The 57,671-nt window shown below is 60.5% G+C and carries 50 protein-coding genes (2 of these 50 running past the window's edge); 27 read left to right on the top strand and 23 right to left on the bottom strand.

The genetic code is table 11. The annotated features are described in order from the left end of the window. Positions 1-1,243 carry the 5' portion of an ethanolamine permease gene (gene eat, locus A8O26_RS15675; RefSeq protein ID WP_064118829.1) on the bottom strand. The gene continues 128 nt to the left of window position 1, outside the view, so the window shows 1,243 of its 1,371 coding nt (coding positions 1-1,243); it begins with the start codon at positions 1,241-1,243; the stop codon falls past the left edge of the window. Positions 1,244-1,532: 289 nt separating this feature from the next. Continuing rightward, positions 1,533-3,053, bottom strand: coding sequence for an acetaldehyde dehydrogenase ExaC (gene exaC, locus A8O26_RS15670; RefSeq protein ID WP_008083670.1), 1,521 nt, complete (start codon positions 3,051-3,053; stop codon positions 1,533-1,535). Between the two features lie 301 nt (positions 3,054-3,354). On the opposite strand from exaC, the gene A8O26_RS15665 reads away from it, so the two are divergent. The 4 genes from A8O26_RS15665 to A8O26_RS15650 all read left to right on the top strand — a co-directional run bounded on the left by A8O26_RS15665 (position 3,355) and on the right by A8O26_RS15650 (position 7,892). Beyond that, positions 3,355-5,268 (top strand): sigma-54-dependent Fis family transcriptional regulator, encoded by a 1,914-nt coding sequence (locus A8O26_RS15665; RefSeq protein ID WP_064118828.1) that lies wholly within the window; start codon positions 3,355-3,357, stop codon positions 5,266-5,268. A 368-nt stretch (positions 5,269-5,636) separates the two neighbouring features. Continuing rightward, positions 5,637-6,986 (top strand): UDP-N-acetylmuramate:L-alanyl-gamma-D-glutamyl-meso-diaminopimelate ligase, encoded by a 1,350-nt coding sequence (gene mpl / locus A8O26_RS15660; protein ID WP_064118827.1) that lies wholly within the window; start codon positions 5,637-5,639, stop codon positions 6,984-6,986. Next, a complete protein-coding gene (gene ubiX / locus A8O26_RS15655; protein ID WP_064118826.1) occupies positions 6,983-7,615 on the top strand; it encodes a flavin prenyltransferase UbiX in 633 nt (210 codons plus the stop codon). Before mpl ends, ubiX begins: the two co-directional genes overlap by 4 nt. After that, a complete protein-coding gene (locus tag A8O26_RS15650) occupies positions 7,608-7,892 on the top strand; it encodes a YceK/YidQ family lipoprotein (RefSeq protein ID WP_064118825.1) in 285 nt (94 codons plus the stop codon). Before ubiX ends, A8O26_RS15650 begins: the two co-directional genes overlap by 8 nt. Positions 7,893-7,999: 107 nt before the next feature. Here A8O26_RS15650 and A8O26_RS15645 read toward each other — a convergent pair whose 3' ends face one another. The 3 genes from A8O26_RS15645 to A8O26_RS15635 form a co-directional block, all read right to left on the bottom strand. Next, positions 8,000-8,641, bottom strand: coding sequence for an oxidoreductase (locus A8O26_RS15645; protein ID WP_053124198.1), 642 nt, complete (start codon positions 8,639-8,641; stop codon positions 8,000-8,002). 27 nt (positions 8,642-8,668) lie between these two features. Next, the gene (locus tag A8O26_RS15640) at positions 8,669-10,396 is read right to left on the bottom strand and encodes a C13 family peptidase (protein WP_064118824.1); all 1,728 of its coding nucleotides are present in this window, start codon (positions 10,394-10,396) and stop codon (positions 8,669-8,671) included. 102 nt (positions 10,397-10,498) lie between these two features. Next, positions 10,499-10,954, bottom strand: a complete 456-nt coding sequence (locus tag A8O26_RS15635; RefSeq protein ID WP_007909575.1) for a MaoC family dehydratase — start codon at positions 10,952-10,954, stop codon at positions 10,499-10,501. Positions 10,955-11,134: 180 nt separating this feature from the next. Between A8O26_RS15635 and A8O26_RS15630 the strand changes: the two genes are divergently transcribed. From A8O26_RS15630 to A8O26_RS15620, 3 genes are read left to right on the top strand one after another with little or no spacing between them, the layout of a single operon-like run. Beyond that, entirely contained in the window at positions 11,135-11,497 is a 363-nt protein-coding gene (locus A8O26_RS15630; protein WP_064118823.1) for a CidA/LrgA family protein, read from the top strand. Continuing rightward, complete coding sequence (locus tag A8O26_RS15625; RefSeq protein ID WP_064118822.1) at positions 11,497-12,213, top strand: LrgB family protein; 717 nt, start codon at positions 11,497-11,499, stop codon at positions 12,211-12,213. Before A8O26_RS15630 ends, A8O26_RS15625 begins: the two co-directional genes overlap by 1 nt. 10 nt (positions 12,214-12,223) lie before the next feature. Next, a complete protein-coding gene (locus tag A8O26_RS15620; protein ID WP_064118821.1) occupies positions 12,224-12,814 on the top strand; it encodes an LON peptidase substrate-binding domain-containing protein in 591 nt (196 codons plus the stop codon). A gap of 61 nt (positions 12,815-12,875) precedes the next feature. Here A8O26_RS15620 and A8O26_RS15615 read toward each other — a convergent pair whose 3' ends face one another. From A8O26_RS15615 to A8O26_RS15600, 4 genes are all read right to left on the bottom strand, one after another. Next, the gene (locus tag A8O26_RS15615) at positions 12,876-16,166 is read right to left on the bottom strand and encodes a calcium-binding protein (protein ID WP_253756881.1); all 3,291 of its coding nucleotides are present in this window, start codon (positions 16,164-16,166) and stop codon (positions 12,876-12,878) included. 371 nt (positions 16,167-16,537) lie between these two features. Beyond that, positions 16,538-18,661 carry a hypothetical protein gene (locus A8O26_RS15610; protein WP_253756878.1) on the bottom strand — a complete coding sequence of 708 codons (2,124 nt, stop codon included), beginning with the start codon at positions 18,659-18,661 and terminating at the stop codon, positions 16,538-16,540. A 194-nt stretch (positions 18,662-18,855) separates the two neighbouring features. Then, the gene (locus tag A8O26_RS15605; protein ID WP_064118818.1) at positions 18,856-20,172 is read right to left on the bottom strand and encodes a bifunctional DedA family/phosphatase PAP2 family protein; all 1,317 of its coding nucleotides are present in this window, start codon (positions 20,170-20,172) and stop codon (positions 18,856-18,858) included. Positions 20,173-20,239: 67 nt separating this feature from the next. Continuing rightward, a complete protein-coding gene (locus A8O26_RS15600; protein WP_064118817.1) occupies positions 20,240-20,938 on the bottom strand; it encodes a DNA-3-methyladenine glycosylase in 699 nt (232 codons plus the stop codon). A 177-nt stretch (positions 20,939-21,115) separates the two neighbouring features. Between A8O26_RS15600 and A8O26_RS15595 the strand changes: the two genes are divergently transcribed. The 13 genes from A8O26_RS15595 (at position 21,116) to A8O26_RS15535 (ending at position 33,709) form a co-directional block, all read left to right on the top strand. Then, a complete protein-coding gene (locus A8O26_RS15595; protein ID WP_064118816.1) occupies positions 21,116-22,387 on the top strand; it encodes a glutamate-5-semialdehyde dehydrogenase in 1,272 nt (423 codons plus the stop codon). Beyond that, the gene (nadD, locus tag A8O26_RS15590) at positions 22,356-23,078 is read left to right on the top strand and encodes a nicotinate-nucleotide adenylyltransferase (protein ID WP_064118815.1); all 723 of its coding nucleotides are present in this window, start codon (positions 22,356-22,358) and stop codon (positions 23,076-23,078) included. Before A8O26_RS15595 ends, nadD begins: the two co-directional genes overlap by 32 nt. A 72-nt stretch (positions 23,079-23,150) precedes the next feature. Then, on the top strand, positions 23,151-23,645 hold the full coding sequence (gene rsfS, locus A8O26_RS15585; RefSeq protein WP_016986117.1) for a ribosome silencing factor: 495 nt from the start codon (positions 23,151-23,153) through the stop codon (positions 23,643-23,645). 9 nt (positions 23,646-23,654) lie between these two features. After that, a complete protein-coding gene (gene rlmH, locus A8O26_RS15580) occupies positions 23,655-24,122 on the top strand; it encodes a 23S rRNA (pseudouridine(1915)-N(3))-methyltransferase RlmH (RefSeq protein WP_003185785.1) in 468 nt (155 codons plus the stop codon). Positions 24,123-24,132: 10 nt separating this feature from the next. Further along, entirely contained in the window at positions 24,133-26,028 is a 1,896-nt protein-coding gene (mrdA, locus tag A8O26_RS15575; protein WP_064118814.1) for a penicillin-binding protein 2, read from the top strand. Between the two features lie 31 nt (positions 26,029-26,059). Further along, positions 26,060-27,163: a rod shape-determining protein RodA gene (gene rodA / locus A8O26_RS15570; RefSeq protein ID WP_052229404.1), complete on the top strand. Its 1,104-nt coding sequence runs from the start codon at positions 26,060-26,062 to the stop codon at positions 27,161-27,163. A 17-nt stretch (positions 27,164-27,180) separates the two neighbouring features. Further along, positions 27,181-28,191, top strand: a complete 1,011-nt coding sequence (gene mltB, locus A8O26_RS15565) for a lytic murein transglycosylase B (RefSeq protein ID WP_064118813.1) — start codon at positions 27,181-27,183, stop codon at positions 28,189-28,191. Beyond that, a complete protein-coding gene (locus tag A8O26_RS15560; protein WP_064118812.1) occupies positions 28,191-29,204 on the top strand; it encodes a septal ring lytic transglycosylase RlpA family protein in 1,014 nt (337 codons plus the stop codon). Before mltB ends, A8O26_RS15560 begins: the two co-directional genes overlap by 1 nt. A gap of 189 nt (positions 29,205-29,393) precedes the next feature. Further along, entirely contained in the window at positions 29,394-30,551 is a 1,158-nt protein-coding gene (locus tag A8O26_RS15555) for a D-alanyl-D-alanine carboxypeptidase family protein (protein ID WP_007909601.1), read from the top strand. 85 nt (positions 30,552-30,636) lie between these two features. Beyond that, complete coding sequence (locus A8O26_RS15550; protein ID WP_039761816.1) at positions 30,637-30,912, top strand: DUF493 domain-containing protein; 276 nt, start codon at positions 30,637-30,639, stop codon at positions 30,910-30,912. Continuing rightward, a complete protein-coding gene (gene lipB / locus A8O26_RS15545) occupies positions 30,912-31,559 on the top strand; it encodes a lipoyl(octanoyl) transferase LipB (RefSeq protein ID WP_008087909.1) in 648 nt (215 codons plus the stop codon). The genes A8O26_RS15550 and lipB overlap by 1 nt, the downstream gene beginning before the upstream one ends. 25 nt (positions 31,560-31,584) lie before the next feature. Beyond that, entirely contained in the window at positions 31,585-32,583 is a 999-nt protein-coding gene (lipA, locus tag A8O26_RS15540) for a lipoyl synthase (protein ID WP_162130178.1), read from the top strand. A gap of 175 nt (positions 32,584-32,758) precedes the next feature. Beyond that, positions 32,759-33,709 carry a S66 peptidase family protein gene (locus tag A8O26_RS15535; RefSeq protein WP_064118811.1) on the top strand — a complete coding sequence of 317 codons (951 nt, stop codon included), beginning with the start codon at positions 32,759-32,761 and terminating at the stop codon, positions 33,707-33,709. Positions 33,710-33,825: 116 nt separating this feature from the next. Here A8O26_RS15535 and A8O26_RS15530 read toward each other — a convergent pair whose 3' ends face one another. From A8O26_RS15530 to leuS, 5 genes are all read right to left on the bottom strand, one after another. Then, positions 33,826-35,148, bottom strand: a complete 1,323-nt coding sequence (locus tag A8O26_RS15530; RefSeq protein WP_064118810.1) for a lytic murein transglycosylase — start codon at positions 35,146-35,148, stop codon at positions 33,826-33,828. Between the two features lie 61 nt (positions 35,149-35,209). Further along, on the bottom strand, positions 35,210-35,374 hold the full coding sequence (arfA, locus tag A8O26_RS15525; RefSeq protein WP_016986126.1) for an alternative ribosome rescue factor ArfA: 165 nt from the start codon (positions 35,372-35,374) through the stop codon (positions 35,210-35,212). A 183-nt stretch (positions 35,375-35,557) separates the two neighbouring features. Next, a complete protein-coding gene (gene holA / locus A8O26_RS15520) occupies positions 35,558-36,595 on the bottom strand; it encodes a DNA polymerase III subunit delta (protein ID WP_064118809.1) in 1,038 nt (345 codons plus the stop codon). Between the two features lie 39 nt (positions 36,596-36,634). Then, entirely contained in the window at positions 36,635-37,240 is a 606-nt protein-coding gene (gene lptE, locus A8O26_RS15515; RefSeq protein ID WP_064118808.1) for an LPS-assembly lipoprotein LptE, read from the bottom strand. A gap of 87 nt (positions 37,241-37,327) precedes the next feature. Further along, entirely contained in the window at positions 37,328-39,934 is a 2,607-nt protein-coding gene (gene leuS / locus A8O26_RS15510) for a leucine--tRNA ligase (protein ID WP_064118807.1), read from the bottom strand. Positions 39,935-40,187: 253 nt separating this feature from the next. Between leuS and A8O26_RS15505 the strand changes: the two genes are divergently transcribed. Continuing rightward, on the top strand, positions 40,188-40,511 hold the full coding sequence (locus tag A8O26_RS15505; RefSeq protein ID WP_064118806.1) for a hypothetical protein: 324 nt from the start codon (positions 40,188-40,190) through the stop codon (positions 40,509-40,511). Between the two features lie 104 nt (positions 40,512-40,615). After that, positions 40,616-41,395, top strand: coding sequence for a YdcF family protein (locus A8O26_RS15500; protein ID WP_064118805.1), 780 nt, complete (start codon positions 40,616-40,618; stop codon positions 41,393-41,395). Between the two features lie 105 nt (positions 41,396-41,500). On the opposite strand, the gene lnt is transcribed toward A8O26_RS15500, so the two are convergent. From lnt to miaB, 5 genes are all read right to left on the bottom strand, one after another. Beyond that, positions 41,501-43,024, bottom strand: coding sequence for an apolipoprotein N-acyltransferase (lnt, locus tag A8O26_RS15495; RefSeq protein ID WP_064118804.1), 1,524 nt, complete (start codon positions 43,022-43,024; stop codon positions 41,501-41,503). A 14-nt stretch (positions 43,025-43,038) separates the two neighbouring features. Then, complete coding sequence (locus A8O26_RS15490) at positions 43,039-43,878, bottom strand: HlyC/CorC family transporter (RefSeq protein WP_007909641.1); 840 nt, start codon at positions 43,876-43,878, stop codon at positions 43,039-43,041. 5 nt (positions 43,879-43,883) lie between these two features. Continuing rightward, positions 43,884-44,378: an rRNA maturation RNase YbeY gene (ybeY, locus tag A8O26_RS15485; protein WP_064118803.1), complete on the bottom strand. Its 495-nt coding sequence runs from the start codon at positions 44,376-44,378 to the stop codon at positions 43,884-43,886. After that, positions 44,371-45,369 carry a PhoH family protein gene (locus A8O26_RS15480; protein ID WP_064118802.1) on the bottom strand — a complete coding sequence of 333 codons (999 nt, stop codon included), beginning with the start codon at positions 45,367-45,369 and terminating at the stop codon, positions 44,371-44,373. The genes ybeY and A8O26_RS15480 overlap by 8 nt, the downstream gene beginning before the upstream one ends. Positions 45,370-45,585: 216 nt before the next feature. Beyond that, positions 45,586-46,914, bottom strand: a complete 1,329-nt coding sequence (gene miaB, locus A8O26_RS15475; protein WP_053124140.1) for a tRNA (N6-isopentenyl adenosine(37)-C2)-methylthiotransferase MiaB — start codon at positions 46,912-46,914, stop codon at positions 45,586-45,588. Positions 46,915-47,047: 133 nt separating this feature from the next. Here miaB and A8O26_RS15470 point away from each other — a divergent pair, with 133 nt between their 5' ends. Next, on the top strand, positions 47,048-47,377 hold the full coding sequence (locus tag A8O26_RS15470) for a DUF1820 family protein (RefSeq protein ID WP_003185742.1): 330 nt from the start codon (positions 47,048-47,050) through the stop codon (positions 47,375-47,377). Positions 47,378-47,493: 116 nt separating this feature from the next. Here A8O26_RS15470 and A8O26_RS15465 read toward each other — a convergent pair whose 3' ends face one another. The 4 genes from A8O26_RS15465 to A8O26_RS15450 all read right to left on the bottom strand — a co-directional run bounded on the left by A8O26_RS15465 (position 47,494) and on the right by A8O26_RS15450 (position 51,014). Continuing rightward, a complete protein-coding gene (locus tag A8O26_RS15465; RefSeq protein WP_003228518.1) occupies positions 47,494-48,048 on the bottom strand; it encodes a tetratricopeptide repeat protein in 555 nt (184 codons plus the stop codon). Between the two features lie 225 nt (positions 48,049-48,273). Continuing rightward, the gene (hemL, locus tag A8O26_RS15460; protein WP_038361864.1) at positions 48,274-49,557 is read right to left on the bottom strand and encodes a glutamate-1-semialdehyde 2,1-aminomutase; all 1,284 of its coding nucleotides are present in this window, start codon (positions 49,555-49,557) and stop codon (positions 48,274-48,276) included. 17 nt (positions 49,558-49,574) lie between these two features. After that, the gene (thiE, locus tag A8O26_RS15455; RefSeq protein ID WP_064118801.1) at positions 49,575-50,198 is read right to left on the bottom strand and encodes a thiamine phosphate synthase; all 624 of its coding nucleotides are present in this window, start codon (positions 50,196-50,198) and stop codon (positions 49,575-49,577) included. A gap of 18 nt (positions 50,199-50,216) precedes the next feature. Then, positions 50,217-51,014: a hydroxymethylpyrimidine/phosphomethylpyrimidine kinase gene (locus A8O26_RS15450; protein ID WP_007909650.1), complete on the bottom strand. Its 798-nt coding sequence runs from the start codon at positions 51,012-51,014 to the stop codon at positions 50,217-50,219. A 326-nt stretch (positions 51,015-51,340) separates the two neighbouring features. On the opposite strand from A8O26_RS15450, the gene A8O26_RS15445 reads away from it, so the two are divergent. The 4 genes from A8O26_RS15445 to A8O26_RS15430 all read left to right on the top strand — a co-directional run. After that, on the top strand, positions 51,341-53,695 hold the full coding sequence (locus tag A8O26_RS15445; RefSeq protein WP_064118800.1) for a hybrid sensor histidine kinase/response regulator: 2,355 nt from the start codon (positions 51,341-51,343) through the stop codon (positions 53,693-53,695). 97 nt (positions 53,696-53,792) lie between these two features. Continuing rightward, positions 53,793-55,442, top strand: a complete 1,650-nt coding sequence (locus tag A8O26_RS15440; protein WP_064118799.1) for an acyl-CoA dehydrogenase family protein — start codon at positions 53,793-53,795, stop codon at positions 55,440-55,442. Positions 55,443-55,635: 193 nt separating this feature from the next. Further along, a complete protein-coding gene (gene amn, locus A8O26_RS15435) occupies positions 55,636-57,135 on the top strand; it encodes an AMP nucleosidase (RefSeq protein WP_162130776.1) in 1,500 nt (499 codons plus the stop codon). Positions 57,136-57,208: 73 nt separating this feature from the next. Further along, on the top strand, positions 57,209-57,671 hold the 5' portion of the coding sequence (locus A8O26_RS15430) for a pseudouridine synthase (protein WP_064118798.1). Its footprint extends 173 nt past the window's final position; only the first 463 of its 636 coding nucleotides appear in the window; it begins with the start codon at positions 57,209-57,211; the stop codon falls past the right edge of the window.

Raw genomic sequence — 57,671 nt, 5'->3', positions numbered from 1 at the left:
TCGCGATCAGGCACACCACCGCCAGAAACAGCGCAATCGCCGGCACCACCGGATAGCCCGGCGCACGGAAGGTGCGCTCCAGGTTCGGCTCGGTCTTACGCAGTCTGAACAGGCTGAGCATGCTGATGATGTACATCACGATCGCGCCGAACACCGACATGGTGATCATCGCTGCGGTCAGGGTCATGCCTTGCAGATTGACCAGACCGTCGCTGTAAATCGCCGCAATGCCGATCACGCCACCGGCCAGAATCGCCCGATGTGGCGTCTGGAAGCGCGACAGCTTGGCCAGGCCTTTAGGCAGATAACCGGCGCGGGCGAGGGCGAAGAACTGCCGCGAGTAGCCAAGAATGATCCCGTGGAAACTCGCCACCAGGCCGAACAGGCCGATCCACACCAGCATGTGCATCCACGACGAATTGTTGCCGACCACAGCTTTCATCGCTTGTGGCAGCGGGTCGTTGATGTTCGACAGTTGGCGCCAGTCGCCGACGCCGCCGGCCATGACCATTACGCCGATGGCGAGGAACACCAGGGTCAGAATGCCGCTGACGTAGGCTTTGGGAATCGTCCGTTTCGGGTCCTTCGCTTCTTCGGCGGCCATGGCGGCGCCCTCGATGGCGAGGAAGAACCAGATTGCGAACGGTATCGCCGCGAAGATCCCGGGGATCGACCCCAGGGTGAATTCATTCGAGCCCGACCAGCCATTCAGCACGAAGTTACTGAAGCTGAAGCCCGGCGCGACCACGCCCATGAACACCAGCAACTCGGCGACGGCGAGCACGGTGACTACCAGCTCAAAGGTCGCCGCGATGCTGACGCCGAGGATGTTCAACGTCATGAAGACGAAATACGCGCCGACGGCGGCGATCTTCGGATCAAGCTCCGGATATTGCACGTTGAGGTAAGCGCCGATGGCCATGGCAATCGCCGGTGGCGCAAAGACGAACTCGATCAGCGTGGCGATGCCGGCGATCAATCCGCCTTTCTCGCCGAACGCCCGACGGCTGTAGGCAAACGGCCCGCCGGCGTGTGGGATCGCAGTAGTCAATTCGGTGAAACTGAAGATGAAGCAGGTGTACATGGTTGCGACCATCAAGGCCGTGACCAGAAAACCCAGGGTGCCGGCGGTGCCCCAGCCGTAACTCCAGCCGAAATATTCGCCGGAAATCACCAGGCCGACGGCAATGCCCCACAGGTGCAGGGTGCCGAGTGTGGGTTTGAGCTGTGTGGTGGAAGTCATAAGTCCTCTCTGTTTTTTATTGTTTGATCTGTTGGACTTTCGGGTGTGGCGGTTGAGGTGGATGAGTGCTGTTCACGCAGCGGCAGTTATCACGCAAAACCTGAATGACGGGTACGCAAGGGCCGTGCCAGAGCGGCCAGGCCTTGTGTATTGTGTGATTGAGGACGCCTTCGCGAGCAGGCTCGCTCCCACAAAGGAATTGGCTCGCCACAAATCCACTGTGGGAGCGAGCCTGCTCGCGAAAGCCGTTGAACGGGCGACACAGAAATATCTGAGTCGCCCTCAGGTTTTAGAAGAAGCCCAACGGATTGATGTCGTAGCTCACCAGCAGGTTTTTGGTTTGCTGGTAGTGATCGAGCATCATCTTGTGCGTCTCACGCCCCACACCGGACTTCTTGTACCCGCCAAACGCAGCATGCGCCGGGTACAGGTGGTAGCAGTTGGTCCACACGCGACCGGCCTTGATCGCGCGGCCCATGCGATAGGCGCGGTTGATGTCGCGGGTCCACAGGCCGGCGCCGAGGCCGAACTCGGTGTCGTTGGCAATCGCCAGGGCTTCGGCTTCGTCCTTGAACGTGGTGATGCTCACCACTGGGCCAAAGATTTCTTCCTGGAACACGCGCATTTTGTTGGTGCCCTTGAGCAGGGTCGGCTGGATGTAATAGCCGGTCGACAGATTGCCCTCGAGTTTTTCCACTTTGCCGCCGGTCAACAGCTCGGCGCCTTCGCCCTTGGCAATTTCCAGGTACGAAAGGATTTTGTCGAATTGCTGCTCGGACGCCTGCGCGCCGACCATGGTGTCGGTGTCCAGCGGATCGCCGCGTTTGATTTGCAGGACTTTCTTCATGACGACGGCCATGAACTCGTCGTAGATCGATTCCTGTACCAGCGCGCGCGATGGGCAGGTGCAGACTTCGCCCTGGTTGAAGAACGCCAGCACCAGACCTTCAGCGGCTTTCTCAATGAATGTCGGCTCGGCTTGCATGATGTCTTCGAAGAAGATGTTCGGCGATTTGCCGCCCAGTTCCACAGTCGACGGAATGATGTTCTCGGCCGCGCATTTCATGATGTGCGAGCCGACCGGCGTCGAGCCGGTGAAGGCGATCTTGGCGATGCGTTTGCTGGTGGCCAGCGCTTCGCCGGCTTCTTTGCCATAGCCTTGAACAATGTTCAGCACGCCCGGCGGCAGCAGGTCGCCGATCAGTTCCAGCAACACGGTGATGCCCAGCGGGGTTTGTTCGGCGGGCTTGAGCACTACGCAGTTGCCGGCGGCCAGCGCTGGTGCAAGTTTCCACGCGGCCATCAGGATCGGGAAGTTCCACGGGATGATCTGGCCAACCACGCCCAGCGGTTCATGGATGTGATAGGCCACGGTGTTGCCGTCAATTTCGGCAGCGCTGCCTTCCTGGGCGCGCAGGCAGCCAGCGAAGTAGCGGAAATGGTCAGCGGCAAGCGGGATGTCGGCGTTGAGGGTTTCGCGGATGGCTTTGCCGTTGTCCCAGGTTTCGGTGATCGCCAGCAGTTCGAGGTTCTGTTCGATGCGGTCGGCGATTTTCAGCAGGATCAGCGAGCGCGCCTGCACGGAGGTCGAACCCCATGCATCGGCAGCGGCGTGAGCGGCGTCCAGTGCCTTGTCGATGTCTTCGGCAGTGGAACGGGGGAATTCGGCAATTGGCTGGCCATTGACTGGCGAGGTGTTGGTGAAGTACTGACCTTTGACAGGCGCGACGAACTCGCCGCCGATGTAGTTACCGTACTTGCTCTTGAACGAGACTTTGGCGCCTTCAGTACCGGGGTGAGCGTAACGCATGATGATGTTCTCCTTGGCTTTGTACTTATTAGAGAAACGCGCAAGTGCGCTTGCTATAAGCGTAGAGCAAAGGTCGGGCCACTGCCGTGCAGGGCAGGTAAATCAAGGCTTTGCGTGGTTTTTGTCGGACGAGCGGATTGTGCCTGTGACGGTTTCGGTACAGTCTGGGTGACAGTTTGTACCGCTTATGGCACAGGCAGTGACCGGGCAGTCTTGCCAGCATTGCAATGCGTCGGTGGCTGGAGGATGCTGGGCGTCACCTCAGCATTGGGCCGTCGAGCCTCGGGGAGAACAATAAGAAATGCACGACAACCATTTGAGTCGCCATGCCCAACAGGTTCTCACCGTTACCCAGGGCAAACCGCATGTTCACGGTCCCGGTGCCGATCCGTCGATTGCCCGTTCGTGGCTGCGCTGCCTTGAGGACTATCACCTCGACCCGGCGCTGACCATGGCGCCGACCGTGCTCGAACACGGGCGCGTCCTCGAAAGCCGCGAACGCCTGCAGCAAGTGTTGCAGATCGCCGGCAATGAAATGAGCAGCTTGCATCAACAGCTTTCCGGCGCCGGCCATGCAGTGTTGCTGACCGACGCGCGCGGGGTGATCCTCAACTGCGTCACCGCGCCATCCGAGCGCAAGATCTTCGAACGCGCCGGGCTGTGGCTCGGCGCGGACTGGAGCGAGGCCTGCGAAGGCACCAACGGCATCGGTACCTGCCTGGTCGAGCGCCAGGCACTGACCATCCATCAGGAGGAACACTTTCGCGGTCGCCACACGGGCCTGACCTGTTCGGCGAGCCCGGTATTCGACCCGCACGGCGAACTGCTGGCCGTTCTTGACGTGTCGTCGGCGCGCCACGATGTCTCGCGGCAAAGTCAGTTCCACACCATGGCGCTGGTCAATCTGTCGGCGAAAATGATCGAGAGCTGCTACTTCCTGCGCTGTTTCGATAATCAATGGTTGCTGCGTTTTCATCTGCAAGCCGAATCGGTCGGGCTGTTCAGCGAAGGTTTGCTGGCGTTTGACGGCGAAGGGCGGATCAGTGCGGTCAATCAGAGCGCGCTGAATTTGCTTGGGCATATTCGTGGCGGCCTGCTGGGTAAACCGGTGGAGGCGTTTTTCGATTGTTCGCTGGATGAATTGCTGGGCCGCGCGAGCGCCAATGCCAGCACCAGTTGGCCGCTGCGCACTCGTGACGGGCGGCATTTGTTTGCCGTACTGCGCGGTGAGTCGCGCAAACCTTTACCGATGGTACCGGCTCCGGTTGTCGCTGAAGCGCCGCGCCTGTCGGGCATCTGCCTTGGTGATCAGGCATTGCAGGCGGATTTCCGTAAAGCCTTGCGCGTGTTCGAGCGTGACGTACCGCTGCTGATCAACGGCGAAACCGGCTCCGGCAAGGAAGCCTTCGCCAAGGCTGTGCATCAGGCCAGTCAGCGCTCCGGCAAAGCCTTCGTTGCGCTCAATTGCGCGGCCATCCCCGAGAGCCTGATCGAAAGCGAACTGTTCGGCTATCGCGGCGGCAGTTTCACCGGGGCAAGAAAGGACGGTATGCGCGGCAAGTTGCAGCAGGCCGATGGCGGTACGTTGTTCCTCGATGAAATCGGCGACATGCCGTTGGCTTTGCAGACGCGTCTGCTGCGGGTGCTGGAGGATCGCCAAGTGGTGCCGATCGGCGGCGAGCCGGAGTCGGTCAACGTGCGGATCATCAGCGCCACCCACCGCAATCTGCTGGAGCGGGTCGCGGACGGCAGCTTCCGTGAGGATTTGTATTACCGGCTCAACGGCCTGGAAGTGGCGTTGCCGGCGTTGCGAGAGCGCAGTGATAAATCGCAGTTGCTGGATTTCCTCCTGGCCGAAGAGGCGGGCGCTGAAGCGATCCTGATCGAAGAACCGGCGCGTCAGGCGTTGCTGGCGTTCAACTGGCCGGGGAATGTGCGGCAGTTGCGCAATGTGCTGCGTACGTTGGCGGCGTTGTGTGATGAAGGGCGGATCGGGATTGAGGATTTGCCGGGGATGATTCGGCAGGTGCGGGTACCGATCTTGCAGCCTGATTTATCTGAACATCCACTGGAAGACGCCGAGCGGTTGGCCTTGCTCGGAGCTCTTGAAAAAACGCGGTGGCATATGACGCATACGGCAGAACAGCTTGGGGTTAGCCGCAATACCCTTTATAGAAAGCTGCGCAAGCATGGGATTGAGCGGCGGGCCAGTTAAAAGGCCCTCACCCTAGCCCTCTCCCAGAGGGAGAGGGGACTGACCGAGTCGCTCTACTGATCTACGCCGACCTGAGTTATAGAGCCGAACTCAGGATTTGAAAGCGACCGAGATCGGCTCCCTCTCCCGCCGAAAAGTGGACTGACCGAGTCGCTCTACTGATCTACGCCGACCTGAAATATCGAGCCGAACTCAGGATTAGACAGCGACCGAGATCGGCTCCCTCTCCCTCTGGGAGAGGGCTGGGGTGAGGGCGGCAGTCTGCAGTCGAGTCGAGATGTTACGGCCCACCCACCCCGCCCCTCACCTAAAGAGTGCGATTTCCCCCTCCCTACGCTAACCTGCGGCCATGTTTTACGAGGTCGACTATGCACATTCATATTCTGGGTATCTGCGGGACTTTCATGGGCTCGATGGCAGTGTTGGCCAAAGAGCTGGGCCATCACGTGACCGGTTCCGACGCCAACGTCTATCCACCGATGAGCACACAGCTTGAAGCCCAAGGCATTCAACTGACGCAGGGCTACGACCCGGCGCAGCTCGATCCGGCGCCGGATCTGGTGGTGATCGGCAACGCCATGTCCCGCGGCAACCCGGCGGTGGAATATGTGCTGAACAAAGGCTTGCCATACGTCTCCGGCCCGCAATGGCTGGCCGATCACGTGCTGCAAGGGCGCTGGGTGCTGGCGGTTGCCGGCACTCACGGCAAAACCACCACCAGCAGCATGCTCGCCTGGGTGCTGGAACACGCCGGCATGAGCCCGGGCTTCCTGATCGGCGGCGTGCCGCAGAATTTCTCGGTGTCGGCGCGTTTGGGCGGTACGCCGTTCTTCGTGATCGAGGCCGACGAATACGACAGCGCCTTTTTCGACAAGCGCTCGAAGTTCGTGCACTACCGTCCGCGCACCGCGATCCTCAATAATCTTGAGTTCGATCACGCCGACATCTTCCCGGATCTACCGGCGATCGAGCGGCAATTCCACCATCTGGTGCGCACCATCCCGAGCGAAGGCCTGGTCATCCATCCGACCACCGAGCCTGCGCTGCAGCGGGTGATCGAAATGGGCTGCTGGACCCCGGTGCAGACCACCGGCGCCGGCGGTCAGTGGCAGGTCAAACTGCTGAGCGAAGACGGTTCGGCGTTTGAAGTGATGTTCGAAGGCGTGTCGCAAGGCACCGTCGAATGGGAACTGACGGGCCAGCACAACGTCGCCAACGCCTTGGCCGCGCTGGCTGCAGCACGGCACGTTGGCGTGGTGCCGTCGATGGGCATCGCCGGGCTGAGCGCGTTCAAGAACGTCAAACGGCGCATGGAAAAAGTCGCCGAAGTCCGCGGCATCACCATCTACGACGACTTCGCTCACCACCCGACCGCCATCGCTACCACCCTCGACGGCCTGCGCAAACGCATCGGCGACGCGCCGCTGATCGCGATCATCGAACCGCGCTCCAACTCGATGAAGCTCGGCGCGCACCGTGATGGTTTGCCGGACAGTGTGGTCGATGCCGACCAGGTCATCTGGTACGCCCCGGCCAACCTCGGCTGGGACTTGGCCGGCACTGCCGCGCTGTGCACGGTGCCGTCGATCGTCAGCGATTCGCTGGAAGGCATCATCGAGCGTGTGAAGAGCCAGGCCCAGCCCGGCACGCACGTGGTGATCATGAGCAACGGCGGCTTCGGCGGCCTGCACGGCAAACTCGCCGAGGCGCTGATATGAACAATGGCCCCGAACGCATCACGCTGGCGATGACCGGCGCGTCTGGCGCGCAGTACGGCTTGCGCCTGCTTGATTGCCTGGTGCGTGAAGACCGCGAGGTGCATTTCCTGATCTCCAAGGCCTCACAACTGGTGATGGCCACCGAGACCGATGTGACGTTGCCGCCCAAGCCACAGATGATGCAGGCCTTCCTGACTGAATACACCGGAGCTGCCGCCGGGCAGATCCGCGTGTACGGCAAGGAAGACTGGATGTCGCCGGTGGCATCGGGGTCGGGTGCTCCAGCGGCGATGGTCGTGGTGCCGTGCTCGACGGGGACGCTGTCGGCGATTGCCACGGGCGCCTGCAACAACCTGATCGAGCGCGCCGCCGATGTCACGTTGAAAGAGCGTCGCCAGTTGATTCTGGTGCCCCGCGAGGCGCCGTATTCGAGCATTCATCTGGAACACATGCTCAAGTTGTCGAACATGGGCGTGACCATTCTGCCGGCCTCGCCGGGCTTCTATCACCAGCCACAGACCATCGATGACTTGATCGATTTCGTCGTGGCGCGGATTCTCAATCTGCTCGGCATACCCCAGGACATGCTGCCGCGTTGGGGTGAGCATCATTTGAGCAGCGATGAATAAGCTGCTGGTCATCGGGCTGGCGTTGTTGCTGAGCGGGTGCGCCACGGTGCGTACACTGGATGCGGCCAAACCGGGAGCGCCGGTGGTGTATTCCGGGACGCGACTGGATTTGTACGCGCTGAATGGCGGATGCTGTGCGATGGATCGTTTCGGGGCTGAGGCGCCGAGCTATCCGGGTGTGGATCTGCCGGGGAGTGCGTTGCTCGATACGCTGTTGTTGCCGTTGTCGCTTCTTACCGTGATCGGCGTGAGTTTTCAGGCAACTGGCGGATTGTAGGGGAGTGCTGCGCACTCCATTCGCGAGCAGGCTCGCTCCCACAGGGGGACGCGGTGCAAATGTGGGAGCGAGCCTGCTCGCGAAAGCTTTCTTCCAGGCGAAATAGATTATTTGCCGAGCTTGCGCAGATCATCCGACTCGATCACCCGCACCCCATCCTGCTCTTCCAGCGCCAGGCGCCACATCGCCCGCGCCAATTGGCACGCTTCGATACCGCGATACTTGCCCGGAATCAACTTCGATAACGGCCCGGCCAATTGCTCGGCCAGACGCGGCTCCGTGCGTTCACCCAACAACAGCGAAGGCCGGCAAATGGTCAACTGCGGCCAGTCCTGCGCGCGCAAGGCCTGTTCCATTTCGCCTTTGACCCGATTGTAGAAAACTGACGATTTCGGATCGGCGCCGATCGCACTGATCACAATCAGGTGCCGCGCGCCCATTTCCCGCGCGCGTTTGGCGAATGCCACGACCATGTCCAGATCCACCGCACGAAACGCCGCTTCCGAGCCCGCCTGTTTGATCGTGGTGCCGAGGCAGCAGTAGGCGATATCGACACGGCCACTGAGCTGCGGCAGAAACGCCTGCGGGTCACCGACCGGGTTTTCCAGGTGCGGATGTTCGGCCAATGGCCGACGCGAAGGGGCGAGCACGCGAGAAATCGTTGGCTCGTTGAGCAAACGGTCGAGTAGATGTTCACCGGTCAAGCCGGTGGCTCCGGCAAGCAATACGTGCTGAGGCGTCAAGTACATAGTGTCTCTCCCTTGATACTGTTCAGCTTAGTTGCTCTTTACCGCTGCGTCGTTCAACGCAGCACTTTGCAAAGCTTTTCTGGCTTGCTGTTTACGCAGCAGTTGCCAGTGCGCCAGCACGGTTTTCGGCGCCCAGATTTGTGGCTCCGAGGCTTCGAAGTTGTCCGCCAGTTCACGCTCGGCCACGGTGGCCTTGGCCAGTTTGAAAGCCTGCTCCAGATCGTCGGTCTGGTTCAGCGCCTGGGCGAACAAGGCGTCGCCGAAGTAGGTGAAGTTGGCTTCTTCCGAGCAGCCGAAGGACACTCGATCGGCGCGCGAGGCGGTCATGATCAGCGTGCGTTCATCTTTCAGCGCCGGAATGAAACCGCCCGAATAGCACGACGAAATCACGATGATCTTGTCGCGGTTTTTCAGCGGCGCGAGCACGGCGGCGAGTTCGTCGGCGGGCAGGTCGGCCAGTTCCATGCGCGGTTGATCGAGCACCAGTTCATGTTCGGCAGTGCCGTGGCTGGTCAGGTAGATGAACAGCAAGTCTTCCGGGCCGCTGCGTTCGGCCAGGGTTTGCGCGGCGCGGCGCAGGTTTTCGCGGGTGGCCATCGGCCGGTCGGCGAGGTGGTCGCGGTGGTTGACCAGGCGGATCTGGCCATAGGCACCGAAACGGGTGTTGAGCATGTTGGCGACATAATCGGATTCACGCAGGAACACGCTTTGCTTACCGTCACCGCCGAGGGTCAGGGTGTATAGCTCGACTGCCGGGGTTGACGGGGGAATGGCGGCCAACGCGTCATCGAGCAAACGGCCCTGAGCGAGCAAACCGAGTTCGAGGGTGTCGGGCAGCAACTTGCCGTCGGCGTCGCGCACGCGCTGGCCGTTGATCCACGTACCGCTCATTACGCTGCCGTCGGTGAGCACCAGCGTGCCGCGTCCCGAGTAACTGTCGTTGTCGAAGCCGCCGATATAGAAGCTGCCGTCCGACAGGTTCAAACGTCCCTGACCGCTGAAGCGCCAGTCGCTGAACGCGCCGATGTAATGGCTGCCGTCGGCGCCGATCAGTTCGCCCTTGCCGGTCAGCGCACCTTCCTTGAACTGCCCGAGCCAGACATCGCCGTCTGCGTTTTCGTAGCGACCCTTGCCGTGCAATTGATTGTTCTTGAAACCGCCGACGTAGATGTCGCCGTCGGCGCTGTTGAAGGTGCCGTTGCCTTCCAGCTGACCGTTGACGAAATGCCCGGTGAACGAGTTGCCGCTGGCATCGCCGCGCTGGCCTTCGCCGTTGGGTTTGCCGTGGGCGAACTGGCCTTGATAGGAGCTGCCGTCGTCCATTTCCAGACGACCGAGCCCGGAATATTGATCAGCCTTGAACTCGCCACGGTAGGTCATGGCGTTTTCTTTCAGCGTACCTTCACCGTCACGCCGACCTTGTTTGAAACCGCCGGTGTAACTGCTGGCGTTGGTGGTCAGGCTGCCCTGGCCATCAAACAGACCTTGCTGGAACAGGCCGCGATAGACCTCGCCGTTGCTGCCGTGCCATTCCCCTTGACCATGCCATTGGCCTTTGTCGAACTGGCCGGCGTACCAACTGCCGTTGGGGTAATCGACGCGCCCCTGACCTTGCAGCAAACCATCGACCAGTTCACCGCGATAGCGTCCGCCGTCCGGCAGGCGCGCATCCGGCGGCAACAGCGATTCGCCGTCGCCGCAAGCGGTGAGCATCAAGGTCAGGGCAATGGGTGCAAGAGAAGCGAGTGAGCGCATAGCGGGATCCGGGCAATTAGGCGACCGAGTATGCCGCAGCTATGCGTCGCATAAATAGAGACGTGACGCGAAACAGCGTGCGCTGCTTCGCATCCAGGACGTTTAGACGAAGCAGAGCGACAGCGGCTCGGCGATATAGGCCGGTTTGTCCGAGCCTTCTATCTCCAGCGTTGCGGTCGCTTTGAGCAGCCATTGGCCGGGTTTTTTCTCGGTCACTTCGCCCAGGTCGACCTTGAGGCGAACTTTCGAATTGACCTTCACTGGCTGGATGAAACGCACGCTGTCCAGACCGTAGTTGACCACCATCTTCACGCCTTGCGGCAGGATGAGGATGTCTTCCATCAGTTTCGGGATCAGCGACAACGACAGGAAACCGTGGGCAATGGTGCTGCCAAATGGCGTTTGCGCGGCTTTGACCGGGTCGACGTGAATGAACTGATAATCACCGGTGGCTTCGGCGAACAGGTTGATGCGCTCCTGATCGATGGTGAGCCATTCGGAACGTCCAAGTTCCTTGCCGACATAATCTTTGAGCTCTGCAACGGGAACATAGGGCATTGAGACTCTCCTTGGGTTCATCGGTTTTATAGTTTTTCAGGTGGGGGGATTTGACCTCCCTGCGAACCACTGTAGATCATCATGGCGATTTGCTCCGGTCAACCGACCATGCTTTTGGCGAATGCCGATCCATAGCGCAGGCGTGCTTATAATGCGGGCGACTTGCGGGGGAGATGTCTGATGTTGTTACGTGGCCTGACCATGCTGGTGCTGTTCCAATTGCTCGGCACGGCACTCAATCATTTGTTGTTGCCGGTGCTGCCGGGGCCCATTATCGGGCTGCTGTTGTTGCTGATCTTCCTGATCGTTCGCGGTGAAGTCGGTGAACCGCTGAACCTGGCGGCGGGCAGTCTGCTGCGTTATCTGCCGTTGTTGCTGGTGCCGCCGGCGGTGGGCGTGATGGTCTATGCGAGCGACATTGCCGCCGATTTCTGGGCGATTGTCGGTGCGCTGGTGCTGTCGCTGATTCTGTCGATGGCCTTCGCCGGCGTGCTGATGCAGCGCCTGGTCAAGCGTCACGCGCCGTCGTCGGAGGAGTCCTGATGCTCTTTGACTGGCAAGGCGCCTGGGCTTCGGTGATTCATCATCCGTTGTTCGGCATTGGCATCACCCTCGGTGCCTATCAACTGGTGCTGGCGGCGTTCGAGAAAACCCGCTGGATCTTTCTGCAACCGGTGCTGGTCTCCATGCTGTTAGTGATCGGCGTGCTGGTCGGCTGCGGCCTGAGCTACGCCGAATACCGCAAGAGCACCGAGATCCTGAGCATTCTGCTCGGCCCGGCCACCGTGGCACTGGCGGTGCCGCTGTATCTCAACCTGCGACGTATTCGGCAATTGTTCTGGCCGATTTTTACTACGCTGGTGATAGGCGGAGTGGTTGCCACGGGCATGGGCGTGTTGCTGGGCTGGTGGTTCGGTGCCGAGCACATGATTCTGATGACCATGGCGCCGAAGTCGGTGACCTCGCCGATTGCGATGCTGGTGGCCGAACAAATTGGTGGCGTCGCGGCGCTGGCAGCGGTGTTCGTGCTGATCACCGGGGTGATCGGCGCGATCTTCGGCCCGGCGCTGTTGACCCGCCTCGGCGTGCACAGTCCCGAAGCGCGAGGCATGGCGCTGGGCATGACCGCCCACGCGGTCGGCACTTCGGTGGCGTTGCAGGAAAGCGATGAGTGCGGCGCCTTTGCGGCGCTGGCGATGAGTTTGATGGGCGTGGCCACGGCAGTCTTCCTGCCGCTGGCGGTGTCGATGGTGGTGTAAGGAAATGTCTATGAGTCTGCCGCTTTTCCCGCTGAACACAGTGCTGTTTCCCGGCTGCAACCTTGACTTGCAGATCTTCGAGGCGCGCTACCTCGACATGATCGGCCGCTGCATGAAACAGGGCGGCGGCTTCGGCGTGGTGTGCATTCTTGACGGCCACGAGGTCGGCGTCGCGCCAGAAGGCTTTGCCCTGGTTGGCTGCGAAGCTCGCATCACCGACTTCCAGCAGCAGGACAACGGCCTGCTGGGGATACGCGTACAGGGCGGTCGCCGTTTCACGGTCTTGCACACCGAAGTGCAACGCGACCAGTTGATCCTCGCCGATATCGAATGGCTGGACGACGAACCCGAGCAACCGTTGCAGGACGAAGATGCCGATCTGGTGGCGTTGCTCAAGGCGCTGGCTGAACACCCGATGGTCGAAGCACTGAACATGGGCACCGAAGCGCTAGGGCAGCAGTCGCTGGCGAACCAATTGGCGTATCTGCTGCCCTTCGCCGAGGAAGACAAGATCGACCTTCTGCAACTCGATGACCCGCAGCAACGCCTCGATGCGATTCAGGCCTTGCTCGATGAATTGCAGGGTGAACTGTTCGCTTAGTGTTAATAAGTTGAGCTTGATCCCGGAGCCTCTCCGCGAGGTAAAGGCATCCGGGTAGCGGTCAGGCTGTAATCGCCCGGATGATCTGCAGCTCTTCAGGGTTGACCCGTGCCTGCGGGTCGCCATCAATCCCCCAGTATTTCTTCAGCGAGTTATAAAACAGCGCGCCGGTGGTCGAGGATTGACGCTTGATGTGGACGACATGAACTCTGCCGGCCAGTTCGTTGCGCTGCTGCGCCCGATCAAGGTCGGCCATCAGCGCTTCAACGCTGGTATAGCTGCGCGCATCGACGACGTACAGCTGCAGCACTTCAAACAGCAGCGACACTTCATAAAGGTTGCCGTTGGAGGTCGCCACGCTGATGGACTCGACGGGTGTTTCCTCATCCACCGTCGGCAACTTGAACAGAACGCTGCCGACAGACAGTTCGTCAGCGTCGAGGCGAATGTCGTCACGGCTGACGGTTTCTTCAAGGTGTGAGGTGTAAATCGTCCAGGTCGACGCGTTGGCGGTTTTGGCCAGGGCGGCCGGCGTCGACAGATGGATAGTCATGTTGCTCGATGGGTAGACGTCATACGCCGAACTTTGGCCCTGCAATACGTAAGTCCCACGATGGTCGATCGAGTCGATATTGACCTGGTGCGGGGTGTCCGGCATCAAGTGAGTTTCTGCCACGCGCGGCGTATTGAAAGGATAGTTGCCATGGCGACGTTTCAGGCAATCCTGGCCGTCACGGGATTTGTTGCCCGGTTCGGCGGCGTCAAGGTTGTAGGAAAGATAAGGCGGCACGACCCGGTAGGAAGCGCCGTCTCTGAACACTAGTAACACGTCATGCCTGGCTTGGACGCCGGCGGCCATCAGGCCTGCGCCGGTGTTGTGCTTTGGGCCGGATCTTTCCCCTATAGCCTCTGAAATGGAAATCGAACGTGAGGCCAGTTGCAGGAGAATGTTGAACTGGCCGTAGTCCAGGGCGCTGTAGCCGGGTGCGCCAGGTGTCAGGTCGACGTGATAAGTGAGCGTGGTTTCGCGCAGTTCGTTGCTGTCGTGGTCGAGATAAATGACGCTGGATGTTTTTGCGGCAGCGGCAGGCAGCATGAAGTCGACGCTACGTTCGCTCCGTGACACGAAATAGTGTTTTTGCGCCTGTGCCGTGGGGCGTATTACGCCGCTGTTGACGGTGTACGGCGCCGGCGGCAGATGGCCGTTGCGGGTGACGATCACTTCCAGGTTTATCGGCTGATCGCCTGGCAACGTCGCCGGCAAAATCGGTAGTAGTTCGTACTTGTCTGAGGTGCTGAACAGCAGCAGGTTGTTGTGCAATGTGCGCTGGCCGTCGAGCAATGAGTAGACGTTGTCGAGGGTCAGACGGTGCTCGGGCAGTTCGCCGTCTTCGCCTTGGCGCGAAGTGATGATCAGTGCGCTGCCGACGATCTGCCATTGCTGGATCTGCGCCATTGGCCAGCCAAACTCGATCAGGCTGGTCTGCTGCCCGTCTTCAATGATCGTCGGGTCTGTCGAGGACTCGGCAATGTAGTAACGATCCGCGCCAGCCCCGCCATCGGCCCGACAATGCGCGCCGCGAATGATGATGTTGTCGTCACCCGCACCGGCCGCCACATGATCGTTGCCGTTGGCGGCAATCACATTGGCCTCGTCATTGCCGGTCACCTGACTGGCACCGCGTAGCAGGGTCGAGACGTTTTCAATGTTGCGCAGGTGCGCCATCGGCAGTTCATCAAGCGCCGGGTCGCCACTGCGCAGCGCCACATGACCGGATTGCAGGTCGATCTTGTAGCCTGTCTGTCGAGTGTCGCGCGTGGGCCGCTCGCCATGGAACGTCAACGTGTCGTTGCCGGCGCCGCCGTCGAGGGTGCTGATGTGCGCCGGGCGAACCCTGCGATCCAGTTCTTGCTCCGGGACGTTGAACTGGAAAGTGTCGTTCTTCTCGCCGCCGCTGATTGCTTTGGCGTCCGCGCCGTAGGCGAAATGGTTCGCAGTGTTGTTGACCCCGACAATCCGGTCGTGACCGCCACCCAGTCGCCAGAACACGCCTTTGCCTTCGCCCGGTTCGCCGCTGACGATGTGCGGCAGTTCGGCTGGCAGGCCGTCGCGGGCATCGATAATGTCATCGCTGTCGACCACCACCGGTTCGTTGCGTAGCTGGAACGGCTTTTCGCCTGCGCGCTCGTCCCACTGGTACTTCCAGACTTTAACCGGGCGCAACTCGACCTTGAAACTGCCGCTCACCACGTGTTCGATGATGTTTTTATAAGGCCCTTGCAACAGGTATTTCGCCGAGTCGTGCAGTTGCTTGGTGTGATCACTCAACAGTTTGCTGGACTTGAAGCGATCCATGACCGACTGATCGAGTTCCTGATGAGTGAAGGCAAACCAGCCGGAACGCAACCGTTCGTGAAAACTCAACTCGATGTAGTCATCGATGTCGTCCACCACCCGGGCGGCACGGTAGATTTCTGCGCCCAGAATCAGCACGGCAGCCGCGGCCAGGCCGAGCGGGCCGGCGACACTGCCAAAACCGGCCAGCGCCGCCGTTCCCAGCGCCAGGCTCAGGCCGGCGCCGGCGATGTTGAGCGCGCCGCTGACGTAGTGATCCTGGGCGGTTTTACCCGTTGCACCTGCGGCGGCGTTGAAGGCGTTGACCGCGCCAATGATGTCGAAGGGCAGGGTGATGACGCTGGCAAACAACCCGGAGCCCCGGCTCAGGGTCTTGCCCAAAGTGGTCGCGGGAAACCGTTTGAATACGTTGCCGCCGCTGTTGAACAGGGCCGCGCCACCTTTGTTCAGACCTTGCTCGATGATCATCGAACCAAGTTCGCTGGCGATGCCGCCGCCGTTGAGTACCGCTTCGCCGATGTCCCCGGTCTTCATCGCCTCGGCCATGCCGATCAGGCCGCTGTAAATCCCGTAGGCTTGCAGACCGACGCCCGCGCCGCTCTGCAGGTAGCTTTTGCTCTTGTTGATCCAGGTCGGCATGTGTTCGTACGAAGCAACGTGATGCAAGTCGATTTTCTGCGCCGAACCGACGAGTTTTTCGAAGCGTGACATCGGACTGTCCGGTGCTATCGGGGCGGCCGCGACGAACACCGGACCGGCATTCACCGAGCGTTTGCAGGCCAGTTCGAAAAACAGCGTGGCCACGCGACTGCTGTCGGGCGTGTCAGTGGACAGAATCCTGGCCTGCACTTGCGCCGGGTCGAAACTGAGCGCGTCGAGAAACGCCTGGTCGGGGATTTTCAATAGGCTGTTGGCAGGGCTGATGTCCTGGCCATTGACCTTGGCGCCCATGGCCTTTAACTCAGCCCGGGTGATCATGAACTCGCCGATGCGCATCGGCCCCAGACGTTTGTCGGCTGACTTAAGTGAGCGAGGCGCGGAGGTGGCGGGAATAATCTCGGTGTGCCCGGCCGCGGGGGCATGACGATTGAGCGAAGCGCTGATTGAGGTGATGTGGATGCCTGATAGAGCAGGTGATTCCACTGAAGGCCGAATAAGCTTTGCCACTGTAAGTCCTTTTAAATAGATGAATAAACCACGACTTCCATGCCGTCGTTTCGTAATTGCGCCGGCGAATATAGGTGAGTTGCCAGACAGAACAGAGTGTTTGATGGTTTACGGATGTTTATATTTAACGTGGTTGAATAAATTGTATTGCCAGGCATTGATAACTTTCGTTATCGGCAGATGAAGTTGCCGTTCAGATGTCAAGGCCAGACAATGTCATCGCCATACTCATTCTTGCGCCCTGAAAGTCGAACAATCTCGTTGCCAAGTGCTTCGGCCTTATCGATCAGTTCATCGTACTGATGTTGAGTCGAATGCCCGGCGTGGGAAACGGCTTCGAGGGTTTCCGCTCTGGAGTCGGCCAGTCGCGTGATGTCTTTGATGTTGGCGGCTTTGGTCAGTGTGGCGTTCAGCATCCACACCCGGCTGGCTTCCAGACCCTTTGGCGTCGCTGAAATCAATCCCTCGTAGTCGTCCTCTGGAAACCAGACCGGATTTTTCTCGGCATCGGAATTAAAGCTCACGTTCTCTTCGCGGGGGACGACTTCGATGCCGCGCGTGTCGAGCAAGTAGATGAACATGTCGGTTTGCCGCGTGCGGACGGCGGTGTAGTTGCGCTCACGCGTCCAGGCCACTGCGCCGTCATCATCGGACGAATCGCTGGCGTCAGAGCTTTCAGTGTCACTGGAATCACTGGCGTCGTCGCTGCGTTGCTTGCCCGGATGCTTATGAGTCTGCGAGTTGTAGAGCAGGTACTCAGGGTCTGGCTCCTTGCCATACATCATTGCCTCTTTCAGGCTGAATGTTGCGCTCATCGGCCGGTCGTCCGTGGTTGCACCGGGCTTGTGTTTCATGCGCGGCAGCATAGTGTCGTCGTTGGCCATTTCGAACGGGCTGCGATCATCGCCGCGAAACAGCGCAGGGACATCAGTTCGGTAGAGCAAGTTGTGCTTGTTGCGCCGGTAACCCAGTTTCCCCAGCAGTGCTTCGCGTACGGGTGCGGTCATGCAACGCTCCGGGTCATACCAGGCGTGCTTGGCGCCACGTTTGAGTTCCAGTTCACGGGCGGTGTCGAGGGCAAATTGTTCTAGTTGGCGTGGATCGGAAAGGTTTTGAGCCATCTGCTTATGCGATTCGGCCCATTGGGGAAATGTCGATTCGCTGTGCCGGTGCAGGTGCAATTGCAGGCTGGCTATCTGGCTGGGCAACAGGTTGTAACTTTGCAGCCAGGTTTCGCGTTGACTGGCAGTGAACGACGGATGCAGCCACCGCAGGCCATCATTGAGCAGCGACTTGAACGGGTTCTCGGCGGTCACCGGTTCAACCCATTGCGGGCGCAAGCCAGACGTTTGCACTTGGGCGCGAAAACGTTCGACGTCCTGGCCGTGAATGCGGTACAGATCAAAGATCTCCTTGTCGGTCCAGTGCGGCAGATTCGCCGGTTGTGCGCCGAAGCCGCCGCTGGGTGGATCGACCTTGACCCATCTGCCGTACCTATCGCGAAAGGCGAACAACATGTCCGACGGCCGTGTGGGCAACAGCGTTCGAGGCCGCAATTCGTAATAGCCTTGCGCATCGGGTGAACGCATTGTCTCTACGTAGGCTCCGGCATCCACGTACTCGATTGTTGCGGTGGCGCGGGGTCGTTGCGCCAGTGGCGCGTCGTCGGTGCCAGTCGCCGGACGTTTTGCTGCCGACGGGGGGCTTTCGGCCAGGCGCCAGGTAGGGGCATGCGGGTTTTTATACACCAGCGGGCCGGAGGCTTTCAGTTCGGTCAGCAGTCTTAGCCGATAGGCCCCTTGGACAGGCGTCTGGTCGACATTCGCGGTGTGCAGCGTCCCGTCGTATTCCACGTCGACAAATTTTCGCCCGACGATGTACCGCACCCCAGTGTCGTCAGCGGCCGCCATGTTGCGCAGCAACTCTTCGGATAACCAGTATTTCTCAATGGAACTGTCGACGGGGTGTTCGGCGACATTGCGTGGCGTAATAGGGGTGATTTCAACGGCCGGTGACGGCGACTGGTCGACACTTGGACGTTGCGCAGAACTTTGAGACGGGTTTGTCAGGTCAGGGGTGATGAAGTCCGGATTTCGGGAGAAATAGGCATCAATCGGATTTAGCGGATGCCCAGCAGATTGAGTCGTCGGGTCTGTATTGCGGGCAGTTGAAACAGACGGTTTGCGCGGTGTTTTTGGGCTCATGGAACTCTCTTGGTTAATTTGGATTTTATTGGTGTAATTTTCTGTTTGTACGATTGGTTGACTTTGGTTGTATGTAAGGTTTTTGTTGTTGAAACGTTCTGGGTAAGTTTGCGCTCTCAATCTAATTGAATTTTTAAGTGTTGGAAGAGTTTGATTAGCTGTCGGGTGATTGATTATGTAACTTCAGATTTTTGTTTAAGGCGTGCACAGTCAGTCAGACAGAAACTTTGAACGTGTCAAAGTTTCTGTTCTGCCGGTGAGAAGAGGACAGCAGCACTCTCTTTGGAATAAACCGCAGAGAGTGTGGGGAAGGATCAGTAGGCGTAGCGCATCAGGGTGTGTGGCAAGTGGCGCAGGACAAACAAACCGAACATCGCCAGCAACGCGGGAAGGATCAGCCACCAGACCTTGAGCGGCATGGGATTGAGCGGCGTCGAGCGCTGGCTCAACCACAGGCTCGCCGCACAGACGCAACTGGCGAGCATGGCTCCGGCGAGCACGTCGGTCGGCCAGTGTGCCCCCAGATATACCCGCGACAGGGCGATGGCCAGCGCGGGAATGCAGCCGATCAGCAACCAGGTCAGACGCATGCGCGGCGGTTGGCCACGACCGGCCAGCACGGCAAGGGTCAGGAACAGCGCAAACGAACCCGAAGCATGGCCGCTGGGCATGCTGTAGGTGGTCAGCGGATCGCTCAGCACCTCCGGGCGCACCCGGGCAAAAAAGTATTTTGTCCCGGTGTTGGCCAGGGCGGTGACCAACAGCGTGCCGCCGGCAAACAACGCATGGCGCCATTGTCGACACAGCAACAGCAGGGCCACGAACAGGGCGCTGAACATCAGCATGTTGCGGAATTCACCGATCAGGGTGAACGTGACGGCAATCTCATCGAGCAACGGCTGGCGGTGCTCCTGAACCAGCGTCATCACCCCTTGATCGAGCGCGGTCAGGTAGGGATAGCCGACGAACAGGCCGATCAGGATCAGCAGGCTCATGCTGCTGATCCACACGGTCGCGCGCCGATGCCGGCGCAGGCTGCTGTTGACGCTCAGGCCAACCATCACGGCAATACTGGCGGCGACGATGCCGGCCTGCAGCCAGAAGCCTTCCGGCAGTGGCAGACGGATCGCGGCGCCCGTGGCCCAGCCCGGCAGCAGATAGGCGACGCTCCAGCCTGCGGCGGCCAGCAGGCTGACGGCGGCAAAGCGCGGGAAGGGCATGTCGCACATCCCCGCGACCATCGGCAACATCGGCCGCAGAGGGCCGATAAAACGTCCGACCAGCAGGCTGGCAATGCCGTAACGCTGGAAGTAGCTTTCGGCGCCGGCCATCCATTCCGGGTGATGGCGCAGGCCGGGCAGGCGGCGGATGTTCTGATGAAAGTGGCGGCCGAGGAAGTACGAAATCGCGTCACCCAGAATCCCGCCGAGAAACCCCAGCAGCAAGGTTTCGCTCAATGACAACGCGCCGCTGCCAGCCAGCACGGCCACGGCAAACAGCAACACCGTGCCAGGCACGATCAATCCGGCAATCGCCAGGCATTCCACGCACGCGACGATAAAGACCGCAGCGGCCAGCCACTGTGGATTGGCCGCCAGCCAACCGGTCACGCTATCGAGCCAAGGGCCCATACAAACAACTCCATCAAATCTTCATTGGCCCACAGGGGATTTCAGCTATTCAACAATTGCGCTCATTTCAGCTCAGCAAGAAATAATCCCGGCCTTCGACCTGACCCCGACGCAGCGGGTTCCGCGTGCACCATTGTGCATAAGCCGCGTCGACGAAGCGGTACATCAGGTGCTCGTCGCGACCCTGGGGGATGCCCAAACGGGTGGTTTGGATGATGTGCGAGGGTGCCGGGCCGGTGTCTTCGACCAGCAGCACCTCGTGATCGAAGCGCTTGGCGTCCCACACCGGTACTTTCAAACCCAGCGATTTGCACAGCAACGTCTGCCCGGCACAGAGTTTCTGTGAGGGGCGCGGGCGGCCCTGAGCATCCGGATTGTTCAGCAGCATCTGCGCCAGGCTCGCCGGCCCGCTGAGCTCATCGACCCACGGATACGCCGATTTGATCAGCACCGCGTTGCCCGGCCCCTGCGCGCTAAAGTTCAGCGAGTCGCCGCCACGGGCGTAATACATATAGATGTGACCGCCATCCAGAAACAAAGCCTTACGCTTTTCTGTGTAGCCGAGCGAGGCGTGGCTGCCTTTTTCCGCACAGTAATAGGCTTCGGTCTCGATGATGCGCGCGCTCAGCCACAGATCGCCGACCCGGTGGCGGATGACGTTGCCCAGTAACTCGCGGGCAAGCACTTGCGCGTCACGGTCGAAAAAAGCGTCCGGGAGCCCCAGCGGCAGGCGCTCGGCACGGGAGCGAACGGTCAGGTTGGACATGGCAGGCACGGTTTATCCAGGCTGAAGAGGTCGTGATGATAACAATCCACAGCTTAATTACGCCTGAACGTCGGCGATTCGTGGTTCATTTCGACCATCCGCCCGTCACCGCTGTTAGTCCCGGGACGCGACAGCTATAATCTGCCGCTTTCCTCTTTGCCAAGACCCCAGCAGACCATGACTGAGTCCGTTCTTGACTACATGACCCGATTGGGTCGCGCCGCCCGCGAAGCCTCCCGGGTCATCGGCCGTGCCAGCACTGCGCAGAAAAACCGCGCCTTGCAGGCTGCTGCCAATGCGCTGGACGCTGCGCGCGCCGAGCTCGCTGCAGCCAATGAACAGGATCTGGCCGCCGGTCGCGCCAATGGTCTGGAGCCGGCATTGCTGGAACGTCTGGAACTGACCCCGGCGCGTATCGACGGCATGATCGTCGGCCTGCGTCAGGTGGCTGCGCTGCCGGATCCGGTCGGCGCGATTCGTGACATGAGCTTCCGTCCGTCGGGGATTCAGGTCGGCAAGATGCGCGTGCCGCTGGGCGTGATCGGGATCATCTACGAATCCCGGCCGAACGTGACCATCGATGCTGCCAGCCTGTGCCTGAAGTCCGGCAACGCGACGATCCTGCGCGGTGGCTCCGAAGCGATTCATTCCAATCGGGCGATTGCCGCGTGCATCCAGCGCGGTCTGGCCGAGGCCGAGTTGCCCGCCGCCGTGGTGCAAGTGGTCGAAACCACTGACCGTGCTGCTGTTGGCGCGATGATCACCATGCCTGAGTACGTCGACGTGATCGTGCCGCGCGGTGGCCGTGGCCTGATCGAGCGCATCAGCCGCGACGCCCGCGTACCGGTGATCAAGCATCTGGACGGCATCTGCCACGTTTACGTCAGTGCCCACGCCGATCTGCCGAAAGCCCAACGCATCGCCTTCAATGCCAAGACTTATCGCTACGGCATCTGCGGTGCAATGGAGACCTTGCTGGTCGATCAAACGGTTGCCAAGGATTTCCTGCCGTCGATGGCCGCCCAGTTCCGCGAAAAAGGCGTCGAACTGCGCGGTTGCGAGCGTACCCGGGCGATCATCGAAGCCGTTGCCGCCAGTGAAGAAGACTGGAATACCGAGTATCTGGCGCCGATCTTGTCGATCCGCGTCGTCGACGGTCTGGATCAGGCCATCGAACACATCAACCATTACGGCTCCCATCACACCGACTCGATTGTCAGCGAAAACCTCGCCGACACCCGTCGCTTCGTGGCGGAAGTCGACTCGGCGTCGGTGATGATCAACACCCCGACCTGCTTTGCCGATGGATTTGAATACGGATTGGGTGCCGAGATCGGCATTTCTACTGATAAGCTGCACGCCCGCGGCCCGGTGGGCCTTGAAGGACTGACCTGCGAGAAGTACATCGTGGTCGGTGATGGCCAGTTGCGCGGCCAGGCGACGGTCTGACTTGACCGACCTCGACCTGACAGCGGCGCAAACCGGTAGCGAGTCGCGCCCCCGCCGCATCGGCGTGCTGGGCGGCACATTCGACCCGGTGCACATCGGCCATTTGCGCGGTGGGCTGGAAGTTGCCGAAGCGCTGGCGCTCGACGAGTTGCGCCTGACGCCGAGTGCGCGGCCGCCGCATCGCAATACGCCGCAGGTGTCGGCGCAGGACCGCCTGGCGATGGTCGAGTGCGCGGTGGCCGGAGTGCCGCCGCTGGTGGTGGATGCCCGCGAATTGCAGCGGGACAAACCGTCCTACACCATTGATACCCTGGAGTTGATGCGCGCCGAAATGCCCGCTGAAACCCAGGTTTTTCTGCTTTTGGGCTGGGACGCATTTTGCGGCCTGCCCACTTGGCACCGCTGGGAAGAGTTGCTCCAGCATTGCCACATCCTGGTGCTACAGCGCCCGGACGCCGACAGCGAACCGCCGGATGCCTTGCGCAACCTGCTGGCAGCGCGTTCGGTGAGCGACCCGCTGGCCCTGAAAGGGCCGAGCGGACAGATTGCATTCGTCTGGCAGACACCGCTCGCGGTTTCCGCCACCCAGATCCGTCAACTGCTGGCCAGCGGTAAGTCGGTACGTTTCCTGGTGCCCGACGCGGTCCTGGCCTACATCGATGCGCACGGTCTTTACCGTGCGTCGAACTGAGCAAGGCGTGCTTCACTGATACGAATCCACGTATCGCCAAGCCGCCGAATATATGAGCAAAACGAGTTTTATATGACTGACAAAGACCAAACCAAAGTAAAGCGCAAAGGCACATTCAAGAGCGCCCCGCTGCCAGAGCCGGTCAACACCAACGAACCGCTGAAGGGCGACGAGCTGGTCAAACTGGCCGTTGCTGCCCTGGAAGACGTCAAGGCGCAAGATATCCAGATCATCGATGTTCGCGACAAGCAGAGCATCACTGATTACATGATCATCGCCACCGGTACGTCCAACCGCCAGATCAACGCGATGCTCGACAAGGTTCGCGAAGAAGTCAAAAAGCAGGGCGCCAAGCCGCTGGGCGAAGAAGGCAAGGGCGACAGCGACTGGGTGCTGTTGGACCTGGACCTGGTGATCGTGCACATGATGACGGCCTCGGCACGTCAGTTCTACGACCTGGAGCGCCTGTGGGCCGGTGCCGAGCAAAGCCGTGCGGCCGATGCCAAACACCACAGCCCGGAAAACACCCACGAGCATTTCACCAAGCTCAACAAAGACCAGCTGTAAGGGATTGCTGTGCGACTGCGCCTGATCGCCGTCGGTTCACGCATGCCCAAGTGGGTGGAAGAAGGCTGGCATGAATATGCCAAGCGTCTTCCGTCCGAGCTGGCGCTGGAACTGGTGGAAATTCCGCTCAATACCCGTGGCAAAAATGCCGACGTGGCCCGATTCATCCGCCAGGAAGGCGAAGCCATGCTGGCCAAGGTCGGGCCGAACGAGCGGATCGTCACGCTGGAAGTCCACGGCAAGCCCTGGAGCACCGAGCAGCTGGCGGTCGAACTCGACCGCTGGCGGCTGGATTCGCGCACGGTCAATTTCATGGTTGGTGGCCCGGAAGGGCTGGCGCCGGAAGTCTGTGCCCGCGCCGATCAGCGCTGGTCGTTGTCGCCACTGACGCTGCCGCACCCGCTGGTGCGAATCCTCATCGGCGAACAGTTGTACCGTGCCTGGACCGTGCTGTCCGGTCACCCTTACCACAAGTAAGCCTGCCCTCATGTCTCAGCCGATCCGCATCAAGGACCACGAAAAGGACGCACGCCTGGTGCGTAGCCGCGTCGTGTTCGGGGCCATTGCGATTGTGCTGTTGATCGGCGTGTTGATCGCGCGGCTGTATTACTTGCAGGTGATCCAGTACGAGTACCACTCGACGCTGTCGGAAAACAACCGCGTCCACGTGCAGCCGATTCCACCGACCCGCGGGCTGATTTTCGACCGCAACGGCGTGGTGGTGGCGGACAACCGTCCCAGCTTCAGCCTGAGCATGACCCGCGAGCGCTCCGGCGACTGGCAGCAAGTGCTCGACGTCATTGTCGAAGTGCTGGAGCTGACGCCCGAGGACCGGGTGATCTTCGAGAAACGCATGCGTCAGGGGCGCCGGCCGTTCGAGCCGGTGCCGATCCTGTTCGAGCTGACCGAAGAGCAGATCGCCCGGATCGCGGTGAATCAGTTCCGCCTGCCCGGCGTGGAAGTGGTCGCGCAACTGGTTCGTCACTACCCGCAGGGCGCGCATTTTGCGCACTCGGTCGGTTACATGGGGCGGATCAACGAGAAAGAGCTGAAGAGCCTCGACCCGGTCAACTACAGCGGCACCCATCACATCGGCAAAACCGGCATCGAGCGTTTCTACGAGCCGGAATTGCACGGTCAGGTCGGTTACGAAGAAGTCGAGACCAACGCCCGCGGCCGCGTCTTGCGCGTGCTCAAGCGTACCGATCCGATTCCTGGTAAAGACATCGTCCTTAGTCTCGACATCAAGTTGCAGGAAGCGGCCGAGGCTGCGCTGGGTGGGCGTCGTGGTGCGGTGGTTGCGCTTGATCCGAAGACCGGTGAAGTGCTGGCGATGGTCAGCCAACCGAGTTTCGACCCGAACCTGTTCGTCACCGGCATCAGCTTCAAGGCCTACGCCGAGCTGCGTGATTCGATCGATCGGCCGTTGTTCAACCGGGTGCTGCGCGGTCTGTATCCGCCGGGCTCGACGATCAAGCCTGCGGTGGCGATTGCCGGCCTCGATTCCGGTGTGGTGACAGCATCCAGCCGGGTGTTCGACCCGGGCTACTACATGCTGCCCAACTACGATCACAAATACCGTAACTGGAACCGCACCGGTGACGGTTTCGTCGACCTCGACACGGCGATCATGCGTTCCAACGACACTTACTTCTATGACCTGGCGCACAAGCTCGGCATCGATCGGTTGTCGACTTACATGAACAAGTTCGGCATCGGCCAGAAGGTCTCGCTGGACATGTTCGAAGAATCTCCCGGTCTGATGCCGTCCCGCGAGTGGAAACGTGCCACACGCAAACAGGCGTGGTTCCCTGGCGAAACCCTGATTCTCGGGATCGGCCAGGGCTACATGCAATCGACCCCGCTGCAGTTGGCGCAAGCCACGGCGCTGGTCGCCAACAAAGGCATCTGGAACCGTCCGCACCTGGCCAAATCCCTGGAAGGGGTGAAGCCGGTCGATGAAAACCCGATGCCGGACATTGTCCTGCGCGATCCGTCGGACTGGACCAAGGTCAACCACGGTATGCAGCAGGTCATGCACGGTGCTCGCGGCACCGCGCGTAAAGCCGCGATCGGCGCGCAATACCGCATCGCCGGCAAGTCGGGTACCGCGCAGGTGGTAGCGATCAAGCAGGGCGAGAAGTACGACCGCTCCAAGGTTCAGGAGCGTCACCGCGACCACGCCTTGTTCGTCGGTTTTGCCCCGGCCGATGATCCACGCATCGTCGTGTCGGTGATGGTCGAGAACGGTGAGTCCGGTTCCGGCGTCGCCGCGCCGGTGGTGCGTCAGGTCATGGACGCCTGGCTGCTCGATCAGGACGGACGTTTGAAGGCCGAATACGCCAGCCCAATCAGTGCGGAGGCTACGGCCCGTGATGAATAACTTTGATCGCATGCTCTCCAGTGAGGATGTGATGCGTCGCCGCGCGACGTTGCTGCAAAGACTGCATATCGATGGCCCATTGCTGATCCTGCTGCTGATTCTCGCGGCGGGCAGCCTGTTCGTGCTGTATTCGGCGAGCGGCAAGAGCTGGGACCTGCTGGCCAAACAGGCCACTTCGTTCGGCATCGGCCTGGTGTCGATGATCGTCATCGCCCAGTTCGAACCGCGTTTCATGGCGCGTTGGGTGCCGCTGGGCTACGTGATCGGCGTGGTGTTGCTGATGGTCGTCGACATCATGGGCCACAACGCCATGGGTGCGACGCGCTGGATCAACATCCCCGGGGTGATTCGTTTCCAGCCCTCGGAATTCATGAAGATCCTGATGCCGGCAACCATCGCCTGGTACCTGTCCAAGCGCACGCTGCCACCGCAACTCAAGCACGTCGGCATCAGTTTGATGTTGATCGGCGTGCCGTTTGTACTGATCGTGCGTCAGCCTGACCTCGGTACTTCGCTGCTGATTCTGGCGGGCGGGGCGTTCGTGCTGTTCATGGGCGGGCTGCGCTGGCGCTGGATCCTCAGCGTGCTGGCGGCGGCGATTCCGGTGTCGGTAGCGATGTGGTTTTTCATCATGCACGACTACCAGAAGCAGCGAATCCTGACCTTCCTCGATCCGGAAAGCGATCCGTTGGGTACTGGCTGGAACATCATTCAGTCGAAAGCCGCGATCGGTTCCGGCGGCGTGTTCGGCAAGGGCTGGCTGCTCGGCACCCAGTCACACCTGGACTTCCTGCCGGAAAGCCACACCGACTTCATCATTGCCGTACTCGGCGAAGAGTTCGGGCTGGTGGGCATTTGTGCGCTGTTGCTGATCTATCTGTTGCTGATTGGCCGGGGGCTGGTGATTACCGCCCAGGCGCAAACGCTGTTCGGCAAATTGCTCGCCGGGGCGTTGACCATGACGTTTTTTGTTTACGTTTTCGTCAACATCGGTATGGTCAGTGGCCTGTTGCCGGTCGTAGGGGTGCCGTTGCCGTTCATTAGCTACGGAGGAACTTCGCTGGTGACACTGCTGTCAGCGTTTGGGGTTTTGATGTCGATCCATACCCATCGCAAGTGGATCGCACAGGTTTGAATAAGGTGAAGAGTTCAATGCAAGTAATGCGTGGCTGGGCGACTCGATGCGCGCCGCTGGTTGGCCTGATGGGCCTGCTGGGGAGCGTGCAGGAAGCGCTGGCCGGCGAATACGAAGGCTCGCCGCAGGTGGCCGAGTTCGTCGGTGAAATGACCCGCGACTATGGTTTCGCCGGTGAACAACTGATGGGCGTGTTCCGCGAGGCAGAGCGCAAGCAGTCGATTCTTGACGCCATTTCCAAACCCGCCGAACGGGTCAAACAGTGGAAAGAATACCGTCCGATGTTCATCACCGACGCGCGCATCGCCCGCGGTGTGGACTTCTGGCGCCAGCACGAGGCGACCCTGGCCCGTGCCGAACAGGAATACGGCGTACCGGCACAAGTCATCGTGTCGATTATCGGCGTCGAGACCTTTTTCGGACGTAATACCGGTAATTTCCGGGTGATCGATGCATTGTCCACGCTCGGTTTCGACTATCCTCCCCGTGCCGAATTTTTCCGCAAGGAACTGCGTGAGTTCCTGCTGCTGGCGCGCGAAGAACAGATCGATCCATTGACCCTCAAAGGCTCGTATGCCGGGGCGATGGGGTTGCCGCAGTTCATGCCGAGCAGCTTTCGCGCGTATGCGGTGGACTTTGACGGTGACGGCCACATCAATATCTGGAACAACCCGGATGATGCGATCGGTAGCGTTGCCAGTTATTTCAAGCGTCACGGCTGGGTCGCCGGCGAACCGGTGGTCAGCCGCGCCGATGTGCGTGGCGAGCAGGTCGACGAAGGCCTGACCACCGGTATCGAGCCGACGAAGACGGTCGGAGAGTTGCGAGCGCTGGGCTGGTCAAGTCATGATGCGCTGCGCGATGATATGCCGGTGACTGCATTTCGCCTCGAAGGCGAGAACGGCCCTGAATACTGGATGGGCCTGAAGAATTTCTACGCGATCACGCGTTATAACCGCAGCGTGATGTACGCCATGGCCGTACATCAACTGTCTGAACAGCTGGTACAAGCACGGGGCGTCAAGTAATGCGGGCATTGCCTAACAATAAACCCCTGAAGCTGGTGGCCTTCGCTGCGTTGGCGGTGCTGGTCGCCAGTTGCACGACCAGCCGTTCGCCGACGCCGAAAACAACCACATCCACTGCTGTGCGTGCGCAGCCGGGTCTGGACATCAACCGTGCGCACAAAGACGGCGCGCCTTGGTGGGATGTCGACGTGTCGCGCATCCCCGATGCCACGCCGACCCTGCACACCGGCCCGTACAAGGCCAACCCGTACACCGTACTGGGCAAGACCTACTTCCCGTTGCAGGAATCCAAGACCTACGTCGCTTCCGGCACAGCGTCGTGGTACGGCACCAAGTTTCACGGTCAGAACACCGCCAACGGCGAGGTCTACGACCTGTACGGCATGAGTGCCGCCCACAAGACATTACCGCTGCCAAGTTACGTTCGGGTGACCAACCTGGACAACAACCGCACGGTGATCCTGCGGGTCAATGACCGGGGGCCGTTCTATTCCGATCGCATCATCGACTTGTCTTACGCCGCCGCAAAAAAACTCGGTTATGCCGAAACCGGCACGGCGCACGTCAAGGTCGAAGGCATCGATCCGCAGCAGTATTGGGCCGCCAAGGGCCGTCCGGCACCGTTGATGCTCAATGAGCCGCAGGTCGCGCAGAACAGCGCTCCGGTGATCACGGCGTCGGCCGGCACCGTCGAGCAATGGACGCCGCCCCCGCAGCAACACGCCTCTGACACCGTCCCCGTGCCGATGAGTGCAAAAAAAAACGCTTCTGCAACAGCAACTGGCCAGTATCTGCAGGTGGGCGCGTTCGCCAACCCGGACGCTGCAGAACTCCTGAGGTCGAAGCTCAGCGGGATGGTGAGCGCTCCGGTGTTCATCAGCTCGATCGTGCGCAATCAGCAGACCCTGCATCGGGTACGCCTGGGGCCGATCGGCTCGCCGGGTGAAATCGCCCAGGTGCAGAACAGCGTGCGCCTGGCCAACCTTGGTTCGCCAAGTGTGGTTACCGAGTAAGCAACACGTAGAACTTGATTGACGATTCACCAGCGATTGGGGGGTGAATCAGGTTGTTGGCTCGTCGAAGAACAAAAGCCCGGCAAGGGTGACTGGAGTGAGCAACTGAACACGCGATGGCTCGTTAGAAAGTCATCTGATTAAATTTTGTCCGCAAGGACAGTTTCCATTAGCGATTTCGAGAGACGGATGAACATCACCACCTTTGCCAAACGCCTGTGTCTGCTAGTCCCGCTGCTCCTCTCGCCAGCCGCCTTCGCGGCCGAGATGATGCCGTCGCCACCGCAACTGGCCGCCAAAGCCTACGTTCTGATGGATGCCAGCAGCGGCAACGTGCTGGTTGAGAACAATGGCGACCAGCGTCTGCCTCCGGCCAGCCTGACCAAACTGATGACCGCGTACATCGCGACCCTGGAAATCCGTCGTGGCCAGATCGGTGAAAACGATCCAGTGACCGTCAGCGAAAACGCCTGGCGCACCGGCGGTTCGCGGATGTTCATCAAAGTCGGCTCGCAGGTCACTGTCAGCGACCTGCTGCACGGCATCATCATCCAGTCCGGCAACGACGCCAGCGTGGCCCTGTCCGAGCACATCGCCGGCAGCGAAGACGCGTTCGCCGACCTGATGAACAAGACCGTCGCTGATCTGGGCATGACCAATTCCCACTTCATGAACCCGACCGGTCTGCCAAACCCTGAGCACTACTCGTCGGCTCACGACATGGCGATCCTGGCCCGTGCGATCATCCACGAAGACCCGGCTCACTACGCGATCTACTCGCAGAAAGAGTTCTTCTGGAACGGCATCAAGCAGCCTAACCGCAACCTGCTGCTGTGGCGCGACAAGACCGTTGACGGTCTGAAGACCGGTCACACCGACGAAGCCGGCTACTGCATGGTGTCTTCGGCTGTACGTGATGGCCAGCGCCTGATCGCCGTGGTGTTCGGCACCAACAGCGAAGTGGCTCGCGCCGCTGAAACCCAGAAGCTGCTGACCTACGGTTTCCGCTTCTTCGAAACCCAGACCTTCTATCAGAAGGGCACCGAACTGGCTCAGGCCCCGGTGTGGAAAGGCACCACCAATCAAGTCAAGGCCGGCCTGGCTGAAGACCTGACCATGACCCTGCCAAAAGGCCAGCTGAAGAAGCTCGCTGCGAGCATGACCATGAACCCGCAACTGACCGCGCCAATCGCCAAGGGCGACGTGATCGGTAAAGTCGAAGTCAAACTGGAAGACAAGGTCGTGCACAGCGCTGACCTGATCGCTCTGGATGGCGTCGAGGAGGGTGGTATCTTCCGCCGCATGTGGGATAGCATCCGTCTATTCTTCTACGGCTTGTTCAACTGATTTGTGTTGACCTGCATGGCCCCGCCCCGATCCGGTGCGGGGCCATGCGCGTTATCACGGCTTGCGCTCAAGAGGCCGTTACGCCATGACCGATACCGAAGTAAAGGCGCCAAAGATCGAATTCCCTGTCACGGATTATCCCGTTAAGGTGATCAGCGATACCGGTGTGGGCAACAAAGACAAGATCATCGACATCGTCAAGAAACACGCGACCATCAATGATGAGCGCATCGACGAGCGTCAAAGCACCAACGGCAAATACACCACCATTCAGTTGCACATCGTCGCGACCGATCAGGATCAGCTGTACAACATCAACAGCGAACTGCGGGCGACCGGCTTCGTGCACATGGTGTTGTGATGCCGGGCACGCTGGGCTTTCGTGAGCTCGGCCAGATGGCTTACGAGCCGGTCTGGCATGCCATGCAACGTTTTACCAACGAACGCGGCAGCGATGCCGCCGACGAAATCTGGCTCGTCGAACACCCACCGGTGTTCACTCAGGGCCAGGCCGGCAAGGCCGAACATTTGTTGCTGCCGGGTGATATCCCGGTGGTGCAGGTCGATCGCGGCGGGCAGGTGACTTATCATGGCCCCGGCCAGTTGGTGGCCTATCTGTTGCTGGATGTACGCAAGCTGGGTTTCGGTGTGCGTGATCTGGTCAGCCGCATGGAGCTTTGCCTGATTGAACTGCTGGCCAGCTACGGCGTAACCGCTGCAGCCAAGCCAGATGCTCCCGGCGTCTATGTCGATGGAGCGAAAATCGCTTCTCTGGGTTTGCGGATTCGCCACGGTTGTTCCTTTCATGGCCTGGCCCTGAACGTGGATATGAACCTGGAACCGTTTCGACGGATTAATCCCTGCGGCTATGCCGGGCTGGCGATGACCCAGCTGAGCGATCACGCAGGATCGATTGAATTTGCCGAGGTAAGTGCCCGGCTGCGCGCGCAGCTCGTCAAACACCTCGACTATGCTGAGCAGACGACCCTGACGGGCGGAATCGACTGATATGACTACTGATGCAGTGCAAACCATGATCCCGACGCTCGACGTGACCGAGCGCCCGGCCCCGCGTCCCAAGGTAGAAGCCGGCGTCAAGCTGCGCGGCGCCGAGAAGGTTGCACGCATCCCGGTAAAGATCATTCCGACCACCGAGCTGCCGAAGAAACCTGACTGGATTCGCGTACGCATCCCGGTTTCGCCGGAAGTCGACCGGATCAAGAGCCTGCTGCGCAAACACAAGCTGCACAGCGTTTGCGAAGAAGCGTCCTGCCCGAACCTCGGCGAGTGCTTCTCCGGTGGCACCGCGACCTTCATGATCATGGGCGACATCTGCACCCGTCGCTGCCCGTTCTGCGACGTTGGCCACGGTCGTCCGAAGCCACTGGACGTCAACGAGCCGGAAAGCCTGGCCATCGCCATCGCCGACCTCAAGCTCAAGTATGTGGTGATCACCTCGGTTGACCGCGACGACCTGCGTGACGGCGGTGCCCAGCACTTTGCCGACTGCATCCGCGAAATCCGCAAACTGTCGCCGAACGTGCAGCTGGAAACCCTGGTTCCGGACTACCGTGGCCGCATGGACGTCGCGCTGGAAATCACCGCGGCCGAGCCACCGGATGTGTTCAACCACAACCTGGAAACCGTGCCGCGCCTGTACAAGGCTGCGCGTCCGGGTTCGGACTACCAGTGGTCGTTGACCCTGCTGCAGCGCTTCAAACAGATGATGCCGCACATTCCGACCAAATCCGGCCTGATGCTGGGGCTGGGCGAGACCGATGATGAAGTCATCGAAGTGATGAAGCGCATGCGCGAACACGACATCGACATGTTGACCCTCGGTCAGTACCTGCAACCGTCGCGCAGCCACTTGCCGGTGCAGCGTTTCGTGCACCCGGACACCTTCGCCTGGTTCGCCGAGGAAGGTTACAAGATGGGCTTCAAAAACGTTGCCTCGGGCCCGCTGGTACGTTCTTCGTACCACGCCGACGAGCAGGCGAAGCTGGTCAAGGCTGAGCTGCTGGGTTCCTGATCCGGCGTTGAGTCATAAAAATGCCCGCGAGGCTTTATGTCTACGCGGGCATTTTTTTGCCTGTCCTACGGCAAGCGCCTACTTTTCCCGCAACCTGCGGGGCAACGGAGCCTCTTCTGTTTGTCCCCGTTCCTGACTACTGTGTGAGCATGATTTTACGCACGGAGATCCATGGATGACTGTTCGACCGACCCACACACTTTGCCCGCACAGAGCCGTGCCCGCACTGCCCGCCGAGGGCACGATCGGCGTCATTGCGCCTGCCGGCCCAGGAGCGCTGGACACCGACAAGGCTGTGCAATGGATGCGCGCCCGGGGCTATGCACTGAAGATATTTCCGGGCGTTTACGCCAAGGACGGCTATCTGGCCGGCAGCGACGACGTACGGCTCAACGATCTGCATGCAGCGTTTGCCGACCCGCAAGTGGATGCGATCATCTGTTTGCGCGGTGGCTACGGTACGCCGCGCCTGCTGGACCGCATCGACTATGACCTGCTGAGTTGCCACGCCAAGCCATTTGTCGGTTACAGCGATATCACCGCACTGCATCTGGCTATCAGCCGCTATGCCGGGTTCGTGACCTTCCACGGCCCACTGCTCAATGCCGACCTGCTGGGCGACAAGGAGCCGCCGACCGTCACTTCATTCTTTGCCATGCTGCGCGGGCAATTGAAGGCGGGGAGTGTGTTTAGCCATCCGGTGGCTTATCCGTTGACCACCGTCGAGCCTGGTATCGCCCACGGGCGTTTGCTTGGCGGCAATCTGGCGATGATTGCGTCGACATTGGGTACGCCCTACGAAATCGATGTCGAAGGGGTGATTCTGCTCATCGAAGACATCAACGAGCCGCTGTATCGCATTGACCGCTTGCTGACGCAGATGCGTCTGGCCGGCAAGTTGGCCAAATTGCGTGGTGTGTTGGTCGGGGATGTGGCGGGGGTGGATGTCGCGGCACTGAACCGCTTGCTCAAGCAGACCTTCGAGCCGTTGCGGATTCCGGTGCTGTCGGGATGGCGTAGCGGGCATTGCGATCCGAACCTGACGCTGCCGATGGGCGCGTTGGTGCGGCTGGATGCGGGGAAGCAGGAATTGATGTTGGAGCAGGATGTGGTGATCAAGGCTTAAAGGTTGATTGCCTGATAGTCATTCTTCGCGAGCAAGCTCGCTCCCACATTTGCAATGCATTTCAATGTGGGAGCGAGCCTGCTCGCGAAAGCGATATCAGCCATACGGCATTCGTTCTATTGGGTACGCAGGCTTTCCAGCAACTTGTGCGTCGGATAGCCATCCGCCGGCCAGCCAAACGACTGCTGGGCACTGCGTATCGCCTTGCGCGTATTGGCGCCGATGATCCCGTCTGCCGTGCCCGCATCGTAATTGCGCGCGCTCAGCAGGGATTGCAATTCGATACGCTCGGATCGGCTCAGCGGCAAATCATCTTTCGGCCAGGTGCCATTGATCAAACCGCCGCCATTGAAGCGCTCGGACAACAGGCTCACCGCCAAGGCATACGACGACGAGTTGTTGTACTTGAGGATCGCCCGGAAGTTATCGAGGATCAGGAACGCCGGGCCCCGATAGCCGGCCGGTAACAGCAGGGCGGCGGACAGTTGTTCGGAGCCCGCCGGCACCTGGCCGCCATTTGGCAGAATCACGCCCAATTGACGCCATTCGGCAACGCTTTTGCGAATCGCACCATCGGCCAGCGTGTAGTTGAAGCTGCTCGGCAGTTGCACTTCAAAACCCCACGGCTGGCCGCGTTGCCAGCCCGAGCTTTGCAGATAATGGGCGGTCGAGGCCAGCGCATCGGCCGGGCTGCCCCAGATGTCGCGCCGACCGTCACCGTCGAAGTCCACGGCGTGAGTGTTGTAGGTGGTCGGAATGAACTGGGTCTGGCCCATGGCGCCGGCCCAGGAACCGAGCATCTTCTCTGGCGTGATATCGCCCTGTTGCAGAATCTGCAGGGCAGCGATCAATTGCGCATGGGCAAACCCCGGGCGACGGCCTTCGTAGGCGAGGGTGGCCAGCGAGTTGATCACCGACTTGCTGCCCTGGAACTGACCGAAGTTGCTTTCCATGCCCCACACCGACACCAGTGCCTGGCGATCAACACCATAACGCTGTTCGATGCTTTGCAGGATGTCGGCGTACTGACTGATCAGTGCCTGACCCTTACGTACACGCAGAGGCGACAGCGCACCGTCGAGGTATTCCCACACGGGGCGCGAGAATTCCGGTTGGCTGCGGTCGGCCCGAATCACGCTGGCGTCGAAGCTGACATTGGCAAAGGCGCGATCGAACAGCTCAGGGCTGATCCCGGCGGCCAGCGCATCTTTGCGAAAGCCTGCCTGCCATTCGGCAAAGGTCTGGGTTGGCTGGAGATCGAGCGGGTCGGCGGACGGCACTACCGGCGGGATAATCGCCGGGGCCGTGGCGACAGGGGCGGCTTGCAGAGGTTGCGCGTCGGCGGCGGTGGGTTTTTCCGCACAGGCGACCAGCAGAATGAAGCTTGCGGCAGCGATCATCTGGCGAACAGGCCAGCGACGGGAAAGACTTAGGGGCATGCACAGTTCCAGGGGAAACGAATCAGGTGCAGACCTTAACATGACCGAGGGGTGCTGCGCTTCAGGCAGCCAGAAAGTAAGAAGCCTCCCAGCTGTCAGACTGGAAGGCTTCGCGGCGGTAGCTGCCTTTGCCCTTGGTTGGTCGTTCCTGACGACTGCGGAACAAGGGTTGGGCGACGATGGATTTGGCCTTGTTGGGGCCATGTTTCGATGGCTTTTTGCTCATGAGGGTTCTCTCGATTGAGTGGGTTTTGCGCGGCAAATAATCTGCCGATGTCGGGCGTCTGTCCAGTCCCTGATATGTGGGAATGTGTTGACGCTTTCGCGAGCAAGTTCGCTCCCACATTTGGAATGCATTTCAATGTGGGAGCGAGCTTGCTCGCGAATGGCCGTTATGCGGTAGGACAGGTTATTCGGCGGGCAGTGTCAGACGCTGGCCAGACATCAACAACGCCAAGCGGCTCAGGCTCATCCACGGCGAACCGGCCGCCTGGCCCTTGATCTGCGCATCGATACGCTGCGCTTCGAGCAACAACTGCGCCCAACGTTGCGCCGAGTAGCGCTGCAGGGCCTTGCTCATCAGCGGCTTGCGTTTGTCCCAGACCGGCGGCTTCGCCTGACTGAAGCATTTATCCAGCGGCGTGCCCTGACTGTATTGCAACGAGATGTTGGCCAACAGCCGCAGCTCCCGCGCCAGTGCCCAGAGAATCACCGGCGGTTCGACGCCTTCACCGCGCAACCCTTCGAGCATGCGCAGGGCGTGCGCCGGCTCGCCATTGAGCACGGCGTCGGTCAGGCCGAACACGTCGAATCGGGCACTGTCCGCCACAGCGGCCTGCACGGTTTCAACGGTGATCTGGCCACCTTCGGCCATCAATTTGAGTTTTTCGATTTCCTGCGCGGCAGCAAGCAAGTTGCCTTCGACGCGCGCGGCAATCAGCTCGACGGCGTCCTGGCTGGCCGACAAGCCGGCCTGCGACAAACGCTGACGAATCCAGCTCGGCAACTGATTGGCATCCACCGGCCAGATCTGGATGAACTGGGTTTGCGGGCCTTCAACCAGCGCCTTGCCCCACTTGGTCTTCTGCGCGCTGCCATCGAGCTTGGGCAGGCTGATCAGCAGTACGGTGTCTTCAGCGGGGCGCGAGCAGTACTCGATGAATGCAGCGGCGCCCTTGTCACCGGGCTTGCCTGAAGGCAGGCGCAGTTCCAGCAGACGTTTTTCGGCAAACAGCGACATGCTGGCGCCGGCCTGCAGCAACGTGCCCCAATCGAAATTGGCGTCGGCGGCGAAGACCTGGCGTTCGTCAAAACCTTGCTGGCGGGCAGCACTGCGAATGGCGTCGGCGGCTTCCTGACACAGCAGCGGGTCATCGCCGCTGATGATGTAGACCGGCGCCAGAGCACCTTGCAGATGTTTACCGAGTTGGGCGGGAGCGAGCTTCATAAGAAAGGTCGAACGGGGCGCCTGAGCGCCCCGAACGTCTTACTGCTGCGGTATTTCGAGCGGCGACTGACGCGGGGTTTCCGCTTCAGCTTTTTGCGCCGCCTCGAGCGCGTCGGCTTCGGCCTTGGCGCGGTCGTTGGCCGCTTGTTGCAACTGCTGCAGTTGACCTGGGGTCAGCTGTTGCAGACGCAGCATCATGCGCTGGACCAGTTCGCGACGGATTTCGCGGCGAGCGTCGTTAGCTTCCTGATCGGAGCCGACCAGGTTGTTGCCGTCATGGATAAATACCTTCTGCACCTCAAGCTTGTCGCTCAGCAGAGAAAGGTTTTTATCACCGCGGATGTCGTAGCTCAGGACAGTGCTGACCTGATATTCGCCCGTACGGCCGGCGCCGGCGTAGCTGAGAATGCGCTGGCTTTCCTGCTCGTCAGCCAGATACAGCTTGTAAGGTGCACCGCTGTAAACCTTGACGCCACTGGTCTCGAGCGTCTGGCGCAGTTGGGTGACGGTCTCGCCATAAGCATTGCGGGCGCTCAGGTCGAGCTCCTTGATCGTCAGTTCGTTGGTACCGGTACCGCGCAGCTGGAAACCACAGGCGCTCAACAGGACGGCAAGGCCCATCACCAGCAGATTGCGTTTGATCATTGTGTTGCTCCCCTTGAAACCACGTGGGCCGACTGTACGGCCCGAAAGGTTTTACTTGGCGTCAGGCGAACCTGACGCCCGATCCAATTAGCTGGCGACGATATTGACCAGTTTCCCGGGCACTACGATCACTTTACGAATAGTCAGGCCGTCGACGAAACGCAGGACGTTTTCGTTGGCGCGCGCTGCCGCTTCCACTTCTTCACGGGTGGCACTGGCCGGCATGTCGATCTGGCCGCGCAACTTGCCGTTGACCTGGATGACCAGAGTCAGGCTGTCCTGCACCAAAGCGCTTTCATCCACCGCAGGCCAACCGGCGTCAATGACTGCATCGGCGTGACCCAGCTGATTCCACAACTCGTGACTGATGTGCGGCGTGATTGGCGCCAGCAACAGGGTCACGGCTTCCAGGCCTTCGTGAATCAGTGAACGATCCTGTTCGGTGCCTTGTGCGGCTTTTTCCAGCACGTTCATCAGCGTCATCACCTGAGCGATGGCCGTGTTGAATTTGTGGTTCTGGCCGACGTCGTGGCTGGCCTGCTTGATGGCCAGGTGGATCGCGCGGCGCACGGCCTTCTGGTCGTCGTTCAGGCTGGCGATGTCCAGTTTGCCCGGCAAGCCCTGGCTAACGTGGGCTTGCGCCAGACGCCAGACGCGCTTGAGGAAGCGGTGCGAACCTTCAACGCCGGAGTCCGACCATTCGGCGCTCATGTCAGGCGGCGAGGCGAACATCATGAACAGGCGGCAGGTGTCGGCGCCGAACTGATCGATCATCGATTGTGGGTCGACGCCGTTGTTCTTCGACTTGGCCATTTTCTCGGTGCCACCGATTTCCACCGGCAGGCCGTCGGATTTCAGCTTGGCGCTGATGACCTTGGCTTTGCTGTCACGCTCGAGTTCCACGTCCGCCGGGTTGAACCAGGTGTAGGCACCGTTGGCTTCGCGACGGTAGTAGGTTTCGGCGATGACCATGCCTTGGGTCAGCAGGTTCTTGAACGGCTCGTTGGAGCTGACCAGACCTTCGTCACGCATCAGTTTGTGGAAAAAGCGCGCGTAGAGCAGGTGCAGAATCGCGTGTTCGATGCCGCCGATGTACTGATCGACCGGCAGCCAGTGATCGGCCGCGGATTTTTCCACCAGGCCACCTTCAAAGTGCGGCGAGGCGTAACGGGCGTAATACCACGACGACTCGACGAAGGTGTCCATGGTGTCGGTTTCACGCTTGGCAGGCTGGCCGCATTTCGGGCAGCTGCATTCGTAAAACTCTGGCATGCGCGCCAGCGGAGAGCCGGCGCCGTCCGGCACCACGTCTTCCGGCAGGACCACAGGCAGTTGATCTTCCGGCACCGGCACGTCACCGCAAGTGTCGCAGTGGATGATCGGGATCGGGCAGCCCCAGTAGCGCTGACGGCTGATGCCCCAGTCGCGCAGGCGGAACTGAGTGCGCGAGGCGCCCAGTTCTTTCTTGATCAGGGCCACTTCCATGGCGTCGAACGCACCGGCGAAATCCAGACCGTCGAACTCGCCGGAATTGATCAGCGTGCCGTGCTCGCCGTAGGCGTCTTGCCATGGCTCAGGGTTGGTCTCGCCGGAACTGGTACGCACCACCGATTTCACCGGCAGGTTGTACTTGTGGGCGAATTCGAAATCGCGCTCATCGTGCGCCGGTACCGCCATTACAGCGCCGTCGCCGTAGTGCATCAGCACGTAGTTGGCGACCCACACAGGCAGTTTTTCACCGGTCAGCGGGTGCTCGACGAACAGGCCGGTCGGCAGGCCTTTCTTCTCTTGCGTGGCGACGTCGGCTTCGGCAACGCTGCCGCCCTTGCATTCAGCGATGAACGCTTGCAGCTCGGTATTGTTTTTCGCGGCCAGAGTGGCCAGTGGGTGCTCGGCAGCCACGGCGACATAGGTCGCGCCCATCAGGGTGTCCGGACGGGTAGTGAAGACTTTGAGGGTGCCGGCTTCGCCGATCGAGTCGACGTTGTACGGGAACTGCACTTCCATGCCGCGGGATTTGCCGATCCAGTTGCGCTGCATGGTCTTGACCTGTTCAGGCCAGCCAGTCAGTTCGTCGAGGCTCTCCAGCAGCTCATCCGCGTAGGCGGTGATCTTGAAGTAGTACATCGGGATTTCGCGCTTTTCGATCAGCGCGCCGGAACGCCAGCCGCGACCGTCGATTACCTGCTCGTTAGCCAGAACGGTCTGGTCGATCGGGTCCCAGTTCACGGTGCCGTTTTTACGGTAGATCACGCCTTTTTCGAACAGGCGGGTGAACAGCCATTGTTCCCAGCGGTAGTAATCCGGCTTGCAGGTGGTGACTTCGCGCGACCAGTCGACCGCCAGACCCAGGCTGCGCAGCTGGGTTTTCATGTAGGCGATGTTTTCGTAGGTCCACTTGGCCGGGGCGACGTTGTTCTTCATCGCGGCGTTTTCCGCCGGCATGCCGAAAGCGTCCCAACCCATCGGTTGCAGAACGTTCTTGCCGAGCATGCGCTGGTAGCGGGAGATCACGTCGCCGATGGTGTAGTTACGCACGTGCCCCATGTGTAGTTTGCCGCTGGGGTAAGGGAACATCGACAGGCAGTAGTAAGTTTCCTTGCCTGGCTGTTCACTGACTTCAAAGGACTTTTGCTCGTCCCAGAACGACTGGGCGGCGGCTTCGATTTCACGGGGCTGATATTGTTCGTGCATGGCTACTTTTGTACTGGATAGGGGTGGCCTAATCCTCTTCAACGCAGGTTCCGGGATGGCCCGGACGAGCTGGAAGTGGAATTACAGGAAGCGCCGTAGCATACATGACCGCGCTTGGCCTAGGGAAACCCTGATTACAGCTACATACCCCGCAATATTTGTACGAGGGCCGTTGGTCGCGGCGTGCAGCCGGTTTGTACAGCGAAGCTAAGCTCTAACTGGGGAGTGAGTCTTATCTTCAATGAGGTGAGGGATGGTGGAGCAACGGAAAAAAAACGTAACGAAACCCGAGTTGTACGAGAGGTTGATCGACCGTCTGGGTATGGCCCTGGACGCAGTAAAAACCGCTGACCGGCTGCGCGATGAGCGCCCCCTGGAACTGGAATTGCGTGGCTTGAGCCCCGCCGAGTTCAAACTGGTCAAGGCCTATCTGGATCGCAGTGAACGTGAATCGCACGGATGCTTGTCACAAGCAGTGAAGCAACTCGATGCAGCACATTCGGCCAAGGTCATCTGGCTCAAGGACAAGGCGCCCGGCAGAGACACCGTCAAGGTTCGCTCTCTGCAGGCCAAGTAAGCGCATGGCAGGTCAAAAAACGGATCTTTTTCAACAGGATCCCACCTATCGGTTGTAACGCTTTATTAACACTCTTAGGCTTTGGGCATCTGTGGAGATGCCCGATGCCTTTTCGTTATTTCATCAAACAACTTTTATTGCCGCCCGGCATTCTGCTGCTGCTGTTGTTGGCCGCGTGGTGGTTGCGCCGCTCACGGCCGCGCCTTGCCGGCGTGTGTTTTGCCATGGGGTTTGGCGGATTGTGGCTGATGAGCTTGCCGGTGGTGGTGCAGTGGGGCGCCAAGGCGCTGGAGCGCGAGCCGCCGCTGGCTCGCGCAGAATGGGCGACGCTGGCGCAGCGGGCCGATGCCATTGTGGTGTTGGGCTCCGGGCGCGAGCGTGGTGATCTGGCGTGGGGTGAGGATCAGCCGACCGGTGTGGGGCTTGAGCGTCAGCGTTACGCGGCGCGGCTGGCCAAGGCGTCTGGCCTGCCGATTCTGACCAGTGGTGGCCTGCACTACGGTACGCCGCCGACCGAGGCGAAACTGATGGCGGATTCGTTGCGTGATGACTTCGGCGTGACCGTGCGTTGGCAGGAAGGTGAAAGCCGGACGACCTGGGAAAACGCCAAATTCAGCGCTGACATTCTGTTGCCGCAGGGCATCAAGCGTGTGGTCGTGGTGACGCAGGCCTGGCACATGCCGCGATCGGTGTGGAGTTTTCAGCAGGCAGGATTTGAAGTGGTGCCGGCGCCGGTCGGCTTCCTGGGCACGGATAACGCGAGGCCGTTTGGTGGCTGGTTGCCGGAGTTCAAATCGATCTGGCAGAGCGGGCAGTTGCTGAATGAAGCGGTGGGGCAGGTGGGGTATTCGTTGTTCTACCGAGGCGACGTGACACTCGATTGATTCGGTGATTTTGATGTCCTCTTCGCGAGCAGGCTCGCTCCCACATTTGGAATGAATTTCAATGTGGGAGCGACGGTGCGACGATTCGACCTGCTCGCGAAGCTTTTAAAGGGTTTTCGACATCCGGCTGGCCATCAGTGCCCAGCCAAACAGCAGCAAGCAGACAATGATCAGCGGCCACGAACGCCATTCAAGATAAGGCGTCAGGTTGTGCATCGGCACCACTTCGCCGTACAGAATGCCTTGTTCAAACTGCGGAATCTGCGCGGTGATCTGCCCGAACGGGTTGATCAAACCGGTCACGCCGTTGTTGGTTGCTCGGATCATCCAGCGCCCGGCTTCCAGTGCGCGCATCTGCGCCATCTGCAAATGTTGCAGCGGGCCGATCGAGGTGCCAAACCAGGTGTCGTTGCTGATCGTCAGCAGCAGATCGCTGCGCGCTGACAGGCTGGCGGCAAATTCCGGATAGACCACTTCGTAGCAGATAAACGGTGCGATCTGATAACCCTTGGCCTGCAACAGCGCCTGATCGGCCGGGCCGCGGGCGAAGTCCGACATGGGCAGGTCGAAGAAGGCGATCAGCCCGCGCAGTACATCCTGCAACGGCACGTATTCGCCGAACGGCACCAGTTTCTGTTTCAGGTACGTGCCATCGCCTTCGCCGACCACGGTGATGCCGTTGAAGAAACGTTTTTCGTGGCGAACCGTTTCGCGGATCGGCACGCCGGTGATCAGCGCCGATTTACGCTCGGCGGCGAAGGTGCCCATCATGCTCAGATAACCTTCGGCGGACTCCTTGAGCACCGGTACAGCGGTTTCCGGCCAGATCAGCAGGTCCACCGGTTTTGAGCGGAAGCTCAAATCGCGGTACAGCGCCAGTTGCGCGTTGAGCTCGGCCGGGTCCCATTTCATGCTCTGTGCGACGTTGCCCTGAATCGCCGCAACACTCAGCGGCGCGCCGGACGGGCTGGTCCAGGCATGGCCCTTGAGCGCAATGCCTGCGACCCATGGCCCAACCAGCAGCACCAGACCTGCGGCAACAAAACCTTTGCGGCCGGTTTGCAGCAGGCGTGGGGTGTTGTAGATCAGCGCGGCAGTGAGCGCCAGAACGAACGAAACCAGCCACATACCGCCAACCGGCGCGAGTCCCGACAGCGGCCCGTCGAGCTGACTGTAGCCGGAGTACAACCACGGGAAACCGGTGAGGAACCAGCCGCGAAACGCTTCCTGGCCGACCCACAACGCAGCAAAGGCCAAGGCATCGGCCAGCGGCGCCTCGTTACGGCGTAACCAACGCGCCCATAACCAGGCGGGCAGGGCGAAGAACCAGGCAATCGCCGCGGTGAACAGCAGCATCAGGAACCCGGCCAGCAGTACTGAAGCGCCGCCGAAATGGTGAATGCTGTAGTAGATCCAGCTAGTCCCGGCACCGAACAGACCGAAACCGAAACACCAGCCACGGCCCAGCGCCTGACGCGGGCTCAGCTCGCGCAAACCGGCGTAGAACAAGCCGACCGCCAGCAAAGCCAGCGGCCAGATATCGAAAGGTGCCAGAGCGAGCGTGGTGATTGCACCGGCCGCCACGGCCAGCAGGTTACCGGGCCAGCCGGGGCGGGTTGTCCAGCGCATTTCAGTCCTTAAATTTACCGGGCGATTGGGGTCAGTCGCAGCAAGTGAATCCGACGGCTGTCGGCATTCAGGATGCGGAAACGATAGGCGCCGATTTCAGTGATTTCGTTGCGTTTTGGCAAGTGCCCGAACGCGCTCATCACCAGACCGCCGACGGTGTCGAATTCATCGTCGGAGAACTCGCTGTCGAAGAACTCGTTGAAGTTCTCGATCGGCGTCAGGGCCTTGATCAGAAAGTCGCCACTTGGCAGGGGCTTGATGTAGCTGTCTTCTTCGACGTCGTGCTCGTCTTCGATGTCGCCGACGATTTGTTCCAGCACGTCTTCGATGGTCACCAGACCAGCCACGCCGCCGTATTCGTCGATGACGATGGCCATGTGGTTGTGGTTGGCGCGAAATTCACGCAGCAACACGTTCAGGCGCTTGGACTCCGGCACGAAGGTGGCCGGGCGCAGCAGGTCCTTGATATTGAAGCTGTCGCCGTTCTCCTTGAGGATCAGCGGCAGCAGATCCTTGGCCAGCAGCACGCCCATCACGTCGTCATGGCTTTCGCCGATCACTGGATAGCGCGAGTGGGCCGAGTCGACCACGGCCGGGAGGAATTCACGCGGTGTCTGGGTCGCCTTGATGCTGATCATCTGCGAGCGCGGCACCATGATGTCGCGGACTTGCAGGTCAGCCACCTGAATGGCGCCTTCGACGATGGCCAGCGCTTCGCTGTCCAGCAGTTTGTTCTGATGTGCATCACGCAGCAGCTCAAGGAGCTCCTGACGGTTCTTCGGCTCGTGGGCAAAAGCCTGGGTCAGTTTACCCAGCCATGACTTCTGCCCGTTGCTCGATCGATCTTCGCTCATAGCGATTACTCTGAATCCTTTGTTGTAACGATAGGGGATGTTTCGGTTTCGTCGTCCGCGTACGGATCGGGATAGCCCAATTCGGCAAGCAACTCGCGTTCCAGTGCTTCCATTTCCTCGGCTTCTTCATCATCTATATGGTCGTAACCAAGCAGATGCAAGCAGCCGTGAATGACCAGATGTGCCCAATGGGCGTTTAGTTCCTTGCCCTGTTCGGCAGCTTCGCGTTCGACCACGGCGACGCAGATCACCAGATCGCCAAGCAATGGGATGTCGAGAAACTCGTCGGGCACTTCAGCCGGGAACGACAGGACGTTGGTCGCGTAATCCTTTTGGCGCCAGGTGTGATTGAGCTCGCGGCCTTCTTCCTCGTCGACCAGACGAATGGTCATTTCCGAGTCGGCGGTGCGCTGGCGCAGGGCCAGTTCGCACCACAGGCGGAAGTCGGCTTCACTCGGCGCGTTCGCTTCAGTCGCGATTTGCAGGTCTAGCTCAAGCATTTCGCGGGGTGTCCTTGGGTGCTTCGTCACGGTTTTCGAAGCGCTCGTAGGCTTCGACGATCCGCTGGACCAAAGGATGGCGCACGACGTCTTTAGGCTGGAAATGGGTGAAGCTGATACCCGGTACGTCTTTGAGCACTTCGATCACATGGTGCAGACCCGATTTGGTGCCTTTCGGCAGGTCGACCTGGGTGATGTCACCGGTGATGACGGCGGTAGAACCGAAGCCGATGCGGGTCAGGAACATCTTCATCTGCTCGACGGTGGTGTTCTGGCTTTCGTCGAGGATGATGAAGCTGTTGTTCAGCGTGCGACCGCGCATGTAGGCCAGCGGCGCAACTTCGATCACCTGACGTTCGATCAGCTTGGCCACGTATTCGAAGCCGAGCATTTCGTAGAGTGCGTCGTAGAGCGGGCGCAGGTACGGGTCGATTTTCTGCGACAAGTCCCCCGGCAGGAAGCCGAGTTTTTCACCCGCTTCAACCGCCGGGCGCACCAGCAGGATGCGGCGGATCTGCTCGCGCTCCAGCGCATCGACAGCACACGCGACGGCCAGATAGGTCTTGCCGGTACCGGCCGGGCCGATGCCGAAGTTGATGTCGTTACCGAGGATTTCCTTCACGTAGCGCAACTGATTCAAGCCGCGCGGGCGAATCATGCCTTTCTTGGTGCGCAGGGCGACGGAGGCTTCGGCGGGGGCGTGATTGTCCAGCTCGACGACGGCCGATTCCTGGAGGAACAGGTGCACGAGGTCCGGCGACAGCTCGGTACCTTTGGTTTCCCGGTACAGGCGGCGCAGCAGGTTTTCCGCAGACGTGGTGTGTTTGGGGTCGCCGATCAGCTCGAACTGGTTTCCGCGGTTGCGGATCTCGATGGTCAGGCGCTGTTCGATCAAGCGCAAATGCTCGTCGAATTGCCCGCACAGATTGGCGAAGCGGCGAGCCTCAAAGGGCTCGAGGATAAAACGATGTGGTTCTATGGGTGCGTTCAAGGTCGTATTTAGCCGCCCTGGGGCAATTAAGATGAAATCAAGGATAACGCCAGAGGCTTGGGTGCGAAAGCTCTTAAATGAGGTCGCCCGATTTCAGAGTCCGGCGCTGGACCTGTGGGAGCGCGCCTGCTCGCGAAAGCGTTTTGCCAGACACATCTATGTTGAATGTGCCGCCGCCTTCGCGAGCAGGGTCGCTCCCACAGGGGGAATGCAGTGTTACTGGATCAGCGAGCCGCGCAGCGAGTGCGGTTGTGCCGCATCAATGTGCACGTCGGCGAACTGACCGATCAGGGTTGGATTGTCGCAGCGGAAGTTGACGATACGATTATTCTCGGTACGCCCTTGCAGCTCGCCCGGGTCTTTCTTGGAGTAATCGGTGACCAGAATGCGCTGTGTCGAACCAACCATTTGTCGGCTGATCTCGAAACCTTGCTGATTCAAACGATGTTGCAGCGCGTTCAGGCGTTCCTTCTTCAGCTCTTCCGGGGTCTCGTCGGCCAGGTCGGCAGCCGGGGTGCCCGGGCGCTGGCTGTAAACGAACGAGTAGGAGAAGTCGAAACCGACGTCGGCAATCAGCTTCATGGTCTGTTCGAAGTCTTTCTCGGTCTCGCCAGGGAAACCGACGATGAAGTCCGAGCTGATGCAGATCCCCGGCACAGCCGCGCGCAGTTTGCGCAGCTTGGATTTGTACTCAAGCGCCGTGTGGTTGCGTTTCATCGCCGCAAGAATCCGGTCGGAGCCCGATTGCACCGGCAAATGCAGGTGTTTTACCAGCTCCGGCACGTCGGCGTGGGCCTGGATCAGGCTGTCGGAGAATTCCAGTGGATGCGAAGTGGTGTAGCGGATACGGTCGATGCCGTCGATGGCGGCGACTACGCGAATCAGCTCGGCGAGATCGGCCAGGCGACCGTCGTGGGTCGTACCGCGATAGCCGTTGACGTTCTGCCCCAGCAAGGTCACTTCACGCACGCCGTTTTCAGCCAGGTGGATAACCTCGGCGATCACGTCGTCGAATGGCCGGCTGACTTCTTCGCCACGGGTGTAAGGCACCACGCAGAACGTGCAGTATTTGCTGCAGCCTTCCATCACCGACACATAGGCGCTCGGGCCATCGATGCGCGGCTCGGGCAAGTGGTCGAATTTTTCGATTTCCGGGAACGACACGTCGACTTGCGGCAGCTTGGTGATGCGTGCAGCGTCGATCATTTCCGGCAGACGGTGCAGGGTCTGCGGGCCGAACACGACGTCGACATACGGCGCGCGATCGCGAATCGCTGCGCCTTCCTGGCTGGCCACGCAACCGCCGACGGCGATCACCATGTCCGGGTTGGCCAGTTTCAGTTCGCGCCAGCGGCCGAGCTGCGAATACACGCGGTCCTGGGCGCGCTCGCGGATCGAGCAGGTGTTGAGCAGAATCACGTCGGCGTCTTCCGCACGCGCGGTGACTTCCAGGGCCTGATGTTCACCCAGCAGATCGACCATGCGCGAGCTGTCGTACTCGTTCATCTGGCAACCGTGGGTTTCGATGTAAAGCTTCTTGGCCATGGATTAGTGTCGTCACGTGATTCAAAGAACCCGGCATTATAGGGAACAAGCCCTCAGGTTCCTACCGCTGTGCGCCCGGAGGCTATGCTATAGTTTGCGCCCTCATTTTTATCCCCGATGTTATCCCCCCGCCATGACCAAACGCGAAGCTCCAATCTATAAGGTGATTTTCCTCAACCAGGGCCAGGTGTTCGAAATGTACGCCAAGCAGATCTATCAAAGTGATCTGTGGGGTTTTCTGGAAGTGGAAGAGTTCGTCTTTGGCGAGCGCACGCAAGTGGTTGTCGACCCGAGCGAAGAAAAGCTCAAGGCGCAGTTCGAAGGCGTGGTGCGCAGCTTTGTGCCGATGCATTCGATTGTGCGCATCGACGAGGTTGAGCGTCTGGGTACCCCGAAAATCAGCGAAGCCCGTGGCGCGGTCGGCAATGTGATGCCGTTCCCGATGCCGATGCCTGAAAAGTAAAACCGAGTCGCCTCATTCGCGAGCAGGCTCGCTCCCACAGGGGATCTTCTGAACACTGGAGATCTACTGGGGGAGCGAGCTTGCTCGCGAAGGGGCCGGAAAGATCGGCGCAAAAATCAGGGAAGAGGCGAAAACGGCGTACGCCCATCGGCGCTCTGCAGTTCCATCAGGTATTTACGGAAAATTTGCCCGAGCACCTGGGTAGCGGTTTCGAGGTCTTCGCGGGACATTTTTTCCGAGACTTCGTCGGCCGTGTCCAGCGCATCTTCAGCGCCGTTGACCGCGGCCATCTTCAGCACGATGTATGCCTGAATGTTGTTGGCCTGCACGCCTTCGCCGTGGAAGAACATCGTGCCGAGCTTGAATTGCGCCTGAGCGTGGCCTTGCAGCGAGGCTTTTTCGAAGTAGCTCAGGGCTTGATTGAGGTCGCGCGGCGCATTCTTGCCGTCGTAGTAGAACTCACCCAACTCGTATTGCGCTTGCGCATCCCCTTCGTCCGCCGCTTTCTGGCAGGCGGCCAGTGCCTGCGTGACGTCTTGCGGCTGAGTATTGAGGGTGCAACGACCCATCGCCGGGATCAACAACGAGTTGCCGCCTGCTTGTGCATGCGCGAGCAGGGGCTGAAGGAGCAACAGGCAGCCCAAGGCAAGGGTGCGGCCGGTGCGGTTCATGGGAATCGACTTACCTCTGAAGGGCACGCGGACCCATCGAGGGATCCAATAAGCGCGCATTATGAAATAAGCGGGGCCAACCTTACAAAGTCTTTACTCGTTTTTCTGCTGCGCGGGGAATATATCGCCCACTTTATGCAAGCTTTTTGGCAGAAGCGTCGGAAAAACCGGCGAGGTGTAGGTGAATGCTGACGCTGGCAATAGCCAACGTCAGCGGTACGGCGATTACTTCAGTGCAGCGAAGGCGCGCTCGGCAGCGTCCAGTGTCAGTTTCAACTCGGCTTCGCCGTGGGCGATCGAGGTAAAACCTGCTTCGAACGCGCTCGGTGCCAGATACACGCCACCTTCCAGCATCAGGTGGAAGAAGCGACCGAACAGGGCAGCGTCGCTGGCCATCACGTCTTCAAAGGTGACGATGTCATCGGCGCCGCTGAAGTACAGACCGAACATGCCGCCGGCCTGAGTGGTCACGAACGGAATGCCAGCAGCATCGGCACGTTGTTGCAGGCCGTCGAGCAGGCGCGTGGTGTAGTCGGTCAACTCGGCGTGGAAACCCGGACGGCTGATCAGGCGCAGCGTGGTCAACCCGGCGGCCATGGCCAGCGGGTTACCCGACAGCGTACCGGCCTGATACACCGGGCCCAGCGGCGCGATGCGTTCCATGATTTCGCGCTTGCCACCGAAGCAGCCCACCGGCATGCCGCCACCGATGATTTTGCCGAAAGTAGTCAGGTCAGGATTTACCCCGTAGTAAGCCTGAGCACCGCCGAGGGCGACGCGGAAACCGGTCATCACTTCGTCGAAAATCAGCACCACGCCATGCTTGTCGCACAGTGAGCGCAGGCCTTCGAGGAAGCCCGGCGCCGGTGGCACGCAGTTCATGTTGCCGGCCACCGGCTCAACGATGATGCACGCCACATCCTCGCCCACTTCAGCGAGCATCTTTTCCACAGCGTCGATGTCGTTGAACGGCAGTGTCAGGGTGTGTTTGGCGAACGCCGCCGGCACGCCGGCCGAACTTGGCACGCCTTGGGTCAGGGCGCCGGAACCGGCCTTGACCAGCAGGCTGTCGGAGTGACCGTGGTAGCAGCCTTCGAACTTGATGATGCTGTCGCGGCCGGTGTAACCACGAGCCAGACGGATCGCGCTCATGGTCGCTTCGGTGCCGGAGCTGACCATGCGCACCATGTCCATCGACGGCACCAGCGAGCAGACCAGGTCGGCCATCTCGGTTTCCATCGCGGTCGGCGCGCCGTACGACAAGCCGTGTTGCAGCTGGTTACGCACCGCGTCGAGCACGTCCGGATGGCTGTGGCCAAGGATCATCGGACCCCACGAGCCGACGTAATCGACATAACGCTTGTCGTCTTCGTCAGTGACGTAGGCGCCCTCAGCGTGCTTGAAGAACAGCGGCGTGCCGCCAACGCTCTTGAACGCACGAACGGGCGAGTTGACGCCACCGGGAATGTGTTTCTGGGCGTTGGCAAACAGGGTTTCGGAACGAGACATGATCGGGCTCTCAATCTTCAGGATTTGAACAATTCGTTGAATGCGCGGGCGCGGCGGGTCACTTCGGCGGTGCTCTCGGCACCAAACAGACCGTGAACCACGGCCAGCAGGTCGACCCCATGGGCTACCAGCGGCGCAGCGTTGTCGAGGCTGATGCCACCAATCGCGCAGATTGGCAGGTGCAACGTGCGCTTGGCTTCGTCGAGCAGATCGAGGCCGCAGGTCGGCGCACCGGGCTTGGTGTTGGAATTGAAGAAACGGCCGAAGGCGACATAACTCGCGCCTTCTTTGGCGGCTTGTTCGGCCAGCGCGATTTGCGCGTGGCAGGTCGAACCGATGATCGCTTTTGAACCGAGCAGCGCGCGGGTCGGCGACAGCGGGCCGTCGGTCTGACCGAGGTGCACGCCGACGTTGAGGCGCGCGGCCAGTTCGGCGTCATCGTTGATGATCAGCTGCGTCTTGTAGCGCTCGCACAAATCGCGCAGTGCCTCGGCCTCGCGCAAGCGGCGGGCCTCGTCGCTGCTCTTGTCGCGGTATTGCAGCAGGGTGACGCCGCCTTCCAGCGCCGCCTCCACGTAAGACAGAAACTTGCCCGCCAGCAATTGGCTGTCGGTAATGGCATACAGGCCACGTAGTTTCATCGGGCAGACCTCACGACGTTACGAGCAGAAATCCAGCGGCAGGCGACGCGGGACGAACTGGCCTTTGCCCAGTTGTTCGGCATCGCGCAGGGTGCGCCAGGTGTAATCCAAAGCACTGCGCACAGCGCTGGCCAGGTGTTCGCCCTGCGCCAGACGACCGGCCAGCGCGCTGGCCAGTGTGCAGCCGGAACCGTGATAGCTGCCCGGCAGGCGCTGACAGATAAAGGTTTCACGCAGGCCGTCGCGGCTGTACACGCGGTTGTGGATTTCAGTTTCGTCGCCATGGCCGCCGGTGATCAGCAGGTTTTTGACGAACGGCAGGAGTTTTTCAGCGCACTCGTCCGCGGTGCCTTCGGGCAGTTCGGCGAGGATCCGGGCTTCAGGAAGGTTAGGCGTGGCAATGATCGACAACGGCAGCAGGCGCTCGCGCATCGCGTAGCCGACCTCGTCCTTGCCCAGGCGTCCGCCGCCACCGGCGCGCAGCACCGGGTCGCAGACCACCGGCAAGTGCGGGTGCGCCGAGAGCAGTTCGACAACGGTGTCGACCATTTCCAGCGAACCGAGCATGCCCAGTTTGACTGCGGCGACTTCGGAGTCGTTGAGCACGGCATTGGCCTGGGCCAACACCCACTCACGGTCGAGGACGCGGAAGTCAGTGACGTTGACGGTGTCTTGCACGGTCAGCGCGGTGACGGCCGGAGCCGCATGGCAACCCTGCGCGAGCAGGGCTTCGATATCTGCCTGCAAGCCGGCGCCACCACTTGGGTCGTGGCCGGAGAGACAGAGGACAACGGGGCGAGAGCTGTAGATATTCATGGTGCGCGAGCTTACCACCAAAGCTGATTTTCGGGTTCAGTCCTGAGGGCGTTCGCCGATAGATTGTCTGACAAGCTGCTGCCACAAAGGTATTCACAACTTCAGGTGTTTCAGTGACTTGACCAACTCAACAGCTCTAGCCCGCTGCTTTGCTCTGAAACGCCCGTTCTAGAGCCTTTGTAGGAAAAATTTCGATGGTGCTCAATGGCCATCAACGGCTATGCTAGTCTGGATCCAAACCAATAACAGGTAATACCGGTTTTACGTCTACTCAAAGGGAATGGGGGGCTTCCTGACACAACCGGACGAGCCACGCTGGGGCTTCAATGCGCTATTTGCTGATGTTGCTGTTCTGCTTGCCCTTTATGGCGAGCGCTGTCGAATTCGACGAATTTACCCAGAGCCTCCCTCTGGGCCGATCGCTGCAAGTGTTCGAAGACCCGAGCGGTCAGGCGAGCATTGCCGATGTTCGCGCGCAGGCTGCCGCCGGCAATTTCAAAGCCCACGATAAAGCCACACTGAATGCCGGTTACTCGCGCTCGGCGTTCTGGTTGAAGATCGACCTGCACTATCGTCCGAGCAATCCCGCCGCCCAGCGCACCTGGCTGCTGGAACTGGCGTATCCACCGCTCGATCATCTCGACCTCTATATGCCTGACGCCAGTGGCGACTATCGCCTCGTCCGCCAGACCGGTGACGCCTGGCCGTTCGCCAGCCGCGAGATTCGCCAGAACAACTATTTGTTCGACCTTGCATTCCAACCCGATCAACAGCAAACCGTCTACCTGCGTCTGGCCAGCGAAGGCTCGATCCAGGCACCGGTGACGTTGTGGTCGAGCACCGCGTATCTCGAAGACCAACCGGTGCGCCTGTATGTGCTCGGCATCATTTACGGTGTGTTGTTGGGGATGCTGGTCTACAACCTGTTCATCTACCTCAGCGTGCGCGACACCAGTTATCTCTATTACATCTTCTACATTGCCTCGTTCGGTCTTTATCAGTTGTCGGTGAACGGCGCGGCAGTCGAGTATTTCTGGCCGGACAATCCGTGGTGGGCCAACGCCGCGACGCCGTTCTTCATTGGTTGCGCCGGCCTGTTCGGCAGCCAGTTCGCCCGCAGCTTCCTGCAGACCAAAAACCACAGCCGTGGGCTCGATCGTGTGCTGATCGGATTGATTGCATTCAGCGCGTTGGTCATCGGCCTGTCGCTGATGACCAGTTACGCCCTGGCCTTGCGCCTGGCAACGACGCTGGCGCTGACCTTCACCGTGGTGATTTTCGCGGCGGGGATTCTGGCCTGGTGGCGCGGCTTGCGCGTGGCGCGTTATTTCATTATTGCCTGGTCGGCGTTCCTGCTCGGCGGCGTCGTCAACACGCTGATGGTGCTGGGTCTGCTGCCGAACGTGTTCCTGACCATGTACGCCAGCCAGATCGGTTCAGCCATTGAGGTGGCGCTGCTGTCGCTGGCGCTGGCCGACCGTATCAACGCGATGCGCGAGCAACAGGCGCAAACGCTGTACGACGCCGGGCAGAAACTCGAAGTGCTCAACCAGCAGCTGGCGCACAGCAACAAGCTCAAGGACGAATTCCTCGCGACCTTGACCCATGAACTGCGCACGCCGATGAACGGTGTGATCGGTTCGCTGGAACTGATGCAGACGGTCGAGATGGACCCGGAGCTTGAGCAATACCAGCAGACTGCCGCCGGTTCCGCGCGGGACATGATGCGCATGGTCAACGGCATCCTCACCCTTACCGAATTGCAGGCCGGCAAGCTCAAGGCTGCGCCGGGCAGTTTCAGTTTGCGTGCGGTGGTCGAAGCGTTGCGTGTGCAGTTCGACGGCAACGCCGCGAGCAAATCGCTGGACTTCAAGGTTGAAGTGCTGCCGACCCTGCCGGATCGCTTGCACGGCGACAGCGCCAAACTCGCGCAATGCCTGGAATGCCTGCTGGATAACGCGATCAAGTTCACCCGCGTCGGTGGTCTGGCGTTGCGCGTCACCGGTAAACCGTCGACGGACAATCGTCTGGCGCTGTCGTTTGCGGTGATCGACACCGGCATCGGTTTCACCGATCTGGGCGAGGCGACGATGTACCAGCGTTTCTTCCAGCTCGACGGTTCGATGACCCGCGAGTACGGTGGTTTGGGCGTCGGTCTGGCGATCTGCCGACAGTTGGTCGAGTTGCTCGGTGGCAAGCTCACTCATCGCTCGGAGCCCGGGCGTGGCAGCCGCTTCCAGCTGGATGTCGAATTTGAGTTGCCAGTGGTTGAGGCGGCATCGACGCCGATTCCTTCACACGATTGCGTGCGTGCACCGCAGGACTGCACGGTGTTGCTGGTGGACGACAACAGCGTCAACCAACTGGTGATGCGCGGCATGTTGCTCAAGCTCGGTTTTCGCGTGCGTACCGCCGACAACGGCGCGGCGGCGCTCGATTGCCTGCAGCGTGAAACGGTCGACGCGGTGCTGATCGATTGTCAGTTGCCGAGCCACGAAGGCGCGTCGTTGTGCTGCCAGATTCATGCGCTGCCGGGCTGCGCCAATCTGCCGGTGTTCATGCTGGCGTTGAATGCTGATCGCGAGCTTTGCACAACGGGCGCGGCGATCGATTACCTGAACAAACCGGTGAAATTCGAAGACCTGCAATCTGCGCTGGAGCGGCGCGTGTTGTGCTGCTGATAGGGTAAACACGCCGCAAATTCGGCTGATATGACACTTTGACCGCTTTCGGTGCGGTGCTTAACTGAGTTCCTTGGTTGCCCAAAGGAGCCCCGTCATGAACCTGCATCAGTTCGCCGAAACCCACGAAGTCACCAACCAGCCACCGTCGCTGGACGGCACCAACCTGTACCGCATCGACCTGCCGTTGCAGGAGTGGTCGCGCAGGTTCGGCGCCGGTTGGGCCGAGTCGCGGATCGATGCCTATGGCGCGCTGGCCGGCGGGGCGCTGATGGAAGCCGGGTTCCTCGCCAATCAGAACAAACCAACGTTCGCCAGCCATGACCGCTACGGGCATCGCATCGATCTGGTGGAATTTCATCCGGCCTATCATGAGCTGATGCGCACGGCGATCGAGCACGGTCTGACGTCGATGCCCTGGACCCATCCGCAGGACGGTGCACACGTCGCCCGCGCGTCCATGAGTTATCTGCACAGTCAGGCCGAGGCCGGCAGCGGTTGCCCGTTGACCATGACCTTCGCCAGCGTGCCGGCCTTGCGTTTGCAGCCGAACCTCGCCGAGCAATGGCTGCCGAAAGTCCTCGCCACCCAATACGACCCACGCAACGTCGGCATGGCGCACAAGGCCGGCGTGACCATCGGCATGGCCATGACCGAAAAACAGGGCGGCACCGACGTGCGCGCCAACACCACCAAGGCTTATCCGGTCGGCGCCAGTGGCCCGGGCGAGGCGTATGAGTTGGTCGGGCACAAATGGTTTTGCTCGGCGCCGATGTGCGACGCGTTCCTGACCTTGGCGCAGACCGACAAGGGTTTGAGCTGCTTCCTGCTGCCACGGCATCGCCCGGACGACACGCGAAATCAGTTCTACATTCAGCGCCTGAAAAACAAGCTCGGCAACCAGTCCAATGCCTCCAGCGAAGTGGAGTTTCGGGGCGCGCTGGCGTGGATGGTCGGTGAAGAAGGGCGCGGCGTGCCAACCATCATCGAGATGGTGGCGATGACCCGCTTCGATTGTATGGTCGGTTCCAGTGCGTTGATGCGTCAGGCGCTGACCCAGGCCAGCCACCACTGCGCGCACCGCAAGGTCGGCGGCAAGTTGCTCAGCGAACAGCCGTTGATGCAGAACGTGCTGGCCGATCTGGCCCTGGAAAGCGAAGCCGCGCTAGCCCTCAGTTTGCGCATGGGCAAGGCGCTGGATCATCTGGACGATCGCCACGAAGCGCAATTCGCGCGGCTGGTGACAGCAGTGGGCAAGTATTGGATCTGCAAACGCGCGCCGGCGATGATCAACGAAGCCGCCGAATGCATGGGCGGTGCCGGGTATGTCGAGGACAGCATCCTGCCGCGTCTGTACCGCGAGGCGCCGGTGAACTCGACGTGGGAAGGCTCGGGGAATGTGCAGTGCCTCGACGTACTGCGCGCGTTATCGAAAGAGCCGGGTGTGCTGGATGTGTTGTTCAGCGAGTTGGGCGACGGGCACGGTGACAAGCGATTGGCCGCGCATATTCAGCAGTTGCAGGTGCAGTTCAAGGACACCAGCGACATTCAATACCGGGCGCGGCAGTTGACCGAAGACATCGCGCTGGGGTTGCAGGCCAAGCTGTTGCTGGAGGCCGGCAATTCGGTGGTCAGCGATGCCTTTATTGCCAGCCGCCTGAGCGGTGGTGGCCGCGTCTACGGCGCCTTGCCGCGGGGGCTGGACGTCGAAGCCCTCGTCGCCCGCTCAACCCCGCAAGGCTTCTGAGCTCAATCTCCCCAACACCACAAAACCCTGTGGGAGCGAGCTTGCTCGCGAAAGCGGTACATCAGTCGACATCAATGTTGAATGACAAACCGTATTCGCGAGCAAGCTCGCTCCCACAGGGGATATCCGTTGATGGGAAGATTTGGGTACACCCACAACGCCACTGTTCCCGTGACGCGACGATGCAGGCAAGATGAAGCTCTGCAAGTCAGAACACAGGAAGCTGATCGTGACCGAAGCGTTTATTGTCGTTCAAACCGCCGAACAAGCCGTGGACCGTCTGGCCGAGCTGCATGAGCGGGCCACCACTGCGCTGAACTCGGCGCTCAAGCGTTACCTCAAGGATCGCGTCGAACCCGACGCTGCGCAGCGTGCTCTGTTTCGTTATCCCGAACTGCGTCTGACCTATCACTGCCAGGGCGAAGTCCCGCAGACCACTCGGGCTTACGCCAAGGTGCAACTACCGGGCACTTACAGCGTTACCGTCACCCACCCGGCGGCGTTCCGCAAATACCTGCTCGAGCAACTTGTGCCGTTGATGCACGACTTCACCGTGACCGTGGAAGTCGGCGTCAGCCAGCAAAACATTCCGTATCCGTATGTGGTCGAGCAGGGCGATGAACTCGCCGGCTCCGGCGTCACCGCTGCCGTGCTGGCGCGGGTGTTTCCGAGCACCGACCTGTCCGCCGCCACCGATGGTATCGCCGACGGTCTCTACGATTGGGAAAACACCGATCCACTGCCGCTGGCGCTGTTCGACGCCGCACGCGTGGATTTCTCGTTGCGCCGTCTGGTGCATTACACCGGCAGCGACTGGCGTCATGTGCAACCGTGGATTCTGCTGACCAACTACCACCGCTACGTCGACCAGTTCATCGTCCATGGTCTGGAGCAACTGCGCAGCGATCCGCGTTTCGTGCGCATGGTCTTGCCCGGCAACGTGATCATCGAAAAGAGCATGGATCACGGCGAAGCCTCGGCAATCGCTGCCGGTGTCGTGTGGCACCGTTACCAGATGCCGGCGTATCACCTGATCGCCAACGATGGCCATGGTGTCACGCTGGTCAACATCGGCGTCGGCCCATCTAACGCCAAGAACATCACCGACCACCTCGCCGTACTGCGTCCGCATTGCTGGCTGATGATCGGCCACTGCGGTGGCCTGCGTCAGTCGCAGACCATTGGCGACTACGTGCTGGCTCACGCTTATATGCGTCGCGATGGCATTCTCGACCGTGTGGTGCCGCCGAACATTCCGATCCCGGCACTGGCCGAAGTGCAAATGGCGCTGCAACAAGCAGCGGCGAATGTCACCGGCGAGAAGGGCGATGACCTGAAAAAACGCCTGCGCACCGGCACCGTGCTGACCTACGACGACCGTAACTGGGAACTGCGCTGGGCGCAGGAACGGCCGCTGATCAACCTGTCCCGTGCGGTCGCGGTGGACATGGAAAGCGGCACGATTGCCGCGCAGGGTTATCGCTTGCGGGTGCCGTACGGCACGTTGCTGTGCGTCTCGGATAAACCGCTGCACAGTGAAATCAAGCTGCCGGGTTCGGCCAACGCCTTCTATGAACGCGCGGTCAGCCAGCACTTGAAGATCGGCATCGAAGCGGTGGACCTGCTGCGCACCGAACTCAACTCGCTGCACTCGCGCAAACTGCGCAGCTTCGACGAACCGCCGTTCCGTTAACGGTTAGTCGTGGTCATTTGGCGGTCAGGGCACTAGCATTGTCAGTCCTGATCGCTAAATGTTTGCCCTCCCTATGTCTCGTCCCCCGCGTCCACCTTCCCGCCGCCCTGGCGCGAAGCCTCAGTCGTCCTCGCCACGCCGTGTTGCCAAGGCACCACCGGCTGAGCCGAAACTGATCCTGTTCAACAAACCGTTCGATGTGCTGACGCAATTCAGCGACGGAGAAGGGCGGGCGACGCTCAAGGATTTCATCGATGTGCCCGGTATCTACCCGGCCGGACGCCTTGATCGTGACAGCGAAGGATTGTTGCTGTTGACCAACGACGGGCAGTTGCAGGCGCGCATCGCTGATCCGAAACACAAACTGGCGAAAACCTATTGGGTGCAGGTCGAAGGCGTGCCGACGGCCGAGCAGTTGCAGCGTCTGCGCGATGGCGTCGAGTTGAACGACGGCATGACCTTGCCTGCCGAAGCGCGGCCACTCGATGAGCCGCAATTGTGGCCACGCAATCCACCGGTGCGCTTTCGCGTGACCG

It is taken from the genome of Pseudomonas fluorescens (genome assembly GCF_001648775.1).
Lineage (GTDB): Bacteria > Pseudomonadota > Gammaproteobacteria > Pseudomonadales > Pseudomonadaceae > Aquipseudomonas > Aquipseudomonas fluorescens_M.
This window is presented reverse-complemented; position numbering and strand designations above follow the sequence as displayed.

Bases quoted from the DNA above. Each gene is read 5' to 3' on its own strand.
- exaC (WP_008083670.1), bottom strand. From the start codon at position 3,053: ATGCGTTACGCTCACCCCGGTACTGAAGGCGCCAAAGTCTCGTTCAAG.
- A8O26_RS15665 (WP_064118828.1), top strand. From the start codon at position 3,355: ATGCACGACAACCATTTGAGTCGCCATGCCCAACAGGTTCTCACCGTT.
- mpl (WP_064118827.1), top strand. From the start codon at position 5,637: ATGCACATTCATATTCTGGGTATCTGCGGGACTTTCATGGGCTCGATG.
- ubiX (WP_064118826.1), top strand. From the start codon at position 6,983: ATGAACAATGGCCCCGAACGCATCACGCTGGCGATGACCGGCGCGTCT.
- A8O26_RS15650 (WP_064118825.1), top strand. From the start codon at position 7,608: ATGAATAAGCTGCTGGTCATCGGGCTGGCGTTGTTGCTGAGCGGGTGC.
- A8O26_RS15645 (WP_053124198.1), bottom strand. From the start codon at position 8,641: ATGTACTTGACGCCTCAGCACGTATTGCTTGCCGGAGCCACCGGCTTG.
- A8O26_RS15640 (WP_064118824.1), bottom strand. From the start codon at position 10,396: ATGCGCTCACTCGCTTCTCTTGCACCCATTGCCCTGACCTTGATGCTC.
- A8O26_RS15635 (WP_007909575.1), bottom strand. From the start codon at position 10,954: ATGCCCTATGTTCCCGTTGCAGAGCTCAAAGATTATGTCGGCAAGGAA.
- A8O26_RS15630 (WP_064118823.1), top strand. From the start codon at position 11,135: ATGTTGTTACGTGGCCTGACCATGCTGGTGCTGTTCCAATTGCTCGGC.
- A8O26_RS15625 (WP_064118822.1), top strand. From the start codon at position 11,497: ATGCTCTTTGACTGGCAAGGCGCCTGGGCTTCGGTGATTCATCATCCG.
- A8O26_RS15620 (WP_064118821.1), top strand. From the start codon at position 12,224: ATGAGTCTGCCGCTTTTCCCGCTGAACACAGTGCTGTTTCCCGGCTGC.
- A8O26_RS15615 (WP_253756881.1), bottom strand. From the start codon at position 16,166: ATGCGCATCGGCGAGTTCATGATCACCCGGGCTGAGTTAAAGGCCATG.
- A8O26_RS15605 (WP_064118818.1), bottom strand. From the start codon at position 20,172: ATGGGCCCTTGGCTCGATAGCGTGACCGGTTGGCTGGCGGCCAATCCA.
- A8O26_RS15600 (WP_064118817.1), bottom strand. From the start codon at position 20,938: ATGTCCAACCTGACCGTTCGCTCCCGTGCCGAGCGCCTGCCGCTGGGG.
- A8O26_RS15595 (WP_064118816.1), top strand. From the start codon at position 21,116: ATGACTGAGTCCGTTCTTGACTACATGACCCGATTGGGTCGCGCCGCC.
- nadD (WP_064118815.1), top strand. From the start codon at position 22,356: ATGGCCAGTTGCGCGGCCAGGCGACGGTCTGACTTGACCGACCTCGAC.
- rsfS (WP_016986117.1), top strand. From the start codon at position 23,151: ATGACTGACAAAGACCAAACCAAAGTAAAGCGCAAAGGCACATTCAAG.
- mrdA (WP_064118814.1), top strand. From the start codon at position 24,133: ATGTCTCAGCCGATCCGCATCAAGGACCACGAAAAGGACGCACGCCTG.
- rodA (WP_052229404.1), top strand. From the start codon at position 26,060: ATGCGTCGCCGCGCGACGTTGCTGCAAAGACTGCATATCGATGGCCCA.
- mltB (WP_064118813.1), top strand. From the start codon at position 27,181: ATGCAAGTAATGCGTGGCTGGGCGACTCGATGCGCGCCGCTGGTTGGC.
- A8O26_RS15560 (WP_064118812.1), top strand. From the start codon at position 28,191: ATGCGGGCATTGCCTAACAATAAACCCCTGAAGCTGGTGGCCTTCGCT.
- A8O26_RS15555 (WP_007909601.1), top strand. From the start codon at position 29,394: ATGAACATCACCACCTTTGCCAAACGCCTGTGTCTGCTAGTCCCGCTG.
- A8O26_RS15550 (WP_039761816.1), top strand. From the start codon at position 30,637: ATGACCGATACCGAAGTAAAGGCGCCAAAGATCGAATTCCCTGTCACG.
- lipB (WP_008087909.1), top strand. From the start codon at position 30,912: ATGCCGGGCACGCTGGGCTTTCGTGAGCTCGGCCAGATGGCTTACGAG.
- lipA (WP_162130178.1), top strand. From the start codon at position 31,585: ATGATCCCGACGCTCGACGTGACCGAGCGCCCGGCCCCGCGTCCCAAG.
- A8O26_RS15535 (WP_064118811.1), top strand. From the start codon at position 32,759: ATGACTGTTCGACCGACCCACACACTTTGCCCGCACAGAGCCGTGCCC.
- A8O26_RS15530 (WP_064118810.1), bottom strand. From the start codon at position 35,148: ATGCCCCTAAGTCTTTCCCGTCGCTGGCCTGTTCGCCAGATGATCGCT.
- arfA (WP_016986126.1), bottom strand. From the start codon at position 35,374: ATGAGCAAAAAGCCATCGAAACATGGCCCCAACAAGGCCAAATCCATC.
- holA (WP_064118809.1), bottom strand. From the start codon at position 36,595: ATGAAGCTCGCTCCCGCCCAACTCGGTAAACATCTGCAAGGTGCTCTG.
- lptE (WP_064118808.1), bottom strand. From the start codon at position 37,240: ATGATCAAACGCAATCTGCTGGTGATGGGCCTTGCCGTCCTGTTGAGC.
- leuS (WP_064118807.1), bottom strand. From the start codon at position 39,934: ATGCACGAACAATATCAGCCCCGTGAAATCGAAGCCGCCGCCCAGTCG.
- A8O26_RS15505 (WP_064118806.1), top strand. From the start codon at position 40,188: ATGGTGGAGCAACGGAAAAAAAACGTAACGAAACCCGAGTTGTACGAG.
- A8O26_RS15500 (WP_064118805.1), top strand. From the start codon at position 40,616: ATGCCTTTTCGTTATTTCATCAAACAACTTTTATTGCCGCCCGGCATT.
- lnt (WP_064118804.1), bottom strand. From the start codon at position 43,024: ATGCGCTGGACAACCCGCCCCGGCTGGCCCGGTAACCTGCTGGCCGTG.
- A8O26_RS15490 (WP_007909641.1), bottom strand. From the start codon at position 43,878: ATGAGCGAAGATCGATCGAGCAACGGGCAGAAGTCATGGCTGGGTAAA.
- ybeY (WP_064118803.1), bottom strand. From the start codon at position 44,378: ATGCTTGAGCTAGACCTGCAAATCGCGACTGAAGCGAACGCGCCGAGT.
- miaB (WP_053124140.1), bottom strand. From the start codon at position 46,914: ATGGCCAAGAAGCTTTACATCGAAACCCACGGTTGCCAGATGAACGAG.
- A8O26_RS15470 (WP_003185742.1), top strand. From the start codon at position 47,048: ATGACCAAACGCGAAGCTCCAATCTATAAGGTGATTTTCCTCAACCAG.
- A8O26_RS15465 (WP_003228518.1), bottom strand. From the start codon at position 48,048: ATGAACCGCACCGGCCGCACCCTTGCCTTGGGCTGCCTGTTGCTCCTT.
- hemL (WP_038361864.1), bottom strand. From the start codon at position 49,557: ATGTCTCGTTCCGAAACCCTGTTTGCCAACGCCCAGAAACACATTCCC.
- thiE (WP_064118801.1), bottom strand. From the start codon at position 50,198: ATGAAACTACGTGGCCTGTATGCCATTACCGACAGCCAATTGCTGGCG.
- A8O26_RS15450 (WP_007909650.1), bottom strand. From the start codon at position 51,014: ATGAATATCTACAGCTCTCGCCCCGTTGTCCTCTGTCTCTCCGGCCAC.
- A8O26_RS15445 (WP_064118800.1), top strand. From the start codon at position 51,341: ATGCGCTATTTGCTGATGTTGCTGTTCTGCTTGCCCTTTATGGCGAGC.
- A8O26_RS15440 (WP_064118799.1), top strand. From the start codon at position 53,793: ATGAACCTGCATCAGTTCGCCGAAACCCACGAAGTCACCAACCAGCCA.
- amn (WP_162130776.1), top strand. From the start codon at position 55,636: ATGAAGCTCTGCAAGTCAGAACACAGGAAGCTGATCGTGACCGAAGCG.